This window comes from Alteromonas alvinellae, assembly GCF_902705805.1.
Map to the genome: position 1 here is coordinate 1 of NZ_CACSIH010000110.1, position 57671 is coordinate 57671.

Annotated in this window: 47 protein-coding genes (1 of these 47 running past the window's edge); 11 read left to right on the forward strand and 36 right to left on the reverse strand. The window is 45.7% G+C overall.

Going from position 1 to position 57671, the window contains the following annotated elements:
• The first annotated feature begins 13 nt into the window (after window positions 1-13).
• From tnpB to ACX5KA_RS07095, 3 genes are read left to right on the forward strand one after another with little or no spacing between them, the layout of a single operon-like run.
• Window positions 14-157, forward strand: coding sequence for an IS66 family insertion sequence element accessory protein TnpB (tnpB, locus tag ACX5KA_RS07085; protein ID WP_458730800.1), 144 nt, complete (start codon window positions 14-16; stop codon window positions 155-157).
• Window positions 158-180: 23 nt separating this feature from the next.
• Complete coding sequence (gene tnpC, locus ACX5KA_RS07090) at window positions 181-1758, forward strand: IS66 family transposase (protein WP_458730758.1); 1578 nt, start codon at window positions 181-183, stop codon at window positions 1756-1758.
• Window positions 1730-2125: a hypothetical protein gene (locus ACX5KA_RS07095; RefSeq protein WP_015066045.1), complete on the forward strand. Its 396-nt coding sequence runs from the start codon at window positions 1730-1732 to the stop codon at window positions 2123-2125. Before tnpC ends, ACX5KA_RS07095 begins: the two co-directional genes overlap by 29 nt.
• A 148-nt stretch (window positions 2126-2273) precedes the next feature.
• On the opposite strand, the gene ACX5KA_RS07100 is transcribed toward ACX5KA_RS07095, so the two are convergent.
• Window positions 2274-5393, reverse strand: coding sequence for a beta-galactosidase (locus ACX5KA_RS07100; RefSeq protein ID WP_458730759.1), 3120 nt, complete (start codon window positions 5391-5393; stop codon window positions 2274-2276).
• A gap of 104 nt (window positions 5394-5497) precedes the next feature.
• Between ACX5KA_RS07100 and ACX5KA_RS07105 the strand changes: the two genes are divergently transcribed.
• Complete coding sequence (locus ACX5KA_RS07105; protein ID WP_039217269.1) at window positions 5498-6352, forward strand: AraC family transcriptional regulator; 855 nt, start codon at window positions 5498-5500, stop codon at window positions 6350-6352.
• Here ACX5KA_RS07105 and pmbA read toward each other — a convergent pair.
• Entirely contained in the window at window positions 6349-7680 is a 1332-nt protein-coding gene (pmbA, locus tag ACX5KA_RS07110; protein WP_458730760.1) for a metalloprotease PmbA, read from the reverse strand. The genes ACX5KA_RS07105 and pmbA overlap by 4 nt on opposite strands.
• A gap of 72 nt (window positions 7681-7752) precedes the next feature.
• On the opposite strand from pmbA, the gene yjgA reads away from it, so the two are divergent.
• Together yjgA and ACX5KA_RS07120 are read left to right on the forward strand one after the other, a co-directional pair.
• Window positions 7753-8310 carry a ribosome biogenesis factor YjgA gene (gene yjgA / locus ACX5KA_RS07115; RefSeq protein WP_049588407.1) on the forward strand — a complete coding sequence of 186 codons (558 nt, stop codon included), beginning with the start codon at window positions 7753-7755 and terminating at the stop codon, window positions 8308-8310.
• A 60-nt stretch (window positions 8311-8370) separates the two neighbouring features.
• The gene (locus tag ACX5KA_RS07120) at window positions 8371-8799 is read left to right on the forward strand and encodes a hypothetical protein (RefSeq protein WP_039217277.1); all 429 of its coding nucleotides are present in this window, start codon (window positions 8371-8373) and stop codon (window positions 8797-8799) included.
• An 87-nt stretch (window positions 8800-8886) separates the two neighbouring features.
• Here the strand turns inward: ACX5KA_RS07120 and tldD are convergent, their stop codons facing one another.
• The 29 genes from tldD to ACX5KA_RS07265 form a co-directional block, all read right to left on the reverse strand.
• On the reverse strand, window positions 8887-10329 hold the full coding sequence (gene tldD, locus ACX5KA_RS07125) for a metalloprotease TldD (RefSeq protein ID WP_458730761.1): 1443 nt from the start codon (window positions 10327-10329) through the stop codon (window positions 8887-8889).
• Window positions 10322-11140: a carbon-nitrogen hydrolase family protein gene (locus ACX5KA_RS07130; RefSeq protein ID WP_039217283.1), complete on the reverse strand. Its 819-nt coding sequence runs from the start codon at window positions 11138-11140 to the stop codon at window positions 10322-10324. Before ACX5KA_RS07130 ends, tldD begins: the two co-directional genes overlap by 8 nt.
• On the reverse strand, window positions 11133-15128 hold the full coding sequence (locus ACX5KA_RS07135; RefSeq protein WP_458730762.1) for a YhdP family protein: 3996 nt from the start codon (window positions 15126-15128) through the stop codon (window positions 11133-11135). The genes ACX5KA_RS07130 and ACX5KA_RS07135 overlap by 8 nt, the downstream gene beginning before the upstream one ends.
• A 26-nt stretch (window positions 15129-15154) precedes the next feature.
• Complete coding sequence (gene rng, locus ACX5KA_RS07140) at window positions 15155-16621, reverse strand: ribonuclease G (RefSeq protein WP_458730763.1); 1467 nt, start codon at window positions 16619-16621, stop codon at window positions 15155-15157.
• Window positions 16618-17208, reverse strand: a complete 591-nt coding sequence (locus ACX5KA_RS07145; protein ID WP_039236916.1) for a Maf family protein — start codon at window positions 17206-17208, stop codon at window positions 16618-16620. Before ACX5KA_RS07145 ends, rng begins: the two co-directional genes overlap by 4 nt.
• Window positions 17209-17244: 36 nt before the next feature.
• The gene (gene mreD / locus ACX5KA_RS07150; RefSeq protein WP_014978011.1) at window positions 17245-17721 is read right to left on the reverse strand and encodes a rod shape-determining protein MreD; all 477 of its coding nucleotides are present in this window, start codon (window positions 17719-17721) and stop codon (window positions 17245-17247) included.
• Window positions 17714-18607, reverse strand: coding sequence for a rod shape-determining protein MreC (gene mreC, locus ACX5KA_RS07155; RefSeq protein WP_458730764.1), 894 nt, complete (start codon window positions 18605-18607; stop codon window positions 17714-17716). The genes mreD and mreC overlap by 8 nt, the downstream gene beginning before the upstream one ends.
• 37 nt (window positions 18608-18644) lie before the next feature.
• Window positions 18645-19688 carry a rod shape-determining protein gene (locus ACX5KA_RS07160; protein ID WP_012516782.1) on the reverse strand — a complete coding sequence of 348 codons (1044 nt, stop codon included), beginning with the start codon at window positions 19686-19688 and terminating at the stop codon, window positions 18645-18647.
• 355 nt (window positions 19689-20043) lie between these two features.
• Window positions 20044-23766 carry a DUF6701 domain-containing protein gene (locus ACX5KA_RS07165; RefSeq protein ID WP_458730765.1) on the reverse strand — a complete coding sequence of 1241 codons (3723 nt, stop codon included), beginning with the start codon at window positions 23764-23766 and terminating at the stop codon, window positions 20044-20046.
• Window positions 23766-24254, reverse strand: coding sequence for a hypothetical protein (locus ACX5KA_RS07170; RefSeq protein ID WP_039217319.1), 489 nt, complete (start codon window positions 24252-24254; stop codon window positions 23766-23768). The genes ACX5KA_RS07165 and ACX5KA_RS07170 overlap by 1 nt, the downstream gene beginning before the upstream one ends.
• Complete coding sequence (locus tag ACX5KA_RS07175; RefSeq protein ID WP_039217322.1) at window positions 24244-24987, reverse strand: PulJ/GspJ family protein; 744 nt, start codon at window positions 24985-24987, stop codon at window positions 24244-24246. The genes ACX5KA_RS07170 and ACX5KA_RS07175 overlap by 11 nt, the downstream gene beginning before the upstream one ends.
• Window positions 24987-25508 (reverse strand): prepilin-type N-terminal cleavage/methylation domain-containing protein, encoded by a 522-nt coding sequence (locus ACX5KA_RS07180; RefSeq protein WP_458730766.1) that lies wholly within the window; start codon window positions 25506-25508, stop codon window positions 24987-24989. The genes ACX5KA_RS07175 and ACX5KA_RS07180 overlap by 1 nt, the downstream gene beginning before the upstream one ends.
• A complete protein-coding gene (locus ACX5KA_RS07185; RefSeq protein ID WP_458730767.1) occupies window positions 25498-25959 on the reverse strand; it encodes a type II secretion system protein in 462 nt (153 codons plus the stop codon). The genes ACX5KA_RS07180 and ACX5KA_RS07185 overlap by 11 nt, the downstream gene beginning before the upstream one ends.
• A gap of 1 nt (window position 25960) precedes the next feature.
• Window positions 25961-26461 carry a prepilin-type N-terminal cleavage/methylation domain-containing protein gene (locus ACX5KA_RS07190; protein ID WP_039217331.1) on the reverse strand — a complete coding sequence of 167 codons (501 nt, stop codon included), beginning with the start codon at window positions 26459-26461 and terminating at the stop codon, window positions 25961-25963.
• A 22-nt stretch (window positions 26462-26483) separates the two neighbouring features.
• Complete coding sequence (locus ACX5KA_RS07195) at window positions 26484-27071, reverse strand: prepilin-type N-terminal cleavage/methylation domain-containing protein (protein WP_039217333.1); 588 nt, start codon at window positions 27069-27071, stop codon at window positions 26484-26486.
• Between the two features lie 45 nt (window positions 27072-27116).
• Complete coding sequence (locus ACX5KA_RS07200; RefSeq protein WP_039217337.1) at window positions 27117-27617, reverse strand: hypothetical protein; 501 nt, start codon at window positions 27615-27617, stop codon at window positions 27117-27119.
• Window positions 27618-27647: 30 nt separating this feature from the next.
• Entirely contained in the window at window positions 27648-28883 is a 1236-nt protein-coding gene (locus tag ACX5KA_RS07205; RefSeq protein WP_039217340.1) for a type II secretion system F family protein, read from the reverse strand.
• Window positions 28883-30595, reverse strand: coding sequence for a GspE/PulE family protein (locus tag ACX5KA_RS07210; protein ID WP_458730768.1), 1713 nt, complete (start codon window positions 30593-30595; stop codon window positions 28883-28885). The genes ACX5KA_RS07205 and ACX5KA_RS07210 overlap by 1 nt, the downstream gene beginning before the upstream one ends.
• On the reverse strand, window positions 30595-31878 hold the full coding sequence (locus ACX5KA_RS07215) for a tetratricopeptide repeat protein (RefSeq protein ID WP_458730769.1): 1284 nt from the start codon (window positions 31876-31878) through the stop codon (window positions 30595-30597). Before ACX5KA_RS07215 ends, ACX5KA_RS07210 begins: the two co-directional genes overlap by 1 nt.
• The gene (locus ACX5KA_RS07220; protein WP_458730770.1) at window positions 31875-32777 is read right to left on the reverse strand and encodes an ExeA family protein; all 903 of its coding nucleotides are present in this window, start codon (window positions 32775-32777) and stop codon (window positions 31875-31877) included. The genes ACX5KA_RS07215 and ACX5KA_RS07220 overlap by 4 nt, the downstream gene beginning before the upstream one ends.
• A gap of 2 nt (window positions 32778-32779) precedes the next feature.
• Window positions 32780-34528 carry a pilus (MSHA type) biogenesis protein MshL gene (gene mshL / locus ACX5KA_RS07225; protein WP_458730771.1) on the reverse strand — a complete coding sequence of 583 codons (1749 nt, stop codon included), beginning with the start codon at window positions 34526-34528 and terminating at the stop codon, window positions 32780-32782.
• Window positions 34512-34829 (reverse strand): agglutinin biogenesis protein MshK, encoded by a 318-nt coding sequence (locus ACX5KA_RS07230; protein ID WP_240485725.1) that lies wholly within the window; start codon window positions 34827-34829, stop codon window positions 34512-34514. Before ACX5KA_RS07230 ends, mshL begins: the two co-directional genes overlap by 17 nt.
• Before the next feature lie 17 nt (window positions 34830-34846).
• A complete protein-coding gene (locus tag ACX5KA_RS07235; RefSeq protein WP_039217356.1) occupies window positions 34847-35494 on the reverse strand; it encodes a type II secretion system protein M in 648 nt (215 codons plus the stop codon).
• Window positions 35469-36095, reverse strand: a complete 627-nt coding sequence (locus ACX5KA_RS07240) for a PilN domain-containing protein (RefSeq protein ID WP_039217359.1) — start codon at window positions 36093-36095, stop codon at window positions 35469-35471. The genes ACX5KA_RS07235 and ACX5KA_RS07240 overlap by 26 nt, the downstream gene beginning before the upstream one ends.
• The gene (locus tag ACX5KA_RS07245; RefSeq protein WP_039217362.1) at window positions 36092-37006 is read right to left on the reverse strand and encodes a hypothetical protein; all 915 of its coding nucleotides are present in this window, start codon (window positions 37004-37006) and stop codon (window positions 36092-36094) included. Before ACX5KA_RS07245 ends, ACX5KA_RS07240 begins: the two co-directional genes overlap by 4 nt.
• Before the next feature lie 166 nt (window positions 37007-37172).
• The gene (locus tag ACX5KA_RS07250) at window positions 37173-37676 is read right to left on the reverse strand and encodes a hypothetical protein (protein ID WP_458730772.1); all 504 of its coding nucleotides are present in this window, start codon (window positions 37674-37676) and stop codon (window positions 37173-37175) included.
• Window positions 37677-37895: 219 nt separating this feature from the next.
• Entirely contained in the window at window positions 37896-38447 is a 552-nt protein-coding gene (locus ACX5KA_RS07255) for a phosphoglycerate mutase family protein (protein WP_458730773.1), read from the reverse strand.
• Between the two features lie 170 nt (window positions 38448-38617).
• Window positions 38618-40165 carry a glycerol-3-phosphate dehydrogenase gene (gene glpD, locus ACX5KA_RS07260; protein WP_039217370.1) on the reverse strand — a complete coding sequence of 516 codons (1548 nt, stop codon included), beginning with the start codon at window positions 40163-40165 and terminating at the stop codon, window positions 38618-38620.
• A 354-nt stretch (window positions 40166-40519) separates the two neighbouring features.
• A complete protein-coding gene (locus tag ACX5KA_RS07265) occupies window positions 40520-41278 on the reverse strand; it encodes a DeoR/GlpR family transcriptional regulator (RefSeq protein WP_039217371.1) in 759 nt (252 codons plus the stop codon).
• 160 nt (window positions 41279-41438) lie between these two features.
• Between ACX5KA_RS07265 and glpK the strand changes: the two genes are divergently transcribed.
• The 5 genes from glpK (at window position 41439) to ACX5KA_RS07290 (ending at window position 52111) form a co-directional block, all read left to right on the forward strand.
• Window positions 41439-42923 carry a glycerol kinase GlpK gene (gene glpK, locus ACX5KA_RS07270; protein ID WP_458730774.1) on the forward strand — a complete coding sequence of 495 codons (1485 nt, stop codon included), beginning with the start codon at window positions 41439-41441 and terminating at the stop codon, window positions 42921-42923.
• Between the two features lie 449 nt (window positions 42924-43372).
• Window positions 43373-46030, forward strand: a complete 2658-nt coding sequence (locus ACX5KA_RS07275; protein WP_458730775.1) for a TonB-dependent receptor — start codon at window positions 43373-43375, stop codon at window positions 46028-46030.
• Window positions 46031-46129: 99 nt separating this feature from the next.
• Window positions 46130-48490 carry a sugar-binding domain-containing protein gene (locus ACX5KA_RS07280; protein WP_458730776.1) on the forward strand — a complete coding sequence of 787 codons (2361 nt, stop codon included), beginning with the start codon at window positions 46130-46132 and terminating at the stop codon, window positions 48488-48490.
• A gap of 10 nt (window positions 48491-48500) precedes the next feature.
• Window positions 48501-49517 (forward strand): UDP-glucose 4-epimerase GalE, encoded by a 1017-nt coding sequence (gene galE / locus ACX5KA_RS07285; protein WP_458730777.1) that lies wholly within the window; start codon window positions 48501-48503, stop codon window positions 49515-49517.
• A gap of 17 nt (window positions 49518-49534) precedes the next feature.
• Window positions 49535-52111, forward strand: a complete 2577-nt coding sequence (locus tag ACX5KA_RS07290) for a hypothetical protein (protein ID WP_458730778.1) — start codon at window positions 49535-49537, stop codon at window positions 52109-52111.
• 170 nt (window positions 52112-52281) lie between these two features.
• On the opposite strand, the gene ACX5KA_RS07295 is transcribed toward ACX5KA_RS07290, so the two are convergent.
• The 5 genes from ACX5KA_RS07295 to ACX5KA_RS07315 all read right to left on the reverse strand — a co-directional run.
• The gene (locus tag ACX5KA_RS07295) at window positions 52282-53256 is read right to left on the reverse strand and encodes a hypothetical protein (protein ID WP_458730779.1); all 975 of its coding nucleotides are present in this window, start codon (window positions 53254-53256) and stop codon (window positions 52282-52284) included.
• Between the two features lie 208 nt (window positions 53257-53464).
• Entirely contained in the window at window positions 53465-54049 is a 585-nt protein-coding gene (locus ACX5KA_RS07300) for a single-stranded DNA-binding protein (RefSeq protein WP_039217393.1), read from the reverse strand.
• Window positions 54050-54316: 267 nt separating this feature from the next.
• A complete protein-coding gene (locus tag ACX5KA_RS07305; protein ID WP_342326046.1) occupies window positions 54317-55879 on the reverse strand; it encodes a sodium/sugar symporter in 1563 nt (520 codons plus the stop codon).
• 343 nt (window positions 55880-56222) lie between these two features.
• Window positions 56223-57365: a galactokinase gene (gene galK / locus ACX5KA_RS07310; RefSeq protein ID WP_061093966.1), complete on the reverse strand. Its 1143-nt coding sequence runs from the start codon at window positions 57363-57365 to the stop codon at window positions 56223-56225.
• A protein-coding gene (locus ACX5KA_RS07315) for a UDP-glucose--hexose-1-phosphate uridylyltransferase (protein ID WP_283649048.1) crosses the window boundary here: on the reverse strand, window positions 57358-57671 show its end. Its footprint extends 742 nt past the window's final position; the window shows 314 of its 1056 coding nt (coding positions 743-1056); its start codon lies off the right edge, out of view; the stop codon is at window positions 57358-57360. The genes galK and ACX5KA_RS07315 overlap by 8 nt, the downstream gene beginning before the upstream one ends.

Genomic DNA, 57671 nt, shown 5'->3' on the forward strand with positions numbered 1-57671 from the left:
GGGCGGTTATTGTTTGTGGAGCAAACGGTTAGAAAAAGGCACCTTCGCTAACGTGTCTGACGGCAACACCAAAACACCACTCAACAGTGCCCAGTTACAGTGTTTGATTGATGGGATTTACTGGCAAAAAGACAAACAAAACAGGCGATTTAATTAACTGATTTTGTTATAATTTAGCCCATGAAAACACGCTCTATTAGTCACCTTTCACCGTCTGAAATTGAGGCTGCCTTTGCTCATCAAGCCGATGAAATTGCGCAACTCAAGCAGCAACTCGACTGGCTTAAACGTCAGTTGTTCGGGCGTAAGTCTGAAAAGGTGTTAGCGGATAATCCGGCGCAGAGCAGTTTGTTTGATGAGGGGGAAACCCTCACCTTACCGGCAGAAACAAAACCGGTGAAGGCACATACTCGTTCCTCACAAAAGCTACGTCGCGACTCGGATGTTAATGATGATGGCCTGCGCTTTGATGAGACGGTGCCGCAACAGATTATTGATATACCTGCGCCAGAATTACAGGGGGCGGATGCCGACCAGTATGAATTAGTGGATACCAAAGAAACCTGTCGCTTAGCACAACAGCCTGGCAGTTATGTGGTATTGAGATTCCGTCGACAGGTCGTGCGTCATAAAACCACGCAAACCATTAAGGATACCCCAGCGCCAGGCAATGTGCTGGAAGGCTGTTACTGCGATGTCTCACTGCTCGCCGGACTGATGGTTGATAAAGCGGTGTATCACTTACCGCTTCACCGCCAACATCAACGGATGCTGGATAGCGGCATTACCCTTAGCCGGGCCACCTTAATCAACTGGATACAAAAAGGCATTGAGCTGCTTCGACCCATCGCCAAAGCCCAGTGGCAACACATTCTGCAAAGTAAAATACTGGCCATGGATGAAGTGCCCATTAAAGCAGGTCGCACCAAAGGCGCTGGCCGAAAACCCGGACACATGAAACAAACCTACTTCTGGCCCCTGTACGGTGACAGTGATGAAGTGGCGTTTACCTGGAGTAACAGCCGGGGTATGTTGCATGCCCAAGCACAGTTACAAGACTTTACCGGCACCTTGCTCACCGATGGTTATGCCGCCTACACCAAAACGGTTGAACAATTAAATCAATACGAACAACAGATTGTGCATGCTGCCTGTTGGGTACACATGCGCAGAGGCTTTGAAAAAGCCCTCGACAGTGAGCCGCAAGCCGCACAGCAGGCACTGGATATTATCGCTGCGCTCTACCGACATGAAAAACACATCAGGCATAAACAATTAGACCTGGCCGATATCCATGCTTACCGGCAACAACACAGCGAACCCTTAGTCACTGACTTCTTCCGGTGGGTTTATCAACAACGACAGCGCACTGATTTACTCCCCAAGTCTCCCTTCGCCAAGGCACTCCATTATGCGCATGAACGAGAAAGCCAACTCAAGGTGTTCCTGAGCAATCCAGCTCTACCCATGGATACCAATCATCTTGAGCGGGCACTGCGTGTTATTCCCATGGGGAGAAAAAACTATTTGTTCTGCTGGTCTGAACTTGGCGCTGAACAGCTGGGCATACTGCAAAGCCTGATGGTGACTTGCCGCCTGCAAGGCATCAATCCCTACCATTATCTGGTGGATGTATTACAACGCGTGGCATTACATCCGGCCAGGGACGTAATCGACCTCACGCCGCGGCTCTGGAAACAAAAATACAATCAAAACAGGTTAGTCAGCGATGTCAAAATACTCACTTCCCAACACTAAAATCTCAGCCACAATTATGGAGTTCGGTAAAGGAGTGTTAAATGCACTCCCTGCTGATTACAGCCAGTCAGAAATGGAAGATGCTATGCTGACGATAATAACCGTGTGGAATGCCATCGTACTGGACACTTGGCACAACACAGACAAAAATGAAAAAATGGTGCTTGATGCACTCTCTCAAGCGCCTAAAGAAGGACAACTTCAAGTAAAACGATTGATAAAAAGAAAGAAGACCAAGTTTAGCGATGATATCCGCGCGGTTGGAGATCACTGGATAAGAGAAGAGCAAGGGGACTTTATCTTCGGCTGTGAAGCACGGTTAGATATAGAACGCATCTCCTTAAACGAAGATAGCCTCAAACACTAAACGAATCACAACGGTCTATATTGATCGCTTACTGTGTAGCGGCTTTTTTTATATGTAAACAATTCATCCCAATGACGGCATAACTAAGCTATGCCGTGAAATGTCACTTGAGATATCGAGAGCTAAATGATCTACTTCACACTGAGGATTAGCTGTCAGTAGCGCTAAAGCAAACTGAGTAGCGGTATTGCTTCTCTTCCAACAAGAATGCTTTATGTGTACTTGGGCTCCATGAATCATCGCCGCCTACGCCCATGTGAGCATGATCAATGTACACAAACACACAATCTTGAGGTGTTAAATCACAGGCGTGTTTTGCCTCGTCTAGCTGTGCTTGTCCATATTCGCTCACGTTAAAATAGAACTGTCCTTTTGCTTTCAGGCCGCTAACCTCAAGTTGTGTACAGCCACAGCGCAAGCCGTTGTCCGTTGGGAATATGTAGCACGTTTGCATCTCTTCTATAGGTAAGGTGTAGCGACCATAACGCGCTGCCGCTTTTCTGTCAGGGTAGTTCTCAAATGGCCCTAGTCCCTGCCAGGTAATCGACGTTGGCTTATCGGCTACAGGCACTGCCGTTTGTATACCAATTCGCGGCATAGGTGGTAAACCATCATCCAAAAGCACTTCAACGTCTACCGATAGCTCGGCCTGTGCATTTATGGTGTAAACCCACTTGGTTGCCGCTACCAGCTTTTCTGAATGGTGATAGTCAAATAACGATGTTATACGCACGTCTTGCGCGCCCTGCTCAACGTCTACGCCCGTGCAAGTGCGTGTCCACTTGCCAATTCCAGCACGACGCCAGCGAGACTCCCACGCATTTGGGTCTGGATTATCAACTTCGCTTACCCCAATGTCGTTATCTAGCGGCGCTCTGAAGAAGTTATCTTCTAGCGGCGCGGCAAGTGTTTCCTCCGCGCCTTGAAGCCACGAGGTTAATAGCCCGCTCTCACTATTAAAGCTAAATACGTTATTTTGCGCATGTACCTGCAACATCCCATCCTGAGCTTCAATTGATAGCTCACTAGTGCCGCTTGTTGTTTCGTTATCATTAAGAGAAAACGATACTATTCCACGCTTGTTGACTAGCGCTAACTGGGCGGTGTCCATAACATGCCCTGCTTTAGCCCACGAACAGTCATTCGCTAGTACCACATCAATATTTAAGTGGTAGTCAGCGCCTGCTTTAAACGTAATATCTGGGCTAAGACTGAGCGTTTGTGCTTGTTGTGGCGCTATGTCGATTTCGCATTCGCCCTTCGCCTCAGCAATCGGTTGTCCATTTTCTAGCACTTGCCAACGTAACAACTCGTTATCTGTGCGTCTAAATAAGTAATCGCTGCTTGCTGTAAGCTCAAACTTGTTGTCTTTCTCAACCAACGAAAAGCTTAAGTGCTGCTTACAATATTTAGCTTCTAATAAGTGCGGATGTGGCGTTCTGTCTGGAAATAACAGACCGTTTATACAGAATTGTCTGTCGTTTTCAGTATCGCCGAAGTCTCCGCCGTAAGCCCAGTATGCTTCGCCGCTATTAGTGTGCTTTACTAACCCTTGATCTACCCAGTCCCAAATAAAGCCACCTTGAAGGCGAGGATAAGCCTTAAACGCTTTCCAGTATTCATCAAAGCTACCCAAGCTATTGCCCATAGCATGCGCATATTCGCATAGAATAACGGGGCGGTTTTCCCCCGGCATCGACAACCATTTTTTAATGGCCCACTTAGGCACTGCATCGTCTTTAATGTCGGTATCAACCCGTGCGTACATTGGCGCAATAATGTCGGTAGCCGAAGTATCAGCGCCGCCGCCTTCGTACTGTACAGGGCGCGATGGGTCAAATGACTTTGCCCAGCCATACATTGCATCGTGGGTAGGGCCGTGACCAGACTCATTCCCCAACGACCAAATAATGATGCTGGGGTGGTTTTTGTCTCGCTCGACCATTTGCGTAAAGCGCGCCATGTAAGCGCCGGCCCAGAGCGGGTCGCGAGAAAGCCTTCCCATTGGGAACATACCGTGGGTTTCGATGTTAGCTTCATCCACCACATAAAGCCCGTATTCATCACAAAGCTCATACCAACGAGGGTGATTTGGATAATGAGCGGTACGTACGGCATTGAAGTTGTTTTGCTTTAACAACTTAATGTCTTCAAGCATGTCATCTTCATTGATTGCATGCCCTTTTGTTTGATGGTGTTCGTGACGGTTAACCCCACGAATTAGCACGGCTTTACCATTTACCAGTAACTGGCCGTTTTTCATTTCAATGTTTCTAAAGCCAACGTTATAGGCCTCAACATCAACGGCATTGCCATTCTCATCAATAAGCGAGACTACGATGCGGTACAGATTCGGTGTTTCAGCAGTCCAGTGTTTAGGTTCATTCACATGAAGCGTTTGAAAAACTACATCATCCCAACCGCCCTTTTCATCAATACGCTTATTGTTAGTGCCGGTAATGACTTGCTCGGTAAGAGCGTTATCGCCATCAAAAAGCTGGATACCCACTTTGTAAGTAGAAGGCGCATTGATGGCGGTACGTACGGTTACTACTGCGTCGCGATAGCATGCGTCAAGGCTTGGCGTAACAAACACATCCTGAATGTGATGCTGAGGTTTGGTGACAAGATTTACGTCGCGGAAGATACCGCTAAGCCACCACATGTCCTGATCTTCTAAGTAGCTGCCGTCTGACCATCGGATCACCATTACCGCTAGTCGGTTTTCACATTCGACCAAGTAGCCAGACAAATCGAATTCAGCCGGTAGTCGACTATCTTGGGAATAGCCCACATACTCGCCGTTGCACCACAAGTGAAACGCGCTATTTACCCCTTCAAAAACAATATGATTGCGCTGTTTTAACTCATCCTTGGTAACGTTGAACGTTGTTCGGTAGCAACCCGTTGGATTCTCGCTGGGTACCACTGGAGGGTTCACCTCGAAAGGATATTTAACGTTACAGTAAATCGGTTTGTCGTGACCTTGCAGCTGCCAATTAGAAGGTACCGCGATAGGCTGCCAATTAGCAGATTCATCATCACTTAATGTTTTAGAAAGCAGGCTTTCAGGTACGTTTGCTGGTGCCTCAAATAAACGGAAATCCCACTGACCGTTTAAACTACGCTTTTGCGCATTGGTATTGTGCAATGCGTCTTTTAGCGTTTTATATCCGTGATGTGGACTGTGGGCATTGATGCGATTCCTCTGAAATACAACCGGGTTTTGCCAATCGTTTTGAGCCACTACTTGCGCAACATTAAGCATGTCATATCCTTTACTTTTTCGTTAAGCGCAATATAGCTAACTTTCATTAAATCCTTTATGCTCTAATCTTTCATATATTTATCCAAAACTATCATTTCACATTTATGCAACTTAGCTTTAGAGACATTGTAGACATAGGCCCCAAGTGCCTTGAACGCTTTATTGATAGTAGTAATGCGCCTGAAATCAGCGACCTGGAGATTGAACTAGCAGGATGCTCTAACTTATCAGGTGACTATACGGTAGGTCGCGTTTCGCCTCCTAACCACACCTTGTTTTACAGCATTCATGGACAAGGAAAATTTCGTGTCCCGTCAGGCGAGATGCAATTGGATGAAGGACAGCTAATTATTTTACCCGCTGGGCAAAGTTTTGAAGTCACAATAGTCAGTGAGCAATGGGATATAATTTGGGTAAACTTGGCAGACTCCGAACGCTGGACACCATTTAATAAGCTAGGTGCTGTGATAGTGGATAATGCCATGCTGGAAGGACTGCATCATGCAATGGAACTTTTGTATTTAGAGCGTGACGTCGAGAATCGAAATTCGGCGATGCAAGTTGTGTCTCGCTACCTGTACCGTATTATTGATGCGCCTTTGAGTGACGTACATACTCACGATGAGAAAGAACGACGCCAAGTAAGCAGACTACACAGCCTCTTTTCTGCGGTTGAAAAACAGCTTCAGTTTGATTGGGATATGGAAAGCTTAAGTGAGAAAGCGCATTATTCTGCCCCTCACCTTCATAGGCTGTGCTTACAAGTATTTGGGAGAAGCCCCAAACAGCACGTTATCCATTTGCGTATGACACGAGCCAAAAGCTTATTACTAAGCACGCAGTGGCCCGTATCTTATATCGCCAGTTATGTAGGCTACGCAAATGTATTTACGTTCTCGAAACGCTTTAAGAAGTCCACCGGGCTGTCTCCTTCAGCGTTTCGAGAAAGCGTAAACTAGCTGCCTGCTATCTTCATTTGGTCAATAAGCACAGAACCGGTCTGTACACTACCTCGCACATCTTTTTCAGCGCCAATTGCCACAATGCCTTTAAACATATCTTTCAGATTGCCAGCAATAGTTACCTCGTGAACGGGGTATTGGATGATGCCATTTTCAACCCAGTATCCCGCTGCGCCGCGCGAGTAATCGCCCGTTACACCGTTAACGCCCTGCCCCATCAGTTCGGTTACGAACAAACCTGTGCCCATTTCTTTAAGCAGGTCGGCGTCGCTATGACCCGTATCACCTACTAGCCAGTTATGAATGCCACCGGCGTGGCCATTCGAGCGGGTGTTTAGTTTACGCGATGAGTAAGTGGTATAAAGATATGTGGCCAATTTACCCCCATCTACAATGGTCATGTCAGAACACGCCACACCTTCGTTATCGAAGCTTGAGCTTGCCAGACCGCCTTTGATAAACGGACGCTCTTCAATATTAAGCCATTCTGGGAAAACTTGTTTACCCAAGCTATCTAGCAAGAAGCTAGAGCGACGATAAAGGCTGCCGCCGCTGATAGCTCCAACGTAATGGCCAAATAAGCTAGATGCAATGTCACGGTGTAAAAGCACAGGCACGTTTGCCGTGTTGATTTTACGGGCGCCTAAACGGTCTACGGTAGCTTTAGCGGCTTCAATACCCACTGCACTTGCTGATTGCAGCAAAGACGCATTACGACTTACTGTGTAAGCGTAATCGCGCTGCATATCGTTATCTTGTGCGCCAATAACCATACAGCTTAGTGAATAACGACTGCTAGGATAACCGGCGTTAATTCCATGGGTGTTGCCGTAAACGCGCATACCTAGATTTGCGTTATACGACGCGCCATCTGAATTTGTAATGCGCGAGTCGTAATTCATTGCCGCCGTTTCGGCTTCAATAGCAGTTTTAATGGCCTTTTCAGTATCTAACTCTTCAGGGTGATACAGGTCTAAATCAGGGAATTCAGTGGCGATAAGGTCGGCATCGGCCAAACCTGTACAAGGATCTTCACTGGTATAGCGAGCAATATCTACGGCTTTTTCTACCGCCAGTGTTAGCGCCGCTTTGCTCAGATCTGCGGTAGACGCACTGCCCTTGCGCTTGCCTACATATACGCTAATACCTAAGCCACCGTCGTTGGTAAACTCAACGTTTTCAACTTCTTGCATACGCGAAGATACGGCAATGCCCTGCACTTTAGACATGCTGGCTTCGGCTTGTGTTGCGCCTTTAGAAAGGGCTAATTTCAGTACATCATCTACGACATTTTGAATGTCGGCTAACTGCTGCTCAATTTGCATAGTAAGTTTCGCTGTCTTAATTCGACTGTGATAGTTACAATTTAGCTAAAGTGTAACACTAATGAGTTTGAAATGAGTGATCAGAAATACAATTCTCCTGAAGATCCTTACTTCGAAGATGCGCAAGCAGATGAGTTCGAAGAGGAAGAATTAATAAGTAAAACTGAGCTGAAGCGCCAAGCCAAAGAACTTCACAAGCTAGGTGAAACGTTGGTTAACTTAACCGATGCTCACATAGCGACGATCCCTATGGATGAAGAGCTTGCTGACGCCATCGCTATTGCCCGCAAAGTAAATAAGAAAAAAGACGGTTATCGTCGCCAGCTTCAGTTTATCGGCAAGGTATTGCGCCAGCGAGACACTGCTCCTCTTGAAGAGGCGTTGGCCAAAATTACACATCAGCATCAAGCGAGCAATGCGGCCTTTCATGCACTAGAAAAAGCCCGTGAAGCCGTAATTGAACAGGGTGACCCCGCTATTCAAAAGCTGATTGAAGCGCACCCTGAACTTGACCGCCAAAAGCTGCGCCAATTTCACCGCCAAATTAAGAAAGAGCGTGAAAAGAATGCGCCGCCTAAAGCATTCAGAGAGCTGTTTCAGTATTTGAAAGACGTTATTCACGAAGATTAATGGTCTACACTTCATTGATTCTCAACGTAAGTGCGTTATTCACCTGCAAAAAGGGGGAGTATGAAAATATTCTCTAACCCTAACGCAACACTGAAAAGCAAGTACGGTCAGTATCAAATTGCTGTGCTTGGTAGTATTGTTGGCGTGTCTGCTGAAGGCATTGCCGATGGCTCAGCCATTGAACGCTATGCGCGGGATATGATGGATGTGATTAACAGCTTTGGTGGCAGTCATTGGGCATTTTTAGGTTTTTTACACGGCTCCGCCCTTATGACGAAAGCCGGCGAAAAAGAACTGCAACGTTCAGTTGAGTGGCGTGCGAAGCATGGAATGGCGCTTGGAGCCTTAGTTATTGGCGATACTAGGGTACAACCTATAGTAAGAGCGCAATTTCAGAGAGTTTATGATAATGCAGGCCTTGAGCTGGGTATTTTTACCAACGAAGAAGATGCTATTGAGTGGTTGAACGAAAAAGGATTTGAAAGCTAGCCATGACTTATACCTGTTAGCATACAAAAAAGGTTGGAGCCTAGGCCCAACCTTTTTTAATTTTCCAGTGTACAGGATTGAGCTGAATTAGGCCGTCCCACCCACCGTCAACTCGTCAATTTTAAGCGTAGGCTGACCTACACCCACCGGCACGCTTTGACCGTCTTTACCACATACACCAACGCCTTTATCTAGGGCAGTGTCATTTCCAATCATTGAGATTTTTTGCATAACCTCTGGACCGTTACCAATTAAGGTAGCCCCTTTTACTGGAGCGGTAATTTTACCGTTTTCAATTAAGTAGGCTTCCGCGCTAGAAAATACAAATTTTCCTGACGTAATGTCTACTTGTCCGCCAGCAAAGTTCGGCGCGTAAATACCTTTGTCGATAGACGCGATAATTTCCTGCGGATCGTGTTGGCCTTCCAGCATATAAGTATTCGTCATGCGGGGCATAGGCAAGTGCGCATAGGATTCACGACGACCGTTACCGGTAGGCGCAACGCCCATAAGCTTGGCGTTATGTTTATCCTGCATATAACCTTTTAAGATACCATCTTCAATAAGCACGTTGTGCGCTGTTGGTGTGCCTTCATCGTCTACCGACAACGAGCCACGACGGTCGTCTAATGTGCCATCGTCAACAACCGTCACGCCTTTTGCAGCAACGCGCTGACCAATACGGCCACTAAATGTTGATGCACCCTTACGGTTAAAGTCGCCTTCAAGACCGTGCCCTACCGCTTCGTGAAGTAATACGCCAGGCCAACCGTTACCTAATACTACAGGCATAGCGCCTGCCGGTGACGCCACAGCCTGCATGTTTACGCGTGCCATGTGGAGGGCATCTTCTGCCAACGTCTCGTAATACGGTTTGCCGTTTTCGTCTTGTTTAAAGAACGAGTAGGCATAACGACCACCAGCTCCAGCTGAACCACGTTCACGTCTATCGCCTTGTTCTAGCAATACCGAGCAGTTCAAGCGCACTAGCGGGCGAATATCAGTAGCTAACGTACCGTCACTGCCGGCAACTAAAATTTCTTCATACACGCCGCTTAAGCTCACCACTACCTGATTGGCAGACGGCTCTTGCTTGCGGATATAGGCATCTACTGCTTTTAAAAGCGAAATTTTCTCAGCGTCTTGCATCGCAAGAATAGGGTTATTTTCGCTGTATCGCGCTTGCACTGGTTTTTGTCCAAGCGAAGCAACTTGTTGTGACCCGCCGCTTGGCGCAATACCGCGGGCCGCTTTACACGCTTTAGTCAACGCTTCTTCGCTTATTTCGTCGGAATAAGCGAACCCTGTTTTCTCGCCGCTAATTGCACGCACGCCTACGCCGCGCTCTATGTTATAGCTGCCTTCTTTAATAATGCCGTCTTCCAACACCCAGCTTTCGTGCTGGCTTGACTGAAAATATAAATCGGCATAGTCGGTATCGTGACGATGAATAGTCGCTAAAGCACGCTCTAGCTTAGAGATATCTAGCCCTGAGTCAGATAATAAATGACGCTCAACAGATTTAGACAAAGTGACTCCTGAATCGGTTATGTTCGGCAACCGGCATATTCTGTTTAATGGTTTCTCTTTCTGCAATATCTACTTTTGCCGAAACTAACCCTACGTCGGTTTTGCGTTCGGCAAGGGTCTCCCCCCAAGGCGACAGTACAAGACTGTGACCGTATGTTTCACGGCCATTTGCATGCACACCACTTTGATTTGCAGCTACCACAAAGCACTGCTTTTCAATGGCTCTGGCTTGCAACAACGCATGCCAATGGGCTTCTCCGGTGCGCTGGGTAAAGGCCGCTGGCAACACCAGAATATCGATATCGCCCATTGCAGTAAATAACCCCGGAAAGCGTACATCATAGCACACCGCAAGACCAATGTTGCCTATTGGCGTTTCAACAGTAACCACCTTGCTGCCCGCTTCGGTTGTCGCCGATTCACGATAACTGCCCGTATTGTCGTTAACCGATACATCGAACATGTGAATTTTTCGGTAGTCTGCCAACACATCACCATTAGGGCCAAACAGTATGCAGGCTGCGGAAAACTTCTCTGGGCTATTGGTTTTCACTGGAAACGTACCCGAAACCAGATAGCACTGGTATTGTGCAGCAAGCGCTGACAAACGTCGCTGAATTACGCCTTCGCCCTTTGTTTCTGCCACAGCAAGTTGGCCTTTGTCTTTACCGCCGAAATAAGCAAAACACTCTGGAAGCACAACTAAACTGTTTTTCTCAATCTTTGCCGATGCCATTTCGTTTGCAACGGTGTCGAGATTTTCTTCCACGCTTGGCGCAGATGTCATTTGTAATGCAACTAAATTAACCATCGATCACCTCCATTTTAAGCCTGCGTACGTCATCTTCCGTTAATGGCCTGTCTTGCGGGTTGGCCGGTACAGGCGCATTTTGCGCAGGTAAGCTGATGTCTTTGCTGTTGCGCTCAACTTCGTCGAACTTAGGATCTTTTATGGTGCCTGTAACGCGATAGTTCACATTCGAAATAACTTTCGCAGAGGTTAGCACCTGGTCTATGGCAAGAGCAGCGAGTGCAGTAGGCGGCGTAGCCAAGAAATACACTAAAAACGGTAAGTTCCCGGTTACGTTCGGTGCGAACGATACGTTGTAATTTAATCCACCAGTGTTGAGGTCGGTGAAGCCTGTGATCTCTATTTCACCAGCGCCGCCGTCAATTTCAGTATCGTCGGTATACGCTTTGCCATTAACAATACTTAACGTACCGCCCATATCGTCGTAGAAAAACCCCTTAGCAAAAACGTCTCGAAAATCGAGACTGAGCTTCCGCACTAACGAGTTCAAGCTAAACAGGGTAAAGATACGTGACCCCTTATCACTCAACTCAGTTAGATACCCATCTGACAGCGACCACTCAACATTACCGTTTAGCTGTTCAAACCCGAAATCCATCGGCGCATTTGGCCAGTTGATATCAAACGCCACGTTTGCGCTAGAATCTTTTATTCCTGATTCAACACCGTACTCTTTTAGCATCTGCCCAACGTCGGGAGACGTTAATGTTCCGTTTAACGCGCTTTGAATCTCGCCTCCCATGTGCTTCCAATAACCCGTTGCGGTAACGTTAGTTTCATCAGATTTCACTAGAAGCTGGCGAATGGCTAAACCATTTTCTTCCTTCGCGATGTCTAAGGTAATTTCACCTAAATCGATGCCGTGCACGCCACAGGACTGACAATAAAAATAAATGGGCGGTAGCGTATTTGGGTCAATATTGTAGGGCGATTCGCCTTCCTCATTTGGCATTGCACTATTCGTAGCTAACTCAACGCCGCTCTCTGAGTCGGCTTTTGTCGTCCCCCCGGCTTCAGCAGGCTTCTCTAGTGATAAATAGTCGGCATTTATTTCAATGCCCTGCTCGTCTAAATCACTATTAATACGAATAGTGGCTCTTGCCTGAGGCGACGCTAAGTCTAGGATCCAATCTTTATTGCGTTCTGTTGCACTGAGCTGCGCATCTTTAATACTGTGGCCAGCAAAATTTAGCTTGTCGGCTTTGGCGAATATCCGCGAAGGAGTACCAAACAAATTCGCTTTTTTACTTTCGTTTGATTGGATACTCGATTGAGCATTTGTTTTTGCAACGGCGGTGCTGGTGTCTTTCCCTTTACCGGAAAGTAACATATTTATAGTGGTAAACCATTCTTGCACATCAGCTTGAGCTAGATTCGCACTGATACTAAAACCTGTACCAATGTTGGCTATATCGCTTTCGCCAAGTGCCAAGTGCGCACGTGAAAACTGCATTTCTTTGTGCGGTAGTACGCCATCAAAACGAATGTTATCACCAAGTGACGCCTCCACATTTGATGCTTTGCTATCGCCTTTACTGGTAATAAGCAGCGGTAAACTGCTGCCCGCTGGCGTATCGAAGGGAGCAGGCAATACACTTTGTGTCGCCGTTAAATCTGCAGTCAAATTGGCAGTATAATTAAACCCACTGTTTGAAAGCGACAGTTGGACTGTAGTGTTCCAATCACTTTCGCCGTCGATGTATTCGGTGAGATCCGTGTTCACATAGTTAGCCAACGGGTGTACATGCCATCGCCCACCTAACTCTACATTTAGGTCGTACGTGTCGCCCTGTCTACCGGATAGCGACAAGTTCACCGGCTGTTTAAGAAACTGCGCCTGAAGCCCACTTGCGTCTATATCGCCATTAACAAATGACACCTCTCCCGATGCCTTATCAAATAGCATATTTGTGGTCGCAACAAAAACGGGGTTATTCGACAAGTGCGCCGTTCCCGATGCCACCACATCTTTGCCTTTAAACGGAATATCAAGCTTTATGTCGGCAGATAGAGGCCCGCCAATTTGCACGTCTTCGTTAAGTACTTTGCCTAAAGATTTTTTGAGGGACGAATCCATCATTAACGCGGTTAGCGCGTTACCAGTGCCAGTACCATTGGCATAAATAATCAGGCGAGCATCTGGACTAAAGCTTGGAATGGCCGCCGACATATCACTGATTTTCATACCAGCAAGCGTCGCACTCGGGCTCTCCATCACTAATGCATTATTCACAAAATACAAAGATAGGTCTAAGTTATTAAGTGCCGGCCAGTCTGGCGCAAAAAGAAAATCCCCCTGCTCAATATCGACATACGCCTGAAAAATGCCCGTGTTGTCGTCAAACGGGAAGTCACTCGTGCGACCGTGCCACAGCACGCGCGCATTTGCGATTTCACCTTTTCCTGTAAATGCACGAGTAAGGTATTTGTCGGTATTAGCCCCCATTAAAGAAGGGGGAAATAAACTGCTCACCTCATTTAGCGCCAATGGGCTTACATCCACATAAAGCGACATAAACCCTGTCGACGTATTCAGTTTAAACTGAGGGTGAAGAGTAACGGCATCACTATTAAGCAGCATATCGCTGCCTTTTACTACCCACTGCTTGTCTTCGCTATCTATCTGCTCTGGGTAAATATAAAACTGGGATTTAAATAAGTTTATATTGACGTCTTTCTTAATTACGCCGTTGGCACTTAATAAGCTATCCGCGCTCTCTAAGTAGATAGCGCCATTATTTTTATACCAGAAAAAGTCTGCGTCTAGCGACGAAAGACCGGGTACCTTATCAGTTTTGTCCCACTGTAAATCTAGTACTTTAGCAGCTAAAGAAGGCTGGCCGTTGTGCCACTGAATCTGCAATGTCGCCAACTCGCCTTTTGGATTAAGCCCGCGTATTTCTTCTTCACTGGTATCATCCATGAAAAGCGGTAACAGCAGCAGAAAGGGGTTAATTTGCACTGGCTTTACGGTGTTTATCAGCGCATCACCATTTGCACTTATACTACCAATTAGGTCTGTTGTAAGGGTATCGTTGCTCGAATTAAGCACCAATTGATCCACTCGGACATTCCAGCCTCCCTGTCTGTTCTCATCGTTAGGCAACGCCTGGAGACTACCTCCGCTGATACCTGTTACCGTTTTCGCGCGGCCACTGCCCCACTCTAAAAGGCTTTCACTAAGCTCGGCTTGTACGCTTGTGACTTCACTTTGAGAAAAGTTAGTCCATACTTCAAAGTTTGCGCGGCTTTGCGCTAGTGGACGCTTGGTTTTGATGAGGTCGCTTACCCACGGAGAAATATCGAGCTCTTCTGCTTTGGCGTAGAACACGCCGTCAAAGTCTTCCCGCGTGCCCGTGATATCAATGATAAACGAGGCCGAGTTAGCCGCTAAATCTGCAACCTTAAGCTGACCTAAACCTTGGTGTCGCTCTTCGTGGTTATTCCACGATAAACTTTCAATATCAAATGAATTGGTTTCATTAAGATGAGTGACAGATACCACCCCGTCTTCTAACGAGAAGCTTTGAAGCTGCTCCAAAAACAGACGCTCTAGCGCATTTACTACAGGGAAGTTATTCTTATCGCCTCCAGAAAGGCGATCGGCGTCAATATCAAGCTTAAGACCACGTAGCTCGAAACGGGTGGATGAGATAAGTTGGTGGCGTAGCGATTCCCAAAAATCTAGCTCGACGTAGATTTGCCTGATATCCAATGCAACAGGGCTAGCATCGTTTTTAGCCAACGACACCGAATTGAGCACAATACTTGGACCATTGCGCTGCCAAACAGCATGCACACTTTGAATGGATAGGTTTACGCCATAACGCTCATTAATATAGTTTTCCAACAGGTGTTTGTTGTGCTCAATATGCGGCAGAGCATAGCGTGCAGCGCTTAAAACAAGCGCGAAAAGTACAAGCAATACGGCGAGTAGCAGCCAAAACTTTTTAAGTAGATAAGCGGCTACCGACGAAAAATTTGTCACATTTTGCCTTTGTATACGTTAATGCATTACATCATGACGACGTCGTACTTATCCTGATTGTACAATGTTTCTGTTTGAACCTTGATTTGTTTAGACACAAATACTTCCAGTTCTGCCAGCATATGAGACTCTTCACCCATTAAGGCTTCTGCCACTTTAGGTGAAGCGTAAACCACAAACTTGTCTGCGTCGTAGGCGCGATTCACCCGTACAATTTCACGCATAATTTCAAAGCAAATGGTTTCAATGGTTTTTACCGTGCCTCGCCCTTTACACACCGGGCATTCTCCGCACAATATATGCTCAATGCTTTCACGGGTGCGCTTACGGGTCATTTCAATTAGCCCTAGCCCAGTAAAACCGTGAATATTTATCTTGGCTCTGTCCTTGTTCGTCGCCACCTCTAATGAGTGTAAGACACGTCGTTTGTGGTCTGGTTCAATCATATCGATGAAGTCGATAAGGATCATCCCGCCCAAATTGCGCAATCTTAACTGACGGGCAATGGCCTGCGTCGCCTCAATATTGGTGTTAAAAATCGTTTCTTCTAAGTTCCGGTGGCCAACAAAAGCGCCCGTATTAATATCGATTGTGGTCATCGCTTCGGTCTGATCAATGATCAAGTAGCCGCCAGATTTTAAATCGACACGGCGTTCCAAGGCTCGCTGCGCCTCATTTTCCACATCGTATAAATCAAAAATAGGTCTATCACCCGGGTAGTATTCGAGCTTGCCGTTCATTTCAGGCACGTACTCTTTGGTGAACTGGTGAAGTTCGTTGAATGATAGTTTCGAGTCGATACGAATTCTGTCGAGCTCTGTACCAACAAAGTCGCGTAGCACTCGTCGTGCTAGCGGTAAGTCTTCATAAAGCACGTTCGACTTACGCTTTTTCATACGCGACTGAATTTTATCCCACAGCCTTCGCAAAAATGCTGCGTCGGACTGCAGTTCGTTTTTGCCCACGCCTTCAGCCGCAGTGCGCAGAATGAAGCCACCGTTTTCATCACAAAACTCTTGCACCAGCGACTTCAAGCGCTCTCTTTCTGCTTCTTCTTCAATGCGTTGAGATACGCCTACGTGAGTTACCGAAGGCATAAATACAAGATAACGGCTGGGGATAGTAATGTCTGTGGTAAGGCGTGCGCCTTTGGTACCGATGGGATCTTTTACCACCTGAACTACTATATCTTGACCGTCTCGCACCAACTCGCGAATGTCTTGCTTTTGAATATGGCTTGCCGAGACTTCTTCAGCAATTTCATTGTGAATGACAATGTCAGATGCATGTAAGAAGGCGGCCTTTTCTAAACCGATATCAACAAATGCTGCCTGCATTCCCGGTAATACACGGCTAACTTTACCGCGATAGATATTGCCAACCAAACCGCGTTTGGTATGACGCTCTACGTGAATTTCTTGCAGTATTCCGTTTTCAATAAGCGCCACCCGTGACTCTGACGGGGTAACGTTAATAAGCAGTTCAGCACTCACGACACAACTCCAAATGCATTAAGTAATTGGCGGGTTTCGTACAGTGGTAGGCCTATTACGGCACTTGCACTGCCGTTAATGGAAACTACAAACTCACCACCAATACCTTGAATAGCGTAACTCCCTGCTTTGTCGGCAGGTTCTCCTGTTTCCCAGTATGCGTCAATTTGCTCATCCGTCAATGCTGCAAAAGTCACAGATGTGGTAATTACTTGAGTCTGTTGCTGAGCGTTATCAAGCACACAAATAGCGGTAAGGACGTCATGAGTTTTACCAGAAAGCATAGTGAGAATGCGCTTAGAATCTGCTTTATCTTCTGGCTTGCCAACACTTTGTCCGTTAAACGATATTAGCGTGTCGCTGGCCAGAATAACCTTGTCGTCGGTCATTGCCTGCTGATCCTCAAGGTATGCCTTCACCGCTTGGGCTTTTTCACTGGCTAGCCTTGCGACAAGCTCCATCGGTGGCTCGTTGTCACGGGGCGACTCGTCAATATCGGCAGGCTGTATTGTATGGGCTATGTTCATTTGCTTGAGCAAAGCGGTGCGTCGTGGAGAGGCTGACGCTAACACTACCGATTTTGTCATTGGCTTACCTTTGGTTTAATCGAGAACGTGTTCGGGTTACGAAATTGAAAACTGTCTGCGCGTGCGTCGAAGCAGCCAAAATACCCACGGCCACAACACCATTGACGTTATCACTGGCCACAGGTAATCGACTTGGAAATAAATATCAGTCAGTAGATGCTGCACCCAAAATGTAAGTAAGTGATATAGCGCCGATAGTAGACCGATAATAATGGCTTGCTGCCATACAGAATAATTACGCAACCGCTGGTAGTTAGCTGCTAAAACGTATACGCATATACTCAACCCAAGGCTATGAATACCTAAGGTTGTGCCTACCAATACATCCATGGCTACGCCCGTTAAGAAGGCTACACCCACATTCACTCTGTGGGGCAACGCCATGCTCCAATATGCTAATACAACCAGCACCCAGTCAGGGCGGTACACATCAACTTGAGTGGGCAGTGGAACAATTTGCAGTACCAGAGCAACTAACAGACTAATCCATATAACGAGGTTACGTTTACGCATCTGAAGATTCTTCCTCGTTTACATCTGGCTTGCTTGCCTTTTCATTAGTGTCTGATTCAGGCTCACCTTCGGCGTCCCATAAAAGCAACAAATGTCGAAGCCTGTCTAAATTAGCTAACGGCGTAGCAATGACACGTGCAAAAGGGCGACTTTCATCTCTCACTACCTGCTTAACGGTGGCGACGGGATAGCCCTCTGGGAAAACCTTACCCAGGCCCGATGAAATAAGCGTATCGCCTTCTTGAATATCTACGCTGTGCGGTACATGCTCAAGGTATAATTCATTTAATGCGCCGCTGCCAGTGGCAATAAAGCGAATATCGTTACGCAACGAACGAACTGGAATGGCGTGCGTAACATCAGCAATAAGAAGTACGCGACTATTGGTAGAGCCTACTTCCATAACTTGGCCCACAACGCCATTGTCATCAATAACTGGCTGAGATAGATAAACCCCATCAATGGCCCCTTTATTGATAACAACCTGCTGGCTATATGGGTTTTTATCTACCGCCATCAGTTCAGCAACCATTTTCTTAGACGCTAGGCGCACGGGGGCTTGCAGCAGTTCGCGAAGCTGCGCATTTTCTTTGGCGATAACCTCAAACTGCTGAAGCTTTTCGCTCATAAGCAACAGCTGGTTATTCAGCTTTTGATTTTCCGCCAGTAACTGTTCTTGAGAGGTAAGGCGCTGGGCACTCTCACTAAGCATCAATCCAGGAAGATTAGCAATATACTGCAGCGGGCTCATTAAAGAGTTGAGGTACACTCGCGTCGATTTAAAGCCATCCATCTTGTGATCTACAAATATCAGAGTGACCGACAGCACAAGGGCCAGCGTAAGTCTGATATTTAAAGAAGGACCGCGAGTAAAAATAGTATCCATGATACAAATAAGGCAACCTTACGGTTGCCTTTCCTGTTTATTCGTAGCTAAACAGGTCGCCACCGTGAAGGTCAATCATGTCGAAAGCCTTACCACCGCCGCGTGCTACACAGGTTAACGGATCATCAGCAATAACTACTGGTATTCCTGTTTCTTCCATGAGTAGCCTATCTAGGTCTTTTAGAAGTGCACCACCGCCGGTGAGCACCATACCGCGTTCAGAGATATCAGAAGCGAGTTCTGGCGGCGACTGTTCTAGTGCCACCATTACAGCAGAAACGATACCTGTTAGCGGCTCTTGAAGGGCTTCAAGTATTTCATTTGAGTTTAGCGTAAACCCGCGAGGTACACCTTCAGCAAGGTTACGACCGCGCACTTCAATTTCGCGTACTTCTTCGCCCGGATATGCAGCACCAATTTCATGCTTGATACGTTCGGCTGTCGCTTCACCTATAAGTGAACCGAAATTACGGCGAATATAGTTAATGATAGCTTCATCGAACTTATCACCACCAATACGCACAGAAGATGAATAAACCACGCCGTTTAGTGAGATGATAGCAACTTCAGTGGTACCACCACCAATATCTACTACCATAGAACCTTGCGCTTCAGATACCGGCAAGCCCGCACCGATGGCCGCAGCCATAGGTTCATCAATAAGAAATACTTCTCGTGCACCAGCGCCAAGCGCTGACTCTTTGATTGCACGGCGCTCTACTTGGGTTGAACCACACGGCACACATACCAGTACACGAGGACTAGGGCGCAAGAAGTTATTGTCATGCACTTGTTTAATAAAGTGCTGAAGCATTTTTTCAGTCACGTAGAAGTCGGCAATAACACCATCTTTCATTGGACGGATGGCGCGAATGTTACCCGGCGTACGACCAAGCATTCGCTTAGCTTCTGCACCCACTGCGGCAACACTTTTAGGGCCTGCAGCGCGTTCTTGACGAATAGCTACTACTGAGGGCTCGTTTAGAACAATACCTTGGTCTTTTACATAAATCAGCGTGTTAGCTGTTCCGAGGTCGATGGACAGATCGTTAGAGAACATGCCTCGAAGCTTTTTAAACATGAAGTGTTTATTCCTGTTCCTGTGTTAACGCGTATTTGCAAAGGTGAGATGGCGACGCTTTAACGTGAAGTCGATATTTATCCGCACACTTTAACAATGGGGGCAATTTTGGGCAAGTAATGGTGTCACTTAGGGCCAAAATAACTACTTTAATAACAAGCAAAATTAGCGTCAGCCCCATATAGGCATAACATATACGCGCTAATCATTTGATTCCTACATTAGAACCATTAATGACCCCGTAAACATTAGAAGGTTCAAAAACAATTAGCTAAATATTCACACCTTTTTACAATGAGAACGCTACTGCTTGCTCTACCTGCAATGTCGTGAATAAAACCGTCAAACTGCCTTACTAGTTATTGATTTGTTCCCGCTTGTAAATGATGTTGTCGTTTCCTCTATAAACACCATAGGTTAGCGTGGCACTAGGCGGGTTGTCGGCTTCACCATCTTCATCCCAATCCCACAGCAACCATGCTTCGGGGGTATAAGTTAACGGATAATTACCCGCCCCATTTGGCGATGATAAGCGCATACCTTCGCCGGTGACGTACGCACCTTCACTTAGGGTTCCGTCTTCAGAAGAAACTAGCTCGCCTGAGACATCATTTATATTAGCGTGAGCAAAGTCTGTGCAGCTATCGTACGTGTTTATGCGCCACGTTTGACCATCCCAGTATTGAGTACGAAGGGGAAGCAATAAGGCTTCATCTGCACCGCCATAGTTGTTAATTAACGTAGCTCGGCCGTAGGCGAAGCTGATCGCATCACCAAAATCGTCAACACAGAAACCCGTGCAAGAAAGCCCATTAAAGTTTGCGCTCTCAATTTGTCCACTATCAGCCACTAGTGCAATAGATGCGTCCATATATGCTCCGTCGAGTGCTGTGCCACCCAAGCGGCTAAATGCTATATCATTGTCAGAAAAGGAAATTTGACCTGTAGCTCCGCTTTGAGGCCATGAGATCGTGTTTGTATTTTCTAAACGGTCTAACAAACTCCCGTCGTGCTCAACCTGTAAACCAAGGCTTGTTAGTTTGTCGAAGCCACCATAGTAGTTCACAGTGCGGCTGCCATTTTGATTAAGGGCAGTAAGAGTAAAGCTAACCTCATTAATCGGTTGGTCAAAATAGTTAAACCCACCACTGGCAGTACATGCCGCAACTACATTTCCGGTTAGTGAAAAGTTAGAGGGCGCAAACCTTCCCACGTTATCGACTTGGCCCAATACCGAGGTGTTGTTCAAGTATGTACTTTGAGCTGCAATAGAAATGACACCCACTTCATCATAATTCACGGCCAAGTTAACTTTACCTTCGTTATCAAAGTTTACACTGGTGGTGCTTAAAGACCCTATTGCCCCCCCTACGGGTAAGGTTTGTTGAGGCGTTAAGATGACACTACCTGAATAGTGTTCGGCTGTGTTGTTATTGGCTAAGTCAGCGAAATTATCTGGTACACCATCATTATTACTATCTTCGCCATCAACCCACTGCACAGTACGAAGACCTAGTACAAAGTTTTCACCCGTGCGCTTCAGCAGTGATCCACTCGCGTTAGTCGCATACCCGTTGGGATTGGTACTAGTGCCACTGTCATTTAAAATATCCATTGCAAAACCGAAAGGGCGAACCGTGAAGATATTTGAAGACCCTGATATTGCCGTCCTGTCAGTAATTGCTCCTGTGAGCGACAATTCACCTGCATCAGGATACTGCAACGTAAACTCAGCGCGAGCGTTTGCATCGAACTGTAGCGCGAATGTTTCAGCTGACAACCCCAGTTGATACGTGTTGCTATCATTAGAAAAGGCCAGCTTGTTCAAGCAATTGCTAGCGCTTGCACAGCTGTAGTTAAGGTCCACATCCACAATTTTGTTTTTTAAGAGTTCCGTATTGCCGCAGGCCTCGACAGCATAAGTTTTACTGTTAAAACCTTGATCAGATGGTTTGCCTGATAGTTGGGTTACGATGGTCGCGTTATTGTCGGTAAGATTCTTAAACACTAAACCATCATCTACAAAATCAATCTTACATCCTTCAATACCTACTTCTTTTCCGCCAATAAAGCAGCGAAGCTGAGATGATGGTGTTTCTCCTAGCGTTGCAAGCTTTGTATCGTTTCCTTTCAGGCTGTCTAGCGCTAACGAAATTTGTCCCGTAAAAGAGACGACATCGTTTCCGCTCCACTGGAAATTGGCGTTATTTTGAGGAGAGAGATTAACCGTTGAAGGTTGAGAATAAATGAGATCGCAATCCACATCTGCGCATGCTTTTAGTGTTATTTGTTTAGCCGCACAGCTACTGCCTTTATTATCAGCTAATTCATAGCGATAGTGATTGAGTACTTCGATAACCTCGCGACCACATATGCCGGGTATATTATTCGGTACTTCGTTCGCGGTTACTTTAAGAGGAGCGGGAATACCTGCCGTTGTTGAAGAAATAGATTCGATCCCTCCGCCGGCATTGAATCGCCCAACAAGGGTTTCATCACTAACATTAGCAAACGTCACCGTGCCTTTAGCAATAACTAGCGCTTTGGGGTTAGAACCATCAATAACTACGTCACCGTCTACATAAATCGCTAGGTAAGCACCATCAGAAACGGTAACGTTGACATTTGCCATAACGAAGCGGGTTGGTTGTCCTACGGGATTAGTGCCAGGGTCGGAAATATAGATGCGTGTAGGGGCTACGACGTTATAGTTGCCCGCTGCCATCAGCACATTCTGCCTGTTGAAGTAGTAATTCCCCGCTAAATTACCGGCGGTTATTTCGGGGCCGCTGTCATCAACGGTAATACTAGGTATTGCTCTGGCTTGTGACTCAGTCAATGAGTCTGTGTTATTCACTGTACAGTCGACACCTGGCTCTCCACATTTAGGATAATCCGCTGTGCCTTTTGTTCCCCCAGCTATTAATTGCGTTGCACTTAAAACGCCGCCGTTTTCATCAATAATGCGGCTATTTGCAGGAAGGTTAATGGCCGAGCCGCCAAATGCTGCTACCGCGCCAGGAAATACCACGTCACAGCTTGGCACCTCACCACTGAACACAAACTCTGATGTCATAGCCAGAATGCTTGCCTCTTCTTCGGCGTGATTACGCTCCGAGTCTAAACTTCGGTCTTCATCAACGCGAAGCCCTAATCTGTTTTTGTTTACTTGGCAGCTACGTAACCAGCCACCGTCTTGGCCGTTGCGACTAATCTTACTTGCAGCAACAAGTGGCGTTTGAGAATAATTGTTCTTAAAATTGTTGCGGAAACAGCCATCACTCCACCCCTGAATAAATACATCTGCAAAGTCTGCCTCCCAGACCACTTCTACACCTTTATCGTCAAAGAACCTGCGATCAAACCCTTCTGTAGTGGCCATGTAAGCAACCGTTTCTGTGCGTGTTACCGGCTCATAATCGGTTTCTGACGCTTCCAAGGCGATATAGTATGAGGGCGCTTCATACTTAGCGGCAATAGTTAAAAATGGCAGTAAATACTCATTAGGAGGCTTTTTCCCGTTTACGTCTACTTGGTTATTCACGGTTTGAATAGAGTGAAAGAAAACCGGCTGTTCACCAAAATCTGTTTGTAACGGAACTTCTGCATATCGCGCATTTTCAGTACCCGGAACCAATGGCCCCGTTGGAATATACCAAGGCGAATTGGTAGAAGCTTGAATAGTAGTAGCATCTAGCTGCATTTTCCCTACCTCAACGATATCGCCGTCAGGAAATTCGTGAATGCCGTAGGCGATAGCCAGGTAATGCCCCCCCATAGTGATGTGGGGGCCATCCTCGCCAGAGGGTTCGAGTGGTAGCGCTTCAAAACCTGTTCTAGTGACGTTGCGAATCTTGACTATAGCAGGGTTACTCCCCTGATTAGTTGAAAGCATAAATACTGCGGGCGGCTCGTCGTACACTTGCGAAAAACTGATGGTTGTCCACTCTGCTTTGTTATAGGTGTTTTGAAGTTCGATAAATCGACCTTCGATTTGGGGAACTGCCAGCGCGGGTAGCGCTGAAATGGACAGCAAAAAAGTCCAAAAGAGTCGAACCAGAGATTTACGGTAAATCATTATTCTTCCTGCCTCACTTCAACAAGAACGCGTTTTGAGGTTTCGAGTTGGCCAGTGCTGCACTGCGCTTCGGCCCCTAACGCATAAACCCTGATTTCACCAGCGGCAACTTCAGGCTCCTCGACCTCGGTCTCCACCTCACAAGATAGCGTAATTACACAATTCTGCACATTAGCAGCATCTATAGTTACTGGTTGAGTAATTACGGCACACGCGGGGTTATTACCGTTAATGAGTCTAGAAATAGCGACTTCCATTCCGCTTTGGGCAGCTAAATAAGCTCGAGCACCGTAATATTCAATGGATTGCTGCCGTATGTTAGATGAAATTTGGTTGGATAAAGCTATACCTAGCCCTAAAAGAACAATGCTTATAATGATCGCAACAATCGTTGTAGAGCCTTTTTGACGAACAAGAGAGCCACGTAATCCAACTGTACGCTTGTCGCTGCGATTAACGTTTAATTGGCGTGTTTTGCTATGGCACATTAGGAAAATGCACCTCATGTACAACCGATATTTGTTCGTCATCACTGCTTTCTAACGTCATTCGTAGCTCAATTAAGCCATTTTGGCGTAAACCCGCGGTGACGACATTCGCGCTCCACGATGTTACGTTTGTTCCAAGCACGCCGGATGTAGCACCCTGTGTTCTAATCAAGCGCTCTCCTTGTGCTGTTGAGGTTCTACACACGGTGACTTGCGCTTCAGGAACAAAGAAGCGTTTCCCTGGGGAAGATTGTGTATTAGGGGCACTGAGTGTGAGATCATACTGATTATCACTAGTCGGCTCGGAAGCGGCATCAGCAATAGCGTCTATTGTTCGCCCGTTATCATTCACGCTCTGCGGATTTGTCGGGTAGATAACAAGAGTATCATTCACGCTCAACTGACTATTGAACACGACTACATGCATGGGATTATTAAACGCGTCGCCCACATAGGTTCCACTTTCTTTGATCGGGTAATAAGAAAGGCACCCTAAACTTGCGTCATATGAAACAGAGTTTGGCACCACATTACGCAGTTCCTTTTCCAGTCGCAAAATGATAAACCGCGCATCTGAAACAAGACGAGTACGCTCCGCGCCGGTTATATAGATTTGTGCACTTAACGAAATCACTTGCGCCACAGATACGCTAATTACACCTAAAATAGTGATCACCAAAATAAGCTCTATAAGTGTAAAACCGCGCTGGCACTGTGCTTTTGGTAGGGACATTAATAGCTCCCTCGATAAGCGCTAAAATTGTAGACTTGGCCGTCTGGAGCGGTAACGGCTATATCAATACGCTTGAAAGTTTGCCCATCAGTTGGCGTACTGTCATCTAAGTCACTGTCGTAATCTACCGTTACCGCAAAACCAAAATTGTTATAGTTTCCACCTACATTACCTACTACGTAGCCGTTGTAGTCGTCAACATCGTCATAGTCGTCTTCACTCGCCTCTTCAGGACCAAGGGTTGTTGAGCAATTTCCTTTGGTATTACAGGTTTCAAAAGGTGGGCTTCGGTCGCTGTTTTCGTCAAACGAACGACTTAAGATATCATTCATTAACGACTGACCTAACTTAGCAGCTTTTACTTGGCGAAATGGCTCAGCCGTTTGTTCAGCTTGAGGCACAATAAGCGACAGCACTATCGTTAAGCTTATAGTGAAGACAACAATACCAATTACTAGCTCTAATAAAGTAAAGCCTTCACTGCGTTTTCTGAAGTTAGGCAACATTGCGCTAGCACGCATAAATTGCCCCTTCGCTTTGCAAACACATAGCAAAGGTACTTATTTGAATTTTGCAGTTAGTTGAGCAAACTATATTGGTTGGTCTACCGAATCCGTCAAACCGAATTTGCGAAAAGCTATCGCCGTTTTCATCCGCAGTTTGAAAAGTAAAGTCAGTGTTAGATGCGTTGACAACCTGATCGGCATCAAAAGCAGTGGAAAGAGGGTTTGCGCAGTTGTGGCCGGCGGGGGGAGCAATAACTGTATTGGTTATTTTTACACAACTGGTGTCTTGAACGTTTTGCATGGCGCGAAGTTGCATATTGCGCACAAGCTGAAGGGTTCTGTCGCGAAGCGCAATGGCTTCTTCGGTGTCGCTGCCAAGAAAGCGAGGGGCGGCGGTTACCGCCAGCACCCCAATAACCAATATGGTTATAATAAGTTCTACTAGTGTAAAACCGTTTTTCTTCACATTACTGGACGCAAGTGTTGACTGTGATTTCAGGACGTTCGCCTGCGGCTGTCGAGTTTGTATACACTACCGTACAACTAGCCGTTGTTGCCGTTGGAGGTGTGTTCAAATAATCCCCAAATCCAGTGTAATATACAAGAATAGAATCTGGGTCAGCAGTAATCAGAGCCGTTGCATACTCAGTCGTATCATAGTCAACGACATTGGTGATATTCGCTGCAACTTCAGCATTTGGGTATCCAAAAACCGTTGTTACAGAAGTTGTGGAATTCAGCACTACTGTACCAGTTGCGCCAGCTTGATCTTGAACTAATGCCTTACCATAAATAATGGATGAAGCAGACTCCAGAGAACCTGCAATACCTTCCAATACAGAGTCACGTGCATCATCTTGAAGGTTCAAAAACTTAGGTGCTGCGGTTACCGCTAGGATACCCAGCAATACAATAACAATGATTAACTCGATTAGGGTAAAACCCTGTTGTGTTGATACTTTTTGCATAATCAAACTTCCTGAGTATTAGTTAAAAAACAGTAACTTGGCCAGTGGCTGGGTTATAAGTAAAACCGTCGTATGTGGTACCGTCAGGTGTGCCGTCTGCTGGAGCTGAACTATTAGGCAACCCCATAGATTCAACTAGGTAGTAAACACAAAGCGTATTTGCGCCGGAGTCATCTAAACGTACCGCGTATCTGAAGTCAGCAACAACCGTATCGTTTGTTGATGTGGTGTTGGTTGGCGCTGACTGTAGAATTAGGTCGAACGTGTTCTTACATTCGACATTGTTAACCGATGAAATGAGCGTATTTCCCGTTGGGCTGCCCGTGGGGTAACCAATGGTACCGTCTACGCCAACCGGCGTTTGGTCGTAGGTAACCAGTGTGCTGTTAGCACCACCGTTGTTACCACTTGGGCGGCCTTCCACTTCCCACTGCGCCCTTACAAGTCCAACTGCGGCAGCAAAACCACCGGCAACACCTTCAACACTGGCTTCGCGAGCTTCGTCAGTAACATCGATAAAACGCGGCAGCGCAGTAGCCGCAAGCAAGCCCAAAATAATTACAACAATGATAAGCTCTATAAGCGTAAAGCCTTGCTGTCTCGTGTTCATACCTTCTCCTAGATTACAAAGTAAGCGCATAACTCCGACGCTTAGTTAACTTTTTCTTTCTCTTACCACACCGCTACCCGCGTTGTAGTCAAACCAAACCTTGTTTTGGATAGAAAATGCACATTGCAAATATCCATTTACGTATTTATCGCTTACCGATACGTTAGACGACATATCAAATTCTCTTAATGTCGCTAACGTGAACAAATATTCACACGCATTGCCTTGGTTCGCTTCAAGCCCTTCAGGCCAACCTTTTGCGTTTACGAATAGCTCCGCGGCTACTGCTTTTTGCTGTTTTTGCCTTATGCCGCCACTGGCATCAAAGTCAATTTCGTATATCAAAACTTTTGACTGCTTGGTCTTTATCCACTGTGCCCTAGCCAACATAACAACCCGTTGAAACTGAGCCACTGCGTTTTCTTTGTTAACTTTTTCAGCTTCTTCTATTATCGGCGTTGCGTGATAAACATACGTAGCAGCCACAACGGCAAGCAGCAAACCAATCACAATAAAGTTAAATAACCCTGCTTTAGTGCTAGCCACGTTTTACCCCATTAAAATGGCGCGAAACCCTTACCCGCCTTTTACCGCCGACATCATGTTCCACATTGGTGTAAAGATGCCGAGCGCCAGTATTAATACCATTACCGCTACAAAACCTATCAAAATAGGCTCAATTTTGGCCGTTAGGCTCTTAAGGTCGAAATCAACTTCACGTTCGTAATAGTCTGCGCTTTCTTCCAAAAGCGGCTCCAATCTACCGGTTTCCTCACCCACAGCTATCATCTGTAGTACAAGTGTAGAAAACAGTTCACTATTTTTCGAAACTCTCAGCAAACTCTCGCCTTTTTCTATGCCCTGACGCATTTCTTTAATGCGCATCTGCATATGAGCGTTATCTACGGCATCTGCGGTTAACGATAAGCCCGCGGTTAACGGCACACCTGCGCGCAAGATCATAGAAAAACTTCGGCTATATCTTGAAAGTAATGATCGCTCAATAATACTGCCCACAACAGGCAACTTTAGTTTAAATTTGTCCCATTTAAGTCGTCCATTAGTCGAATTAACGTATTGTTTAGCCGAAAAAATTATTCCAATTAATACGATTAAGATTAACCACCAATAGTTAACAAAGAAATTTGACGTGCCTATTAGCACGCGAGTCATGATGGGTAGTTCTGTGTCGAAACGCTCAAACATTTGAGTAAAAACGGGCACAACGAAAAGGTTTAAAATAAACATGGCAATAGCGAGCGCTATTAGGACAAACGTGGGGTATCGCAATGCCGATTTAATGCGCTTTCGCGTTTCTTGTTCACGCTCAAAATAAAGCGCCAGTTGCAAGAAAACATCGTCTAATTTACCGGTATTCTCTCCCACAACAACGACTGAGATAGTCAAGCGGGTAAAGATTTTTTCGTACTTGGTCATGGCGGAAGACAGGCTTCTACCCTGCTCAAGCTGGTCAGCGATATCTTTTAAAATTTCTTGAAAGCGCTTGTGTGAAGCATTTTCGCTTAATCCTCTTATTGCACGAATAATAGGAATACCGGCTTTTAACAACGAGTACATTTGGCGAGAAAAGATGATCATTTCATCCAGTCCCACTTTAGGCTCAAAGAGACTCCCTATGGCAAAGCCATCATTAGCTTTCTCGCCACTTGCCTTTTTAGTCTCTTGTATAGAAGTCGGTACGATGTTTTTAGACAGTAGTGCCTGCGCAGCGGCTTGTGCTGACGCTGCCTCAATAACCCCTTTTTGAGGGCCGCCTTGAGTCGATTTACCTGCATAAGTAAACTGAGGCATTAGTGATTCACCACCTCAGGAACAAACTCGGCGACTTTGAAGACCTCATCTAATGAGGTTTTGCCTTCAGCTGCATAATCAAGAGCCATATGAGAAAGTGGAACAAAGTCTTTGTTGGCCTTTGTCGCGTTAACAAACCCCTGCGTATCGTTATCTCGCAGCGCTTCCATCATGTCTTCGTTCATTTCCAAGAACTCAAAAACACCGATACGCCCTTTGTAACCTGTATGGTTACAGCTATTGCAACCTCTCCCTTTATAAAACGCTGCATTTGCTAGCTCTGGTTTTAAGAAACCTACCCATGCCTGCTCTTGCGCACTCGGTGGTCGCTCTTCTTTGCAGTTTTCACAAACCCGACGTACAAGACGCTGAGCCAAAACGCCACGTAGTGAGGTGGCAACGAGGTAGGGCGCTGCGCCCATATCGATAAGACGTATGGCACTGGTGACCGAGTCGTTTGTGTGAAGTGTACTTAGTACCAAGTGACCGGTTAGTGCGCCTCTGAGCCCTATCTCTACGGTTTCTTGGTCGCGCATCTCCCCCACCATGATAATGTCTGGGTCTTGACGTAACGTAGTACGCAAAATTGCAGCGAAATCGAGGCCTATTTTGGCATTCACTTGCACCTGGTTAATACGCGGTAGTCGATATTCGATAGGGTCTTCAGCGGTAATGATTTTTAAATCGGGTTTATTAAGTTCGCTTAGCGCGCCATAAAGCGTGGTGGTTTTACCTGACCCCGTAGGCCCGGTTACCAATATCATACCGTGGGGCCGGTTTATGGCGGCGCGAAATTTTTCAGCCATTGCATCAGGCATACCCGTTTGGTCTAACGTCAAAAGACCTGCGGATTGGTCTAATAAACGCATAACCACCGCTTCACCGTTAGCAACAGGCATAGTAGACACACGAACATCAAGCGTGTGCCCTTTCACTTTTATATTAAAACGCCCATCTTGGGGAATACGCTTTTCTGATATGTCCAAACCTGACATAAGCTTTAGTCTGAGCACCAGTGCCGAGGCTATTTTCACCTGGTTTAGCGTGTTTTCTTGCAATACACCGTCTACACGCTGCCTGATTCGCAGGATATTTTCATCCGGCTCGATATGTATATCAGAAGCTCGAACCTGAACAGCATCTTCAAATATAGAGTGAAGTAACTTAACCACTGTTGCATCAGAGGTTGTATCGTCGAGTGCAGAAAGCTCAAAGTCTGCTTCGTCTGCGTATTCTTCACCTAGCTTTTCCGCAAACGACGCAATGTCTTGCGTACGTCGATACACGGTATCAAAAGCTTCAAGAATTTGGTTTTCCTGCACAATCGCCAGTTCGATGTTACGAGGGGCCACTAGCGGCCCTAGCTGGTCTAGCCCGCCTAAGTCTGTTGGGTCGCTCATTCCTAGCAACACTTCATCATCGTCAGCTTCGAGCACCAAAGCACGATAGCGTCTTGCATAGGTTTCAGGGATAAGCTGCGCCTGCTCTGGATCTATTCGGCGCTGTGTTATGTCCAAAAACGGAATATTGAGCTGCTGCGCAAGGAAGCGCAGAAGTTGAGGCTCACTGATAAACCCTAGGTCAATAAGCGTATCACCTAGTTTACGTCCAGATGAACGCTGAGCCGAAAGTGCATTATCAAGCTGCTCGCTGGTGATAATATTTTCATGAACCAATAAGTCGCCGAGGCGCATCTTTAATCGAGGACGCATTAAGGTTGCTCCTGTAAATCATTTAGGCGTGAAGTGGCATATTGCGATGACGAAGAAGAGAGACCGCCTATCGAAAGCGCTCTAGAATAAGAAGAAATGGCCAAGCGCTTGTCTGCCAATGCATCGTAATTAACCCCGAGTGCCAGCCACCACTTTGCGTTGTTCGGTTGTAATGAGGTCATGGCGCTAAACGCCGAGATTGCTTGCTCTGGTTTGTTGATGGTTTGCGCAGAGGTCCCCTTCAAAATAAGATAATCAATACGTTTTTCAGCCAACGCCTTTACATCTAAGCCATCTGGCATCAGGTTTAGGGCTTCTTCGAAACGGTTTTCTTGCACTAAAATCTTGGCCATTAATTCTCGCCAAACCAGAGACTCTGGCCACATCACAACGCCTTCTGAAAGCACCTGTAACGCTTGTAGATTATTATTCTGCCCGAAATAAAGCGCGGCTAATTGTTTGCGAGCCTCGATGTTTTGTGGATAGGTAGACAGTGCAAGAGTAAAGCTTTTCTGGGCTTCGTCGAAAATGCCAAAATTATAGGCTTTTAGCCCCGCTTCCAAGTGAATAGCGCTTTGCTGCTGAGGTGATTTAGGTGCGATTTCCACCACTGGCTGGCGTGAGATTATGCTGCTTGACTCTGACGCGCTTGCGTCGTCATTTTCCTCTACGCTTATCTTATTGTCCGTCTGTGTGTGTGTACTTTTTTGAGTGGAGCGCAAGGCTGCCACTTCTGTCGAGCCTGCTTTTTTTGTCTCACCTATTGTCGTTTCGGCTGCAGTTGCCCCTCCATTTGACTTGGTATTTGAGTTTAAGCTTGAAGAGTTAGCAGTTTGCATACGCTGCCGATATTCTGCCTCATCGTCGATTGCAGTCTCGTCAATACTATTAAATACAATCTCGGCAACATCTGACGGCGTATTTTGATAAGCCATATCTTGCTCAGACAACGGCGTAGACTTCATGCCTTCTAACTGTTGCTCGGCACTACCGACATCTTGCTTGGAAGTACTTTCACTGCTAGTTGTGATGAACTCATTTTGCATTGAGCTTGCTGCTGTATTCGGTACATCGCCTTTTGTAACAGTATCAGCTCTCTTACTATCCACAGTCTCAGTCATACCGCTCAAAACCAGCCAAATAACTAGCCCTATTACAATGAGCGAAATGAGCGCTTTTGGCCAAAGCGAGCGATTTTCGACGTGAACTGTAGGCGGCAAGCCAAAATCTTCGGTCTGATTTCGCTCATCCAGAGATTTCAAAGTGTCGTTTAAAATGCTCATAAGCCCGGCGCTCCGTAAAGGTGCAGCGCACTCGCGACAGCAACCGCAGCTATGGATAAAATAACTATGCTTTGTCGGGGAACAAGCCTTCGCTTGCAGTCATCAGTGTCGAACACTGCATTTATTGTATGCTGCCAACTCGCAGCGCTTTTACCCTGACCGTAGGCTCGAAGAAGAATTTTGTGGCAAACAATGTTGACCAGCCGTGGGGTCCCTCGAGTGACTAATGCGATAAAAGCGCGTAGACCTTTAGGAATTAATTGCTCGCTGCCTCCGGCTGTTGTCAGTCTGTGCCCTATGTAATAGTCCACTTCTGCCGAGGTCATAGTGCGCAGCGTATACGAAAAACTAATGCGCTGACGGATTTGTCTAACTTTTGGATTTGATAAGTTAGCGTCTAATTCGGGCTGCCCGAACAGGACAATTTGAAGTAGCTTGCTTTTTTCTGTTTCTAAATTGCTAAACAAGCGCAGCATTTCAAGGGCATCCCAGCTTAATGATTGCGCTTCATCGATAATTAATACCGCTTGCCGACCCTCTTTTTTTAGCGCCAACAGCTTGGTCTCAATAGCGCTGTGTAACCCCTGCGCCGCCACATCGTTACTGATATCAATCCCTAATTCATTAGCAAATGCTATACGAAGTTCATCCGGCGTTAGGTAGGGGTTAGGCAAGTAACAGGCGACAAATTTATCGGAAAGGTGGTTTATCAGTTTGCGGCACAACAGGGTTTTGCCCGTACCTACTTCACCGGTCACTTTAATAAAGCCTTCAGACATACTTAGCGCAGACAAAATGACTTTTAACGCTTCGTTATGCGGTGCCAGCGCACAAAAGAAATCCGTGTTCGGCGTGAGCAAAAACGGCATTTCTGTGAAGTGATAAAAGCCCTGATACATAATTAGTTTCTATACCACTGATCAAGCAAAGACTGAGTGCGAAGGCGCTGCTTTTCCCACGTATCTGGCTGTACCACAGAGGGGCGAATAAGAATAACCAATTCGCGCTTGCTCTGGGTTTTCGCCTTGTTCTTAAACGCATTACCGATAATAGGTATATCGCCTAATAACGGAGTTTTGGATTCTTGTTCGCTAGTAACCGTTTCCATTAAACCGCCTATCACCACAATTTCACCGTCGCGGGCACGGATCACGGTGTCAGACTCTCGAATATTACTTTGTGCAAGCGGTAACAAAATCTGCTGGTCGCCAACTTGGATAACCTTTGTCTGTTCCGCTGTTTCGGTTACAGACGGGTGAACATGCAGGATCACAGAACCACTTCTGTCTATTTGTGGTGTTACATCCAGCGCAATACCAGAGAAGAACGGCGTAAGCTCGATATCATTTTCATTTTCAGTCTGGGTCGCACTCTGATCTTCACTGGTCGAAACATCAGTAACGAAGTACTCGTCTTGCCCTACTTTAATCACCGCTTTTTGGTTGTTAGTAACCGTTACACGAGGGTTACTAAGCATTTGTACGTCACCCTGGGTTTGCAGCATATTAATAACGCCGTCAAAGTCGCCTCTGGATATGCGCAACGTTGATACTCCCCCGATATCGGTAGAGATAGTATTGCCAATTGCATTTACTGCATTAATAGCGGGGTCTATACCGGCTGCGGTGTTTGCGGCAAAATTAGAAGCAAGCGCCCCACCGCTAAATCCAAAATTGAGGCTTCCTGTTAAGCCGCTTGCTATACGGTCCCATCGTACACCCTGTTGATAGCCATCGTTAAGTGTGACCTCAATAATACGTGCCTCAAGTACTACCTGGCGTTGCAGGCTTTCTTGGCTCTGATTCAAGAAATCTTTAACCACGGCAATTTCGCTTGGCAGCGCTCGAACCGTCACTAACCCGGCCTGCGGTGAAACCACAACCTGACGACCTTCAGTGGGTGAAACCAATACTTTTAACGCTTCTTTTAAGTCACTCCAAAAATCGTTTTCACTGGTGGTTTGAATGTTTGAGCCATTGAGCTGCTGTATATTGTTACCGCCAAGACCACCTTGGCCACCAAAACCACCCTGACCGCCCAGAGCGTTGCCGCTGATATTGTTGTTACCGTTAATACCGCCGTTGTTACCGCCGTTATTTTGATCTTGCTCGCTAACCCCACCCGCTATAACGCTTACATTCGATACACCAAAACGCTTGATCATAAGGAAGTTTACCGGGATAGATTCTGTCTTTAATTGAGACGGCATAACCTGGATGACCTTACCTTCTAAAAATACATCCAGCGGATACATTCTAGAAATAATCGTAAGCACGTCATCAAGCGCTACGTCTTTAAGCGTTAAGCTGATTTGCCCTGACACAGCTGGGTGTACGGCCACGCTATAAGGCGTATCTTCTACCAGCGCATCGAAGAACGGACGAACGTCCACATTATTGGCAGAAACCGTAAACATCTTCTGAGACGTAGGAGCTGGTAGCGACTGATAGCGAGCCACTTCTGACAGCAATTCTTGGTTTAACTGTGGCGGTGGCGTGGGTTTGCTGACAGGCGCATTTTGAGAACGGTTGAGTTCATCGCGAATATGAGGCTTAACTTCCTCGCCAACACCATAGGTTTGACAACCCGCGATAACAAACGCCGCAGCTAGGACCAGTGCGTTAGAAATAAGGCTATTTTTTAATTTCATATGCATACATTCTTAGTATTTTCTGCTGACGACCGTCAGTTATAATCACGTGTTTAGGGTAAATTTTAGACACAGTGAACTCGTTGAGCGTGTCACCCTCTCGATAAGATTTGCCAGAGATAATTGCGCTGTACCCAGAGCTTCGTTTGAAAATTGACTGCAACGCCAACTCGCCATCAACAAGATTACTCTCGCTTGCACTTATTCCTTTGACCAGAGCAGGTTTGGTTGGGTCGACTGCAGCAACTGCAGGCGTTAAAGCACTCCCCATCACTACCAAACTTAGAACAACGAATTTCATAACGTTACCCATTCTCCTTAAAGCGAAATGAAAGTTGCATTATTACTTACTGTCGCTAACCCTAACGTAAGTGATGCATTGGGATACTCGTCAACGTTATAAGCAAAGTCAGTTACTATGACTTTTTCAGGTGCGGCTTGAAGACGCGCTAGATAACTGCGCAAATCGAAATAACTTCCTTCGATAATTAAGCGCATATTGTGGCGGTAAAACGATGTACTCTGCGATTCACCGTCACCAAATCGAATGATTTGAGTAGGCTCTACATTGAAGTTAACTAAACGTACGTTATTTTCTTCATTTAAGAGCGTCATTAGCAGCTCAGGCATTCTGTCTGCAGCCACGAAACCTTCATTCAATGAAAGCAGTGCATTGTCGACTTCTAACAACGCTTTTCTTGCGCTATCCAGTTCCTGTTGCATACGCTGGGTGTAGTCAACGGTTAGTGCTTGTTGAATCGCGTCGCGTTGAATAACCAGTGCTTTGTATTCACTTTCTTTTCGAGTAAGGGTTTTATCTGCACCAGACATGCCATCTAGCGCGGGCGATATGCCGAACCAGAAAAACAAGTAAACAATAAGACCAAAGCTCACCCACAAGATAAGCTGCTTTTCTCTCTTTTCTAATGCAGAGAACTTATCAGAGAGCTGTTGATACTGATTCATCAGCTTCCCCTTCAAAATCGGTTGATAGTAAAAATTGCTTCACGCTTTCATCCCCGTCCACTTCGTCAAACTTCACTGACGAGAATGACTTGCCTTGGAAGAAAGGTGACTGCTGCAATTTTTTAAGCCAAACAGGTATCGACGACGGTGCTATCGTTTGCCCCGACAGGCGAATTTTCTGGGTGTCTATATTGATGCTAGTAAGCCAAAGATTTTGGTTGTGATAATCAGCTAAATCGTCCATCACTTCGCCATACTTGGTTGCGTCAAAAGACAGCTCTCCACTTTCTAAATAGGCAAGCAACTGCTTTCTGTTTTGAATCTTGGCATTCACTTGCTCAAGCTGCTGTTGCAGCGTTTTGGTATCTCGTTTTTTCTCTAGCGCATTATTAAGCGCTTTAATTTCGTTATTAATTTGAGTGGTTAACGCCGTTTGCTGCTGTATTTTTTCTTGCTTCGAGGTTAAAAGCACGTTTAAAGCAACAACAGTAATAAGCATTACGCCAAACGCTAAGCCGTTCACCCACAACACTTTTGATAAAGGTAAGCGCTCTTTTTTCGGCTTAAGAGACGGATGGTAAAGATTTATGGAACGTTTCACTGTGCATCCCTCGCGGCAACAAGCGCACTTGCCAAAGCAAAGTGACAAGTGGAGTCGACAACGTCAGCTAAATCAAGCTGCGGAACAAGTACATTCATTGCCGCAGGCTGGAAGGGCTTTAAACGTTCTATGACAGGTTCGCAATCGAACTGTGTTCTAAATAAGATCTCTTTAAGCGGCGGTTGTTTTAACTGTGATTCATAGAAATCCATTGAACGTTGGATTTCTAGACCAAGCATATCGCTTAACTGTGCTAAATCTTGTTGCGCATTGGCTTTGTTCACGAAGCCTCGTAAACGTCGCGATAACCAAATTGCACGAGAACGTACAATCATTAGAAACGGTTCGCTATTGGGCTCTTGAATAATCAGTAATCGCGCGTAATCATCGTCTGGCACCATTTCTGTTACCAAGACTTCTTTGGCATGAATATGGGTAAGCTTAACGTTTTTCGCTTTTTCCATACTTTGCACTAAAGCAGAAAGTGGCGACTTTTCGGCGGCAAATACATCAATTTTCTTTGCGCCAGTTCTTGTTTGTACCGGGTAATCAATATAGTCCAAGACCATATTGTCTGAGTCAAAAGGTACAAGTTCACCTAGCGTCCAAGGCAATGCGGTAGTGATATCCTCATCTGGTAAATCAGGCTTTTCTACCTGCACCATGTGATACATATCTTGCGAAAGTACTACAGACACCCGACACCCTTCTTTTTCAAAATCACGTAATGCGTTGCAAACTTGCTTTTCGAAAGGTTGGCGATTGTCAAAAGGAACAGAGGTTACAGAACTCAAAACATAGCCACTGTCGCCATGACTAATAGCGGTAATATGCAGTTCTTTCGCACTCACAGAAACACCTACTGTGGGCGATGCAACGTTCTTTTGAGATGAGAATAAGCCAGATAGCATATGTCTACTTAATTCGTTAGTGTCGAGTATTATCTTATTATCAACAATACCTTAAGGTGCCAGATTGTGACATGGCGCTAAGTCAAAAGTAGACTAATTATCTAAATAGAACAAATACCTACATAGGGGAATATTTATATTAATATGTATGGAATTGAAGACCTTATTAGTCTTTTAAAGGCGAAACTGAACCACTTGCTGGGTAATAGTCGAAGTAAGTTCCTTTGCTTAAGCTGTAGCGGCACCAATAGTTGTCTTCATCGACATCTAACTCTGCGTAATACCTCGCGTGAATTTTAAAGCCATCCACGCGAAGCGGAGATGCAACGACTGATTGCCAAATTTTCTCACATCCAACATCAGACAAATCCGCTGTTGGCCACCCATTGTGATTCATACGCACTGGCGTTCGGTTTATTTCGCTGCCTGAGTCGTCATAGTGTATGAGCATGATCATTGTGGTAGGTTGACGGACTCGCCATTGCCAATGAGAGGAAACAACGTGACGTTTAAACGTATCGAACTGTTTTGTTAGCGCCTTTACCGTTGTATCTTCTTCACCGATGTGAAAAAAGTTTATTGCCAAGCCCAATGAAATGGCAAAAACCAATGCAATCGATGCTTTTATAAGGTTTTTAGTAGTATCTGAATCTTTTTTGTTTTTATTCATTGGTGCATCCTCAGCCTAAACTGAAGTAATAAATCTCTATTTAGGGCCGGCTTTGTTCGCTGGATACATTACATTAAGTTGATGTAACAACAAACAGGTGCCCTGCAACATTGCTAGGTTATCGGCATTTGAAAGGAAAATTAAAGCGTCTTTAAAGAATAGGTTAAATTCTACTAAAACGTAGGAGCTTATAACCTGTAATGGTAGGGCTGTGTTAGCCTAACTTTTACAAACTACTTTTTGCAAAATTGTTACTCCCCAGAAATCGCTATCTTTCTCTTTTAGCTGCCAGCCTTTTTTTATCAATGCTTTTCGCGTGAAGTAGTTCGTCATACCATGTCCGAATAATACAACTCGAGGGTGCTTACTGCTTATATCATCGATATGCGTGGCAAGTTTTTCCACCCTTTGCTTTGCAAATTTGAAGCTTTCGAAGCGGCCCTTTGTTCCCATAAACCAAAGGGCTCTACTTAACAAAACCCAGTGCCAACTACGTAAAGTGAAAGGCAGCTTATAATAAGGAATATCCATTTCCTTTAGATATGGTAGCTCTTCATCTATTGAAGTTACGCCATAGTGAGCCGCGGTTAGTTTTGCTCTTAAGAGCGGACTCACGGCAATATAGCTATTATTAAGATGCGTTATTTGTTTTGGTTGACTGACGGGATCTAAGGGAGACTTATTGTAATTACGCACCCAGTTTGCATACTCTGCCGCATTCACTTTTTCGTTGTGAGCAGAAAGTGGCTTCCCATGGCGAATAAAAACCACTTCTTTTGGCTTACTGCTGCTTAAAACATCCCTGTTCATTGTTACTTCACTTAATTCGAATTTGCGATTCTACAAACTGCTAATATTTGTTGTTGCACTAAATTTTTTAGACCTGTTGACAACATGGCCTCACAATTACCCTATTTGATAACAGGCCCAAAGTCACGATACTAGGCGCTAGCTAATACTGGATCGGCAGTTTGCCTTTCATTAGCAGACAAATTCACTTTCTGATCGATATATTGGGACAGCGCTACTTGCTGTTCTTCACTTAAACGCAAACCATGCTTGGTTCTGCGCCAAATAACATCTTCTAGTATACACGCCCATTCACACTCAATTAGATAGTCTACTTCGGCGCTATACATTCCCGCGCCAAAGTCTACGCCCATATCGTCAGCTGAAGCTTTCCCTTTGAGGAATTTGTAGCTTAATACTCCATATTGACGTGCATAACGCTCCGCAATGTTATCTTTTAGCCATGGAAATTCATTAGTCAGTTGCTTGACTAAGGCGCTTTGACTTTCAAATGCACCACCAGGCAGAGGCACTTCTTTTGTCCATGCTTTTTTAGCTTTCGGGAAACAAGTAACCAGCTTATCAACCGCATGCTCAGCTAGTTTCCTATAGGTCGTGATTTTCCCACCAAAAATGTTCAGCAGCACTGGCTTACCGGCTTCACCTTTGAGCTCAACTTTATAGTCTCGGGTTAGCTCCTGAGCGGAAGCATTCTTTTCTTCTAATAGTGGTCTAACACCACTGTAAGAATGAACGATGTCGCTTCGGGTAACTTTTGACTTAAAGTACGTGTTTACCACCTCAATTAGATAATCAGTTTCCTCGTCTGAAATTGCAGCGTCTGATGGATTGCCTTTAAAGTCCTCATCGGTAGTTCCTACTAACGAAAAGTCCCCTTCATAAGGAATAACAAATACAATGCGCCCGTCTTTATTTTGAAGAATGTATGCTTCATCGGTATCGTAAAGTTTGGGAACAATAAAGTGGCTTCCTTTCACCATACGCATAGCATTTGGGTTGTTAACATTTACTAATCTATCTAAGAACGATACCGCCCAAGGGCCTGCAGCATTCACAATAGACTTCGCTTTTACGGTAAACGTTTTCCCTTTTGCCGTTTTAAGTTCAATACTCCACAGATCATCTTGCTTCTCGGCTTTTACACATTCAGTGCGAGTATAAATTTGTGCCCCTTGCTCTTGTGCAGCTAACGCATTAAGTACCACTAAACGTGCATCGTCAACCCAGCCGTCAGAATATTCAAAACAGGTTGTAATATCGCTAACCAGTGGGCCTTCGCTCGTGGTAGAAAGCTTACGCGAACGTGGCAGCATGTTACGTTTCGCTAAAGAGTCATATAGAAATAATCCGATTCGAATCATCCACGCTGGGCGTAGGTGCTTTTGATGTGGCAGGCGAAAGCGCAGCGGCCACATGATATGGGGTGCCTTTTTAAGCAACACTTCCCTTTCCGCTAATGCCTCTTTTACTAGGCGGAATTCATAATGTTCCAGATATCTAAGGCCACCATGAATAAGCTTACTACTTGAAGAAGACGTTGCACCGCCCAAATCGCCCTTTTCACACAACGCTACTGAAAGGCCGCGCCCCGCCGCGTCAAGCGCTACGCCAACGCCATTGACGCCGCCGCCGACAACCAAAACGTCGACTGTTTTTTCAGATTCATTGTTGTGACTCATAGTTTGCCTCTGCTGCTCTTAACATTTGCTTGCACTTTATTGCTGACCATTTGACAACCAAAAGGAAAACATGTCAACACAAAACGAACATTATCGAACATTAAAGAAAATTAAATACCCACACCGTTCGCTATTTTTGTTTAGGCAAGTGGGCACCAAGGCGAGTAATGATGGACATGGTTCGTATCTGGAAACTTACCGTTTGATAAAAATGTTATGTAGATGGGTAATGCGAGGGTTAGTCAGATAACTTGCGTGTATATAAGTAGGTTTAAACTATCGGCCCAAAATAAGAATAGGCGAGGTTACGGTGTGGTTATGACCACGTCAGTTAATGCACACGAAGGTAAACAATCACGCTTTTACAAAAGTGATGTTATTTTCTTTGATAATTTTGCTTATGCTAGCTGGCGGCGTTTTATCACAAACCAAGCAATCTACTTGTGAAATATGGCCTTGTTCAACCATAGCGCGACGTTCGAATTTGCTGTAGTCGGCCGCAAGAATAACGTGTTGAGTATGTTCTAAAATAGCTTGGGAAACTTTCACTTCTCTGAAGTCAAAGTCTAATAAAGCACCGTCTGAACTTATGCCACTTATACCAATTATGCCGTAGTCCATTCGAAACTGACTGATAAAGTCACAGGTTGCTTCACCAATTATACCGCCGTCTCGATAACGAACTTCTCCCGCCGCGATGATGACCGAGAAGTCTTCTTTGGCAGATAAAATAGTCGCCACATGTATATTGTTCGTTACAACATGTAGGTTTTTGTGGTTCAGCAACTTAGTTGCGATAAGTTCGGTGGTCGTACCGATGTTGATAAATAAAGACGCCCCATCAGGTATCATTGCCGCAACCGCTTCAGCAATTTTTTCTTTTACTTCACTATTTTGCGTTTTACGTTCTTGATAGGGTGTGTTTTCCCAACTTCGATTTAAACCCGCGCCGCCGTGATAACGACTGACTACACCAGCACCAGCCAATTGATTTAAATCTCTTCGAATTGTCTGAGGTGTAACGTCGCAAGCACTTACCAAATCATCAATAGACATAAAGCCCTGTTGCTTTATTAGCCCAACAATTTTTTCGTGTCGTTGCGTTTGGTTCATCACACATCCTCAAAGTAAAAATCGATATTGATTATACGTGCTTAAAGGAGAAGTTCCCACGATAAAACGAAAAGCAAATGTTCGTTTTCGAAAATATGCCGTTGTTAAACATCTGTAAATGATGCAAACTCTATGAAAAATCATCTTCAGGAGTGACCTTATGGGACAACATATTCTTGCCATTGACCAAGGCACAACAAGCTCTCGCAGCATCATTTTTTCTCCAAAGGGCAGTATAGACGCTATTGCACAGCAGGAATTCTCTCAAAAATATCCGAAAGATGGCTGGGTTGAGCATGATCCAGAGGAAATTTGGGAAAGCGTTGTCTCTACCCTCAAAGAAGTTTTCAATAAATGTTCATTAACACCATCAGATATCGCAGCCGTTGGTATCACTAACCAGCGCGAAACAACCTTAGTGTGGAATAAAAACACTGGCGAGCCTGTCTACCCGGCTATCGTTTGGCAAGACAGACGCACAGCCCAGCTTTGTCGTGATTTAAGCGAAGACGAAGAGCTCGTTTCACACATTACTGAATCGACAGGGCTTCTATTAGACCCTTATTTCTCTGCCACTAAAGTAGCTTGGATATTAGACAATGTAGAAGGTGCAAGACAGCAAGCCGAGGACGGAGAGCTGCTGTTTGGAACCGTAGACACGTTCCTTATATGGCGCTTAACGGGTGGTGAGTCACACAAAACTGATGCCACCAATGCCTCGCGTACAATGCTGTTCGACATCAATAACCAATGCTGGGATGAGAAGTTACTAGATAAATTCAATATCCCACGCTCAATGCTACCCGAGGTGATGGACTGTGCGGCTGACTTTGGTGTAATGAAAGAAGACATCATAGGTAGAGCTATTCCTATCCAAGGCGTAGCAGGCGACCAGCAAGCAGCATTAGTAGGCCAAGCGTGCTTTGAAAAAGGCATGGCCAAGAGCACCTACGGTACCGGCTGTTTTATGATATTGAACACTGGTGGCGCCCCTTTGCAATCGAAAAACCGATTACTCACCACCGTTGGGTATCGTTTAAACGGCAAAACGACTTATGCGCTTGAAGGCAGTATTTTTATGGCCGGCGCAACCGTTCAATGGCTCAGAGATGGCCTGAAGCTTATCGACGATGCCGCCGAATCGGAGGCACTTGCACAGCGAGCAAGACAAGATAACGGCGTGTTCCTTGTCCCGGCATTTACTGGTTTAGGCGCACCTTATTGGGATCCAGATGCCCGTGGCGCAATTTTAGGTTTAACCCGCGACACAGGCATTAGCGAAATCGTTGCTGCGGGACTTCAGTCTGTTTGCTATCAGACTAAGGACTTGCAAAAAGCAATGGAAAGCGATGGCGCTCGCCCCACAACTATTCGTGTAGATGGCGGTATGTCGCGTAATGATTGGGTTATGGGCTTTCTTTCAGACATATTGGGCGCTGAAGTAGAGCGCCCTGAGATTACGGAAACCACCGCTCTTGGTGCTGCCTTCTTAGCAGGATTACAGGCTGGTGTCTTCAATTCAATCGACGATTTAACCCATTGTTGGAAGAGTGATAGCGTTTTCACTCCAAGATTGACCAAGCAAGAACGTGATCAAGCCTATGATGGTTGGAAAGCCGCCGTCGACCGTATCCGCTGTAGTTAATTTGTAGCGGACATCGCATTAGAGCGTCTCTGAAAACCAAATCGGGCTCTCCTATTTGGCATAAAGGAAAACGATAACCCCTAATATTGGTTTTTTATTAGGCCATTATCGTTTTCCTTCCTCCTATATCGCACTGTTCTCTAAACGACCTGAAAGCTCTGTATTGAAGTGAAGACTCTTCATTCAAAAAGTCATTACAGAGCGCTAAAAATATAGCGTACAGCGTTCAAACTTACCTCAATAGTCTCCTTTGTTTACAGCCTACTATTTATTACCGTCTATAAAACATTCAATTTCTCTTAATATTTTTATGGTAAACGTTTACCCAACTATGTTATAAAGTTGTTACTGTTTATGGTAGCCATCCCTACAATCGCCTACCAGGACGCTAAAAACACACTCGACACGACTCAAGACACTATTAAAAAATTTACCTTGGGGGTAATAGAATGAAGACACAATTCAAGTTAGGTTTGACTGCACTTGCGGTAGCGCAATGCTTAAATATCAGCATTGCTTCAGCACAAGAAGCGGCCGATGCTGATAAACAAGCTGATATTGGCGAAACCGAAGTTATCACTGTCCGTGGTTTCGGTAGCACATTAACCCGTTCACTACAGCACAAAAAGTTAGCTGATTCGACGGTAGAAATTATCTCCACAGATGACCTGGGACAACTTCCCGATGTGACAATCACTGATGCTCTCGCTCGCTTACCGGGTATTGCAGCAGACCGTGATCGCGGAAACGCGAGTCAGATTTCTATTCGAGGTATGGGACCGCGCCTTAACCTTGCAACCATGAATGGCCGAGAAATTGTTAGCGGTGAACCAAGCCGTAGTGTTCGTTATGAACAATTCCCGGCGGAGCTTATTAGCTCAGTTGAAGTTTTTAAAAGCCCTTTAGCAAGTAATATAGAAGGGGGTATCTCTGGCTTGGTTAACATGCAGTTCGTTGACCCCTTGACCAAAGATGAAAGGGCCGTCAACATCAGCGGGCACTTGATGGATTACCCTTTGGCAGACGATATTCCCACAGCCGACTCCCAAGGTTATCGCGCTAATTTCAGTTATATCGACCCCATTTCAGATACATTTGGTATTGCGTTTGGCGTTGCCGTTCAAGACCAACCTTCAATTCAAAAAGATGTTACTTCGTGGGAATACAACAATGTTCCGGCTGATCAGGGGGACGTTAATGATAATGGTATCCCTGAAGCGGCCCCTTGGGGAGCACAGACAGCTACGAAAGGCGGTGACAACCAGCGAATTGGTGCAATGACGGTACTTCAGTGGTTACCAAATGAAAGTTTAGAACTAAAATATGACCTCTTTTATTCCAAATTTGATATTGAAGAACGAGAAGATCAAATCTGGTTCGACGGCTGGGGTAACTGGGGAGGCTTAAATAACTGGAACGTTGCAAATGCCAGTAACCCGCCGCAAATCATTACTAAATCCGATGGATCAGAACAAATTGTTGCGGGTGGAATGTTGTGGGGCGGTAGCCACACTGCAAATAACTCTACTTGGTTCCAGGAAAACGAACTTGTCAGTACAGGTTTAAATGCTGAATGGCTTGGCGATGTATGGAAAGTTAACGCGGATATCGGCTACTCAGAAGCGTCAATTACCTCGCGCTGGGTGAACATTCAGTCTTGGTACTGGGATGCAGATGCTGATGCAAACGGCATGGACTATAGCTGGGACACTACCACTGAACGCTTATCAATTGGCACCGGTTATGACATGAGCGATATTACAGATTACGGCCTTAACTACATGCAGGTGGACAACGACCGCCTGTTAGAAGATGAAATGGTCACTGCCAAGCTTGATTTCTCTCGGCCTATAGAGTGGGGAATTATTGATGCCATGAGCTTCGGCGGGCGTTGGACAGATAGAGAAAAAGACAATGATGTGGTTAGCTGGCAACAAAGTGTAGCCAATAGCAGTGCCAATGTAGACGCCTTTACTTACGAGCTTGGTGAAGGCTATGACGTCCCTGCGCTTTACAGCATACGAAATTGGTCAGAAGCAGCGCAGGAAGCGTTTGGCGGGATAGATAACCGCAACCAGCATACCCAGACTAATGCCGATATACTTAATAGCTGGAATGTTCAAGAAACTAATACTGCGTTATACGTCCAATTTAATCTGTTAGGTGAAATTGGCGGTATCTCGTACACGGGTAATGTAGGTGTGCGTTATATCAATACCGAATCTACTTCAACCGGTTTCCAGCAAACTGACGGGGGAGAGCTAACTGCGGTATCGATTGACCATGACTACAGTGAGGTGCTGCCTGCGCTAAACTTACGTTTTGACATTACGGAAGATTCGCAAATTCGCTTTGGACTTTCACGTGCGATATCTCGTCCGCCACTCATTGAAATGCGTACAGGCTTACAACTTAACACATCTTCTACGGTTAACACTGCTTCTGGCGGTAACCCCCAGCTAAACCCGTTCATCGCGGATCAAGTTGACTTGGGCTATGAATATTTCTTTGCTGAGGATGCTGCTCTTACCGTGTCACTCTTCTTTAAAGACCTAAAGAGTCATGTAGGTGCAGCTACAGATACACTTAATATCAATGGTGAGAGTTACCAATTTACCGGCCCTGTGAACGGTGATGGTGGCCAGATTCGCGGCGTTGAAGTGATGTACCAGCAAGCGTTTAACATGCTGCCAGAGCCTTTTGATGGTTTGGGAATTTATACCAACTACAGCTATACAGATACGAATGTGACTGAGTTTGAACCTGAAAATAACCCATTAATCATGGGTGGCTTATCTAAAAATGTAGGTAGTTTAACTCTTTGGTATTACAAAGCAGGTATTGATGCGAAGGTGTCATATAACTACCGCAGTGCATACACTAGCGTAGGTAGCTGGGATCCAGGTGCCGTTTTCACTATAGACGACGAAGCCACGGTTGATGCCAGCATTGCCTATGAAGTGACCGAAAACTTCAAAGTAATGTTACAAGGTCAGAACCTAACGAATGAAGCGTCTACGTCATACTTTGACAATGACCCTACCCGACCACGTCAATACGCTGAATGGGGACGCCGTTACTTGTTAGGCTTCCAATACGCGATGTAAGTGCGTTGTATCGGCACTGCTCTTTCAAATAAGGGCAGTGCCTTTTTGCGTTTAAGCCAACTAGGCTTATCTATTTTTGATTTCATCCAGGCTAGAGCAATGACTTCTATTTCCCGATTTAGCTTTTTACTCTGTTGTCTGTTGTGGTTAGGCGCGTGCCAGCCCTTCACGTCTTCTTCTAATCCACCGCATTCTTCATCGCATTTTCTAAGTGAAGTGGTTCCTTTCAATCAAGAATGGCAGTTTAAGAAGGCGGACGAGGCGCTTACGCCTGAGCAAATAACCCAAGCATGGGAAAATATTGCTCTTCCACATACTCCCCAGTTAGAGCCTGAAGTGGTAAATGACCAATGGCAAGGTATTGCGTGGTATCAAAAATCGTTTTCAGTGCCGGCAGAGTGGCTTGAGCAAGCGGTGTTTATTCGTTTTGAGGGAGCAATGAATGCTACAGAGGTTTGGCTTAATGATGAGAAAGTGGGTACTCACTTAGGTGGATATTTACCATTCACTTTCGATTTGAGCCCTTACCTGGTGTCAGGAATGAATACCCTTCGCGTGCGCTTAGATAACCGTGACAATGACGTGACAGGCCCGAAGCCACTTACACTGCTTGATTTTAATACCTACGGTGGCTTATATCGCGATGTTAATCTTCTTGTAAAAAATCCCTTGATGATTACTGACGAGATGCACGCTAACGAAGTGGCCGGTGGCGGTGTTTTTGTCACCTTCCCTTTAGTCGATAAAGTGAAATCTGAAGTAAACGTTAAAACACATGTAGCTAATACCAGCGGCGAAGAAAAAACTTTTACTCTAACCCAAACTTTGTCATTTGATGGAAGTGAAGTTCACAAGGTAAGCCAACAATACACCCTGGCAGCAGGTGAAAAGCGACATTTTAATCAGTTAGTTACAGTAACTGAACCTGCCTTATGGTCTCCTCAGCACCCCAATTTATACACGCTGGACACCGTATTGTCGCATGACGATACAACTATAGAACATCAATCGCGAAACATCGGTATTCGCTCGTTTGTCTTCAATGATAAAAATGAACTACTGATAAACGGTGAAAAAACCTTTCTTCGCGGCGTCAACCGCCACCAAGAATATCCGTTTGTTGGCTACGCTACCTCTGCGCAAGCTGATTACCGCGATGCCGTAAAAATCAAATCGGCGGGTTTTGATTACGTTCGATTGTCCCACTACCCTCATTCAACGGCATTTATGAAGGCGGCGGATGAACTGGGCTTAGTGCTACTGGACGCCATATTGGGCTGGCAGTATTACAACCCCACTGAAGAATTTGAAGCACATACCTTAAAAGCATGTGCCGATTTGCTACGCCGAGACCGTAATCACGCTAGCGTCATTGCATGGGAGTGCTCATTAAACGAATCAGACATGCCGGACGAATTTATCGCAGCACTATCTGATACAGTACATGCCGAATACCCTGGCGCCTATTCCGCAGGATGGGAACTCGGCTACGATATTTTTGTACAAGCCCGCCAACACCGACTGCAGCATTACGAAACACCCACAGTCCCTTACATTGTATCTGAGTACGGGGACTGGGAATATTACGCGCAAAACGCGGGTTTAAATCAGGATAGCTGGCAAGATTTGCAGGAAGATGAACGCACTAGCCGTCAATTACTAAATAGTGGTGAAAAGCGCCTGCTGCAACAGGCAAAGAACCTTCAAGAAGCCCACAATGACAACTTTACCGTACCCGCCTTTGCAGACGGTTACTGGGTAATGTTTGATTATAACCGCGGCTATGCCGATGACATTGAAGCGTCGGGTATCGCCAGTATTTATCGCCAGCCTAAATTCAGCTATTACTTTTTCCAAAGTCAACGGGATGCAAACGAACACGACCCCCGATTTGAAAGCGGCCCAATGGTCTATGTCGCAAGCAACTGGGATGAAACGTCAAGTACTGATGTGCGCGTTTTCTCAAATGCCGAGCAAGTCTCGCTTTATCTCAATGATCGCTTGATTGCGACACAAAGCCCCGACACTAACGCTTTAAGTACGTATCTAGCGCATCCGCCCTTTACCTTTTCGATCGATAAATTTGAGCCTGGCACATTGCGCGCTGAAGCGCTTATTGGCGAGAATGTTGTCGCCCGCCATAGTGTCACCACGCCTGAGCAAGCTACTGCGTTAACACTACGACTCGACACCTCAGGTATTGCTCCTACTCCCTACGTGAAAGACAAAGTATTTGTATACGCACAAATGGTAGATGCTAAGGGCAATCCTGTTCGCACAAATAATATCGAGTTGAATGCTGAAGTTGAAGGCGATATTAAATTATTAAACCAAAGCCCCATTACCACGTCACGGGGAGAAGGTGCTTTATTAATTGAAATCGGTGAAACACTTAAAAACGCCGAAATCACGGTTACTGCCAAAGGTCTAAAACCTGCAACATTGTCACTTGAAAAGTAAGGAAAGACCCATGCATATATTAGTCACTGGGGGTGCTGGCTATATCGGCTCACATACCTGTATCGCGTTAATTGAAGCAGGCCATTCTGTTGTGGTAATTGACGACTTCTCAAACAGCCACACCGAAGCACTAAGGCGGGTAGAAGATATTTGTGATACAGAGATCCCTCATTATGAGGGTGACGTGGGGGATGAAGAGCTGCTCAGACGTGTTTTCTCAGAGCACACCTTTGATGGCGTCATTCACTTCGCCGGCTCAAAAGCAGTTGGGGAATCTGTTGAAAAACCTATGCTTTATTACCGAAACAACGTTACTGCCAGCCAGACTTTAATAGAAACTATGCATCAGGCTGGCGTACAAACGTTAGTGTTTAGCTCTTCAGCGACAGTTTACGGTGACCCACAAACTGTACCTATTGTGGAAGACTTTCCCGTGGGCGCAACTAATCCCTACGGCAGAAGTAAACTCATGGTAGAGCAAATCATACAAGATTTTGCGACTTCCACCGCTCAATTTAACGGTATTATTTTGCGCTACTTTAACCCAGTGGGCGCTCACCCTTGCGGACGGATTGGAGAGGACCCTAGTGGTATCCCAAATAATTTAATGCCTTTTATTGCACAAGTGGCCGTGGGCAAGCGCTCCCATCTGGCTGTATTTGGCGATGACTACCCCACCATTGATGGTACTGGAGTGCGCGACTATATACACGTATGTGACCTAGCGGAAGGACATGTTCGCGCTTTGGAGCAATTGCACGGAAAACCGGGTAGTCATTGCTTTAATCTAGGTACGGGTAGCGGTGTTTCAGTGCTAGAGATGGTAGAAGCCTACGCGAAAGCAAGTGACCGACCTATCCCTTATCAAATTGCCCCCCGTCGCCCCGGCGATGTGGCACAGTGTTACGCCAACTCAGGTCACGCCAAAGCGGTGTTGGGATGGCAAGCCACCCGCACTTTAGAAGACATGGTGAAAGACAGTTGGCGATGGCAGTCGTCTAACCCTAACGGCTATCTCGAAGCCTAACTGGTAGGAAAGTTAAGATGTTCTCAAAAATATTCGTAACCTCAATCGTTTTGGCTACTATGAGCTTAACTACAGCAGGCTCAAGTAGCGCAGTAAGTTTGACCAATACCACGTTACCCCCTACCCCCGTGACAGTAGAAAACGGTCGGTTGTTATGGGACAACGGCGACCCAGTCTACTTGTTTGGTGCCAACTACAGTGCACCGTTTGCCTATGGTTATCGCGCTATCGCTCGGCGTGGAATCGATCACAAAGCCGCTATCGATATAGACGTGGACCATATGGCTCGGCTTAAGCTAAATGCTTATCGCATTCACGTATGGGACAAAGCCATCAGCGATAAAGAAGGCAATCTCATCGACAATGAATATCTTGAGTTATTCGATTATCTGATGATGCGCCTTCAAGAGCATGGCATTCGCGCTATCATCACTCCCATTGCATGGTGGGGAACGGGCTATCCCGAACCAGATCCCGCTGAGCCTGGATTTGCAGTGGGCTACAGCAAAAACGATATGAATGAAAAGCCTGCACTTGTTGCCGCCCAGCAGCGCTATCTGACTCAGTTTATGGCGCATAAAAACCGTTACACTGGGCAACCCCTTGGTAGCGACCCTGAAATTATCGCCTTTGAGCTTTTTAATGAGCCCAAACATCGCCTAGCCCCACGAAAGAGTGCGGCGTATATCGAAACCTTAATTAAAACCGTTAAAGACGCAGGTGTTACCAAGCCTTTGTTCTATAACATTAGTGAACAAGGTGACCAGAGAGACTTTGCCAAAGCGGTATGTAACACGTCAATAGATGGTATCGCGTATCAGTGGTATCCCACTGGTTTATTAAAATACAGTGCGTTGAATACCAATGTACTGCCTGCGGTTTCAACGTATACCAACCCATTTAGCGATATCAGTGGGTGCAGTAATAAAGCGCGTATGATTTACGAATTTGACGCAGCGGATATTACAAATAGCGTAACGTACCCCGCGATGGCACGAAGCTTTCGCGACGCGGGGTTTCAATGGGCCACTCAGTTCGCTTACGACCCTGCAGTAATTGCAGACACTAACTCAGACTACAATACGCACTACTTAAACTTATTGTATACGCCAGCGAAAGCAATAAGTCTGATGATTGCCGGTGAAGAGTTTCGTACTTTACCCCAAGACTATCACGCACCTGCGTACCCACAAAGTAACCAGTTTCATCATACGACGCTGGATTACCTCACTGATTTATCGGTGTTTGATGATACTAAACAGTTTTACTATACAAACAGCACCACTCGCAGCCCTAAAGATATCGATAGCCTCACTCACATTGCTGGGGTTGGCTCATCTGAGTTAGTTAATTACTCAGGCTCTGGCGCCTACTTTTTAGATAAACAGGGCGACAAACAATGGCGATTAGAGGTATTTCCCGATGTGATCAGTTTGCAAGATCCTCATCAGAACTCCAGTCTGAACCGTGAAGTGAGCCGCCTATCAGTCAAAGCTAATAGTATGACCCTTTCTCTACCTGGTCTAGGCCAGCGCTTTGTCGTCACTGGCATCAATGAAGGCAACGACTATCAAACTCAGGCTTCAGGGGGTAATTTCGCTGTCGCGCCTGGGGTATATTGGGTATCTGCGTCAGAGGCTAAGCCTTCAGGTGACATCGACACGGCCTATTACTTACCCCCAATCAAACCAAGTGAAACCATCGTGACTCACCAACCCCAACGTCAGCGCAATCTTGGCGAGGCATTGACCTTCACTGCCGCGGTACAAAGTGTGACACCCAACCCCACTGTTACCTTAAATATACGTTATGAGGGTCATAGTGACTTTGTTACCTTACCAATGCAACAAGAAGATAAAGGGCTTTACCACGTCACACTAGAGAACGACGATATGTGGAAACTGTCTGGTAAATTGGAATACGCCTTTACCGTTACAGATGGTGATATCACAGTAACCTACCCTGATAACCAACCTGGCAAACCACAGGATTGGGATTTCCTAAATAGCGCTTACTTTCACACATTATTGCAACCTGCAGGCAGTCCTGTACTTCTCTTTGATCCAAGCGAAGCGAGAGAGACGTTTGTACCTCCGCAAAACACTGTAAGCTGGCCGGCCTCTTCGGCCATATTGGAAGGCGAAACAGTGACGCTCAAAGTCTTTGACGATAACCTACAGACTGGTGGTCCATTACTGCGTACGGATCTCCCTAAGAATGCCACTTTGATAGATCGTTCCTTAGAGGAATATGACGCTATTGCACTACGCGTTCGTTCATTAGGCAAAAGCGACAGGTTGCAATTTGGCGTTATTGCTAACGATGGGCTGGCTTACGGCACTGATTTTACTGTAAGTGACGAATGGAAAACCTTGATTCTCCCTGTTTCGGCCCTAAAACCCACTGCGACCTTATTAACTCGTGCGTATCCTATATTTATGCCAGTTACTATGGGGCCATTTGAAGAGCAATCCCCTTTGGATATTCACCAGATCACAGGGCTTCAATTTATATTACCACCACTCAAACGCGCACCTAAAAACAGTTGGCGTGGTATTGAAGTGGGTGAAATTGCACTGGTGAAGATGGAATAAGCTAAGTTACCGTACGTATCTCCTCCATTTCCAACCTCTTGCTAAAGTGATGAGTTTGGAAATGGAGTACGGGAACACCCATGATTCAGGCGCGATGACTGGAAAAGCGGATTGGGTTGGCGTCACGTAGGATAACTTTTTAACTCACCTGATTAGTGAGTCACGCTGAACTATAGATTTTTGTTTAGCTCCAAATGAGTCGCACTATCACATGATTCGTTGAGCATAACTTTACTCCACCTTTCATCAAAAAGCGGTTTAAGAAATAAAGGGTATCCATCTGCCACAAAGTTAATGTCTCTTAAGGTTTGGCTTTTCATAGGCGTAGATGTAATGTGAGTCAGCGCGCTGTCTAGCTCACTCTTAGAACACAGTAAGCGCTTTGTTCCTCTTAGCTGCTGGGACAGTTCACTGATTTGATAAACATTAAGCGCATCGAGTTCTTCTTCTGGTAATGCTGAAAGCTCGCGGTGCCCTACATAGCCAAAGTCTATTCTTCCACTTTCCAGTAGGGCAATGGTGTGCATGCCTAAGTCTTTGCCTAACCCATTTAAACGAACCACATTGTTTTTTGTAGCCCATTGCTCAACAGTATCGGCGTATACGTTATTCACATCGTTGTAGAGTACCGTTCTCAAATTATGCTGAAGCAAAGCGCGTAAAGAAATGGACTCAAAATACCCCTGCGTTGGCTGAGACTGCGCGGTATCTAATTCATTTTTCAATGAAGGCTGAAGCGCTTTTCTTGCAACAATGAGTAGCGGTAAGTTTATAGAGGTTGGCTGGGAGTAATATCCCCACTCAGCGCGTTCTTCTTGGTAAGCGGCGCCATAAAAACAATACACTTTTTGTGCGGATTGTTGATGCTGTACCATCGACCATGCGCGTTTAACCGGATAAGCTTCAAATTGGTGGTCGTAGTTATGCAGGTGTGTAGAGAGGTACGCCATGACGTCATAGATCGGCCCTGAAGTGATACTGACACCACTGCCTTCAATTCCAAGCTCGGGTGGTCGCAACCATACTACTGTAGGCTTTTTGGAGGCGCAGCTTTCCCCTTCACATTCGCCGTCTGTTTGCGCAAACAACACGCTGCTTTTAAGACACAACAAAACAAAAGCCACCAAGGTTACTACTACTGACACTGCAAAAACCCAACCTTTTACACGTAATTCTTAAAGCTCACTCATCGCGTTTATGGGAAAACAACAATGGGAATATGATGAAATTATTTTAAGGTAATCGGGGGAAGAATGGCGGGCACCAATCTCATAATTGGGCGAACTTAGCTCAAAAAAAGAGCCGCTATTAAAGCGGCTCTTAGAATATTTTCAACACGTGAACTGTTTTTGCTTAGAACGGAATGTCATCGTCGAAGTCAAAATCTGGCTCAGCCATTGGTGGGTTCTTTGGCTGACCTTGATTGCCACCCTGAGGCGCTTGATTGTAGCCACCACCTTGGTTTGAGTTGTAGCCGCCCTGCTGACCACCACCTTGCTGTGGCGCTTGGTTATAGCCGCCCTGCGCTGGAGCTTGATTGTAACCACCTTGGTTGTTTTGAGGACGTTGGTAACCACCGTTACCGCCGCCACCTTCACCACCGCGACCACCAAGCATTTGCATTTGGTCTACGATAATTTCAGTGGTGTATCTATCTTGGCCTTGTTGATCTTGCCACTTACGCGTCTGCAATTTACCTTCAACATAAATTTGCGAGCCCTTTTTCAGGTACTCTCCGGCAATTTCTGCTAAGCGACGGTACATTGTAAGGCGGTGCCACTCAGTGCGCTCTTGAACCTGACCCTGTTGGTCTTTCCAGCTTTCGCTAGTTGCTAGGCTTAAGTTCGCAACGGCGTTTCCGTTAGGCATGTATCTAACTTCAGGATCATTGCCAAGGTTTCCAACAAGAATAACCTTATTAACGCCTTTCGTTGCCATTGATGTCTCCTGTAACGTTTTTAGTGGCTTGCTGTATAACTCTTCTTAATAAGACATCAGCAAGCGCGAAAGTTCATCGAATATTAGCCGGTTAGTATACCGTATTTTATGAGGGAAAATTGAAGTTTTTCGCCACAGGTTTACGTTACTAACTGCAACACGTTCTAGAACTTAACAAAATTTATTGTCAGCGTCTTCTGAACTTTCGCGTTGTTTTTAGCTAATTTTAGCAAGGGCGTTGCGATTAAAAACGCCCTTCCTTGTCTGCTACCACCACGTAATGTAAAACGCCGCTGTAAGGATAACTACAGCGATAGATGCTACATTAAATCCGCTTGTGGTTTTGAACTGCACTTCGTTTAGGTCGACAGCGTTTTCACTGACACCTTTTTTCTCTAGCAGAGAAACAACCACAGCTAAAGCAATACAAAGCAGGAACACAAGACCAACACGGTCAATAAACGGCAGTTCAGGCCAGAATTGTCTAAACACAATGCTTAAAACAAATGAGCCTAATGCGGCCAATAGACCACCGTTTGCTGTGGTTTTCTTCCAGAACATACCTAAAACGAACAATGCGCAGATACCTGGTGTAAAGAAGCCCGTGAATTCCTGGATATACTGGAATGCTTGATCAAAATTACCCAACAGCGGCTTGGCCACCACCATAGCAATGATAAGCGCGACAAAGCTTACGATACGACCCACTTTCACATAATGCTGCTGCGACTCGTTTGGACGCTTATCTTTATAAAGGTCCATGGTAAAAATAGTAGAAACGCTATTTGTCATCGACGCTAGCGAGGACACAATCGCCGCCACCAAGGCTGCGAAGATAATACCTTTAAGACCAACAGGCATCAGCGTCATTAGGCTTGGGTATGCTTGGTCCGGTTTAGCTAAGTCTGGCACAATTAGAACTGCTGCAATCCCTGGCAATACCACAATTAAAGGCATTAGCAGTTTTAGGAAAGCCGCAAACGCAATACCTTTTTGCGCTTCTTGAACGCTCTTTGCCGCCAACGTGCGCTGAATGATGTACTGATTAAAGCCCCAATACGACAGGTTCATGATCCACATACCGCCAATCAATACAGAAATGCCCGGCAAGTCCATATAGTGCGGGTTGTCTTCTGACAAAATCATGTCGAATTTCTCAGGGAGCTTGTTAGTAAGGTCAACAAAACCTTGGATGGCACCATTGCCGTCACTGATTAGGTTTAACGCCGTATACGACAGAAACAAGCCACCAATAACCAACAGCACGACTTGAATAATGTCGGTGAGTGCTACCGCTTTCAGACCGCCGTAAAGTGAATAGGTTAACGAGAAAAGGCCTAAGAACATCATGCCGTAAACCATATCAACACCCGCGATGGTATTGATGGCCAATGCACCTAACCACAGCACAGCCGTTAGGTTTACAAAAACATAAACACCTAGCCAGAATATTGCCATTACCTTGCGCACGCGATGATCATATCGCTGCTCAAGAAATTGAGGCATGGTGTAAATTTTATGCTTAAGAAAGATAGGTAAGAAGAACTTGCCAACAATAAGCAGCGTAATGGCGGCCATCCACTCATAAGACGCAATGGCAAGCCCTAACTGGTAACCTGACCCCGACATGCCGATGATTTGTTCGGCTGAGATATTGGCGGCAATGAGTGATGCGCCAATTGCCCACCATGGCAAGCTTGAGCCCGCTAGAAAGTAATCATTTGTATCTTTTTGATGACCCTGCTTTTCGCGAGAAACCCACCACGCAATTCCGACAAGCGCGACGACGTATACCACGAACAACGTGATATCTATTGATGCTAATTTCATAGTTTTTCCCAAAGTTCTTATTTTGGGTGCGGCGATTGTCATGCAGGGTACACAGGTGAAAAATTGTTTTTATTATTCTATTGTTTTTTGCCACACCAGTATCACGTCTTTTAAAACGCGTTAAATCAAACAAGTGATTGTTGATAGCAACTCAAAGCCGCTAATAACCACACCCGTTCTAGCCCATATTAGTATCACATTTTGTTTACTTTTTTTAACTAGATTTAAATCTTTTTTTTCATAAAGCTGACCTTTAAGGTTTGGTGGAAACTAGATTTGATTAGACAAGTAAAAAAGTTATACTCTTGACCAATTAACCGTAGTTTTAGAGCGTTCATTAACTTTACACAGCGAACGCGCCCTGTGTAGCCGTACACACATAAATGTCAGCACTGTACCCTGTTTCATCAGAGTACTTGTCGGCCACGACTTGCTTCACCGCTTCAACTTTGTCGGTAGGTACAAGGGCCACTACGCAGCCGCCGAATCCACCGCCAGTCATGCGAACACCACCCGATTTACCCAGCACTTCACCAATGATCTCAACCAAGTAATCGATTGGGCGAACGGTAATTTCAAAGTCATCACGCATGGAGATGTGAGATTGCGCCATGGCTTCACTAACCGTTTCGATGTCGCCAGCTTTTAATGCTTGGCTTGCTGCCAGTGTTCTAGCGTTTTCGGTAACAATATGCTTCGCGCGGCGATAAACCACCTCTGGCATATGTGCTTTAGCGCCTTCTAGCATTTCCATAGTTGCTTCGCGTAACGATGACACACCCAATAACGACGCGCCTTGTTCACACTGCTGACGACGCAAGTTGTATTCACTGTCAACCAAACCACGTTTAACATTCGAATTGATGATAACGATTTGATGCGAGTCTGGTAGTGGTGAATGCTCAATGGCTAGCGACTGGCAATCAAGCAGCATTGCCATGCCTTCATTACCCATAGCAGAGATTAACTGATCCATAATTCCGCATGAGCAGCCTACGAACGTATTCTCTGCTTTCTGGCCTAACAGTGCAGCCTGTACGCCATCGAGGGGCAACTCATACAGCGCGCTTAACGCTTTTAGTATAGCCACTTCAAAAGATGCCGAAGAGCTTAACCCAGCACCTTGTGGCACATTGCCCGTAACCAATAAGTTAGCGCCGCCAAAATCTGGCATGGCCTCTTTAAGTACTTTCACTACGCCGCGAACATAGTTTGCCCACCCTTGTTCTTCGTCATAGTTAATGTCTGACAACGAAAACTGGTTTTGCTGATTTTCGTAATCCATCGCGGTAACCACGATGTCATTATCTGCGCGCTTTGTTGCCGCAACCCACGTTCCAAAGTTGATTGCAGCCGGAAATACGAACCCTTCGTTATAATCGGTGTGCTCACCAATAATGTTCACTCGACCCGGCGCATGTGCGATTAACGCTGGCGCCTCGCCGTAATGCGTTTCAAAATTAGAAGAAAGTACTTGATTATCCATTCGCATTCTCACGTTTCTTATAGTGCACTGTGGATAGTGCTTTTAATCTGTCTGCCGCTTGTTCAGGGGTCAAATCTCGCTGTGCCTCTGCCATCATTTCGTACCCAACCATAAACTTGCGTACACTTGCTGAGCGCAGAAGTGGTGGGAAGAAATGCGCATGTAGCGTCCATTCAGGGTGCGCTTCACTATCAAATGGGGCACTGTGCCATCCCATAGAGTATGGGAAAGACGTTTCAAATAAGTTGTCGTACTTCGCTGTAATTTCGCCAATGATCTTAGCAAGAGATAGCGACTGAGAATCCG

What these genes read in the sequence shown, in the direction of transcription:
- tnpC (WP_458730758.1), top strand. Translation starts at nt 181, where the DNA reads ATGAAAACACGCTCTATTAGTCACCTTTCACCGTCTGAAATTGAGGCT.
- ACX5KA_RS07095 (WP_015066045.1), top strand. Translation starts at nt 1,730, where the DNA reads ATGTCAAAATACTCACTTCCCAACACTAAAATCTCAGCCACAATTATG.
- ACX5KA_RS07100 (WP_458730759.1), bottom strand. Translation starts at nt 5,393, where the DNA reads ATGCTTAATGTTGCGCAAGTAGTGGCTCAAAACGATTGGCAAAACCCG.
- ACX5KA_RS07105 (WP_039217269.1), top strand. Translation starts at nt 5,498, where the DNA reads ATGCAACTTAGCTTTAGAGACATTGTAGACATAGGCCCCAAGTGCCTT.
- pmbA (WP_458730760.1), bottom strand. Translation starts at nt 7,680, where the DNA reads ATGCAAATTGAGCAGCAGTTAGCCGACATTCAAAATGTCGTAGATGAT.
- yjgA (WP_049588407.1), top strand. Translation starts at nt 7,753, where the DNA reads ATGAGTGATCAGAAATACAATTCTCCTGAAGATCCTTACTTCGAAGAT.
- ACX5KA_RS07120 (WP_039217277.1), top strand. Translation starts at nt 8,371, where the DNA reads ATGAAAATATTCTCTAACCCTAACGCAACACTGAAAAGCAAGTACGGT.
- ACX5KA_RS07130 (WP_039217283.1), bottom strand. Translation starts at nt 11,140, where the DNA reads ATGGTTAATTTAGTTGCATTACAAATGACATCTGCGCCAAGCGTGGAA.
- ACX5KA_RS07145 (WP_039236916.1), bottom strand. Translation starts at nt 17,208, where the DNA reads ATGACAAAATCGGTAGTGTTAGCGTCAGCCTCTCCACGACGCACCGCT.
- mreD (WP_014978011.1), bottom strand. Translation starts at nt 17,721, where the DNA reads ATGCGTAAACGTAACCTCGTTATATGGATTAGTCTGTTAGTTGCTCTG.
- mreC (WP_458730764.1), bottom strand. Translation starts at nt 18,607, where the DNA reads ATGGATACTATTTTTACTCGCGGTCCTTCTTTAAATATCAGACTTACG.
- ACX5KA_RS07160 (WP_012516782.1), bottom strand. Translation starts at nt 19,688, where the DNA reads ATGTTTAAAAAGCTTCGAGGCATGTTCTCTAACGATCTGTCCATCGAC.
- ACX5KA_RS07165 (WP_458730765.1), bottom strand. Translation starts at nt 23,766, where the DNA reads ATGATTTACCGTAAATCTCTGGTTCGACTCTTTTGGACTTTTTTGCTG.
- ACX5KA_RS07170 (WP_039217319.1), bottom strand. Translation starts at nt 24,254, where the DNA reads ATGTGCCATAGCAAAACACGCCAATTAAACGTTAATCGCAGCGACAAG.
- ACX5KA_RS07175 (WP_039217322.1), bottom strand. Translation starts at nt 24,987, where the DNA reads ATGTCCCTACCAAAAGCACAGTGCCAGCGCGGTTTTACACTTATAGAG.
- ACX5KA_RS07180 (WP_458730766.1), bottom strand. Translation starts at nt 25,508, where the DNA reads ATGCGTGCTAGCGCAATGTTGCCTAACTTCAGAAAACGCAGTGAAGGC.
- ACX5KA_RS07190 (WP_039217331.1), bottom strand. Translation starts at nt 26,461, where the DNA reads ATGCAAAAAGTATCAACACAACAGGGTTTTACCCTAATCGAGTTAATC.
- ACX5KA_RS07195 (WP_039217333.1), bottom strand. Translation starts at nt 27,071, where the DNA reads ATGAACACGAGACAGCAAGGCTTTACGCTTATAGAGCTTATCATTGTT.
- ACX5KA_RS07205 (WP_039217340.1), bottom strand. Translation starts at nt 28,883, where the DNA reads ATGCCTCAGTTTACTTATGCAGGTAAATCGACTCAAGGCGGCCCTCAA.
- ACX5KA_RS07210 (WP_458730768.1), bottom strand. Translation starts at nt 30,595, where the DNA reads ATGCGTCCTCGATTAAAGATGCGCCTCGGCGACTTATTGGTTCATGAA.
- ACX5KA_RS07215 (WP_458730769.1), bottom strand. Translation starts at nt 31,878, where the DNA reads ATGAGCATTTTAAACGACACTTTGAAATCTCTGGATGAGCGAAATCAG.
- ACX5KA_RS07220 (WP_458730770.1), bottom strand. Translation starts at nt 32,777, where the DNA reads ATGTATCAGGGCTTTTATCACTTCACAGAAATGCCGTTTTTGCTCACG.
- mshL (WP_458730771.1), bottom strand. Translation starts at nt 34,528, where the DNA reads ATGAAATTAAAAAATAGCCTTATTTCTAACGCACTGGTCCTAGCTGCG.
- ACX5KA_RS07230 (WP_240485725.1), bottom strand. Translation starts at nt 34,829, where the DNA reads ATGAAATTCGTTGTTCTAAGTTTGGTAGTGATGGGGAGTGCTTTAACG.
- ACX5KA_RS07235 (WP_039217356.1), bottom strand. Translation starts at nt 35,494, where the DNA reads ATGAATCAGTATCAACAGCTCTCTGATAAGTTCTCTGCATTAGAAAAG.
- ACX5KA_RS07245 (WP_039217362.1), bottom strand. Translation starts at nt 37,006, where the DNA reads ATGCTATCTGGCTTATTCTCATCTCAAAAGAACGTTGCATCGCCCACA.
- ACX5KA_RS07250 (WP_458730772.1), bottom strand. Translation starts at nt 37,676, where the DNA reads ATGAATAAAAACAAAAAAGATTCAGATACTACTAAAAACCTTATAAAA.
- glpD (WP_039217370.1), bottom strand. Translation starts at nt 40,165, where the DNA reads ATGAGTCACAACAATGAATCTGAAAAAACAGTCGACGTTTTGGTTGTC.
- ACX5KA_RS07265 (WP_039217371.1), bottom strand. Translation starts at nt 41,278, where the DNA reads ATGAACCAAACGCAACGACACGAAAAAATTGTTGGGCTAATAAAGCAA.
- glpK (WP_458730774.1), top strand. Translation starts at nt 41,439, where the DNA reads ATGGGACAACATATTCTTGCCATTGACCAAGGCACAACAAGCTCTCGC.
- ACX5KA_RS07275 (WP_458730775.1), top strand. Translation starts at nt 43,373, where the DNA reads ATGAAGACACAATTCAAGTTAGGTTTGACTGCACTTGCGGTAGCGCAA.
- ACX5KA_RS07280 (WP_458730776.1), top strand. Translation starts at nt 46,130, where the DNA reads ATGACTTCTATTTCCCGATTTAGCTTTTTACTCTGTTGTCTGTTGTGG.
- galE (WP_458730777.1), top strand. Translation starts at nt 48,501, where the DNA reads ATGCATATATTAGTCACTGGGGGTGCTGGCTATATCGGCTCACATACC.
- ACX5KA_RS07290 (WP_458730778.1), top strand. Translation starts at nt 49,535, where the DNA reads ATGTTCTCAAAAATATTCGTAACCTCAATCGTTTTGGCTACTATGAGC.
- ACX5KA_RS07300 (WP_039217393.1), bottom strand. Translation starts at nt 54,049, where the DNA reads ATGGCAACGAAAGGCGTTAATAAGGTTATTCTTGTTGGAAACCTTGGC.
- ACX5KA_RS07305 (WP_342326046.1), bottom strand. Translation starts at nt 55,879, where the DNA reads ATGAAATTAGCATCAATAGATATCACGTTGTTCGTGGTATACGTCGTC.
- galK (WP_061093966.1), bottom strand. Translation starts at nt 57,365, where the DNA reads ATGGATAATCAAGTACTTTCTTCTAATTTTGAAACGCATTACGGCGAG.